The organism is Brevundimonas sp. GN22, from assembly GCF_054824005.1.
The window spans coordinates 1-57,671 of record NZ_JSYD01000009.1 but is presented as its reverse complement, the minus strand read 5'-3'; the positions used below and the strand labels follow the sequence as shown (position 1 = coordinate 57,671).

General features: G+C 60.9%; 53 protein-coding genes, 1 tRNA gene and 1 pseudogene (1 of these 55 running past the window's edge). 21 read left to right on the top strand and 34 right to left on the bottom strand.

Going from position 1 to position 57,671, the window contains the following annotated elements; all coding sequences use genetic code 11:
• Positions 1–3,168: pseudogene (locus tag OB03_RS01650) on the top strand (efflux RND transporter permease subunit) (it extends 48 nt beyond the left edge of the window).
• 267 nt (positions 3,169–3,435) lie between these two features.
• Positions 3,436–4,101, top strand: a complete 666-nt coding sequence (locus tag OB03_RS01645; RefSeq protein WP_242913454.1) for an LbetaH domain-containing protein — start codon at positions 3,436–3,438, stop codon at positions 4,099–4,101.
• Here OB03_RS01645 and OB03_RS01640 read toward each other — a convergent pair.
• The 6 genes from OB03_RS01640 to OB03_RS01615 all read right to left on the bottom strand — a co-directional run bounded on the left by OB03_RS01640 (position 4,098) and on the right by OB03_RS01615 (position 7,972).
• Positions 4,098–5,444, bottom strand: coding sequence for a glycosyltransferase (locus OB03_RS01640; protein WP_461343018.1), 1,347 nt, complete (start codon positions 5,442–5,444; stop codon positions 4,098–4,100). The two genes, OB03_RS01645 and OB03_RS01640, sit on opposite strands and share 4 nt — an antisense overlap.
• A gap of 267 nt (positions 5,445–5,711) precedes the next feature.
• Entirely contained in the window at positions 5,712–6,245 is a 534-nt protein-coding gene (locus OB03_RS01635; RefSeq protein WP_461343017.1) for an SMI1/KNR4 family protein, read from the bottom strand.
• A 31-nt stretch (positions 6,246–6,276) separates the two neighbouring features.
• Positions 6,277–6,353 (bottom strand) — tRNA-Arg (locus OB03_RS01630).
• Positions 6,354–6,480: 127 nt separating this feature from the next.
• Positions 6,481–6,786 (bottom strand): ETC complex I subunit, encoded by a 306-nt coding sequence (locus tag OB03_RS01625; protein ID WP_242913505.1) that lies wholly within the window; start codon positions 6,784–6,786, stop codon positions 6,481–6,483.
• A gap of 86 nt (positions 6,787–6,872) precedes the next feature.
• Entirely contained in the window at positions 6,873–7,175 is a 303-nt protein-coding gene (locus OB03_RS01620; protein ID WP_242913506.1) for a sel1 repeat family protein, read from the bottom strand.
• A gap of 77 nt (positions 7,176–7,252) precedes the next feature.
• The gene (locus tag OB03_RS01615) at positions 7,253–7,972 is read right to left on the bottom strand and encodes a glutathione S-transferase N-terminal domain-containing protein (protein ID WP_242913507.1); all 720 of its coding nucleotides are present in this window, start codon (positions 7,970–7,972) and stop codon (positions 7,253–7,255) included.
• Positions 7,973–8,123: 151 nt separating this feature from the next.
• On the opposite strand from OB03_RS01615, the gene OB03_RS01610 reads away from it, so the two are divergent.
• On the top strand, positions 8,124–8,666 hold the full coding sequence (locus tag OB03_RS01610; protein ID WP_242913508.1) for an RcnB family protein: 543 nt from the start codon (positions 8,124–8,126) through the stop codon (positions 8,664–8,666).
• Between the two features lie 164 nt (positions 8,667–8,830).
• A complete protein-coding gene (locus OB03_RS01605) occupies positions 8,831–9,718 on the top strand; it encodes an RcnB family protein (RefSeq protein ID WP_461343016.1) in 888 nt (295 codons plus the stop codon).
• A gap of 146 nt (positions 9,719–9,864) precedes the next feature.
• Here the strand turns inward: OB03_RS01605 and gatB are convergent, their stop codons facing one another.
• The 3 genes from gatB to gatC are packed head-to-tail and all read right to left on the bottom strand — an operon-like array spanning position 9,865 to position 13,132.
• Positions 9,865–11,358, bottom strand: a complete 1,494-nt coding sequence (gene gatB, locus OB03_RS01600) for an Asp-tRNA(Asn)/Glu-tRNA(Gln) amidotransferase subunit GatB (protein ID WP_461343015.1) — start codon at positions 11,356–11,358, stop codon at positions 9,865–9,867.
• Between the two features lie 2 nt (positions 11,359–11,360).
• Positions 11,361–12,839: an Asp-tRNA(Asn)/Glu-tRNA(Gln) amidotransferase subunit GatA gene (gatA, locus tag OB03_RS01595; RefSeq protein ID WP_461343014.1), complete on the bottom strand. Its 1,479-nt coding sequence runs from the start codon at positions 12,837–12,839 to the stop codon at positions 11,361–11,363.
• 5 nt (positions 12,840–12,844) lie between these two features.
• Entirely contained in the window at positions 12,845–13,132 is a 288-nt protein-coding gene (gatC, locus tag OB03_RS01590; RefSeq protein ID WP_242913512.1) for an Asp-tRNA(Asn)/Glu-tRNA(Gln) amidotransferase subunit GatC, read from the bottom strand.
• Between the two features lie 179 nt (positions 13,133–13,311).
• Here gatC and OB03_RS01585 point away from each other — a divergent pair, with 179 nt between their 5' ends.
• The 7 genes from OB03_RS01585 to topA all read left to right on the top strand — a co-directional run bounded on the left by OB03_RS01585 (position 13,312) and on the right by topA (position 21,255).
• A complete protein-coding gene (locus OB03_RS01585) occupies positions 13,312–13,518 on the top strand; it encodes a hypothetical protein (RefSeq protein ID WP_461343013.1) in 207 nt (68 codons plus the stop codon).
• A gap of 118 nt (positions 13,519–13,636) precedes the next feature.
• Positions 13,637–14,116 (top strand): Holliday junction resolvase RuvX, encoded by a 480-nt coding sequence (ruvX, locus tag OB03_RS01580; protein ID WP_242913514.1) that lies wholly within the window; start codon positions 13,637–13,639, stop codon positions 14,114–14,116.
• A 91-nt stretch (positions 14,117–14,207) separates the two neighbouring features.
• Entirely contained in the window at positions 14,208–15,188 is a 981-nt protein-coding gene (locus OB03_RS01575; protein ID WP_461343012.1) for an aspartate carbamoyltransferase catalytic subunit, read from the top strand.
• On the top strand, positions 15,189–16,493 hold the full coding sequence (gene pyrC / locus OB03_RS01570; protein WP_461343011.1) for a dihydroorotase: 1,305 nt from the start codon (positions 15,189–15,191) through the stop codon (positions 16,491–16,493).
• 12 nt (positions 16,494–16,505) lie between these two features.
• Positions 16,506–17,156: a glycerol-3-phosphate 1-O-acyltransferase PlsY gene (plsY, locus tag OB03_RS01565; RefSeq protein ID WP_242913517.1), complete on the top strand. Its 651-nt coding sequence runs from the start codon at positions 16,506–16,508 to the stop codon at positions 17,154–17,156.
• On the top strand, positions 17,153–18,241 hold the full coding sequence (gene dprA, locus OB03_RS01560) for a DNA-processing protein DprA (protein WP_461343010.1): 1,089 nt from the start codon (positions 17,153–17,155) through the stop codon (positions 18,239–18,241). Before plsY ends, dprA begins: the two co-directional genes overlap by 4 nt.
• A 359-nt stretch (positions 18,242–18,600) precedes the next feature.
• The gene (topA, locus tag OB03_RS01555) at positions 18,601–21,255 is read left to right on the top strand and encodes a type I DNA topoisomerase (RefSeq protein WP_461343009.1); all 2,655 of its coding nucleotides are present in this window, start codon (positions 18,601–18,603) and stop codon (positions 21,253–21,255) included.
• Between the two features lie 4 nt (positions 21,256–21,259).
• Here topA and OB03_RS01550 read toward each other — a convergent pair whose 3' ends face one another.
• Complete coding sequence (locus OB03_RS01550; protein ID WP_242913520.1) at positions 21,260–21,640, bottom strand: hypothetical protein; 381 nt, start codon at positions 21,638–21,640, stop codon at positions 21,260–21,262.
• Between the two features lie 217 nt (positions 21,641–21,857).
• On the opposite strand from OB03_RS01550, the gene OB03_RS01545 reads away from it, so the two are divergent.
• Both OB03_RS01545 and OB03_RS01540 read left to right on the top strand, forming a co-directional pair.
• On the top strand, positions 21,858–23,408 hold the full coding sequence (locus OB03_RS01545) for a DEAD/DEAH box helicase (protein WP_242913521.1): 1,551 nt from the start codon (positions 21,858–21,860) through the stop codon (positions 23,406–23,408).
• A gap of 81 nt (positions 23,409–23,489) precedes the next feature.
• Positions 23,490–24,551 carry a GGDEF domain-containing protein gene (locus OB03_RS01540; RefSeq protein WP_242913522.1) on the top strand — a complete coding sequence of 354 codons (1,062 nt, stop codon included), beginning with the start codon at positions 23,490–23,492 and terminating at the stop codon, positions 24,549–24,551.
• 23 nt (positions 24,552–24,574) lie between these two features.
• On the opposite strand, the gene OB03_RS01535 is transcribed toward OB03_RS01540, so the two are convergent.
• From OB03_RS01535 to OB03_RS01485, 11 genes are read right to left on the bottom strand one after another with little or no spacing between them, the layout of a single operon-like run.
• Positions 24,575–25,399, bottom strand: a complete 825-nt coding sequence (locus tag OB03_RS01535; RefSeq protein ID WP_461343008.1) for a MetQ/NlpA family ABC transporter substrate-binding protein — start codon at positions 25,397–25,399, stop codon at positions 24,575–24,577.
• 19 nt (positions 25,400–25,418) lie between these two features.
• Positions 25,419–26,075 (bottom strand): methionine ABC transporter permease, encoded by a 657-nt coding sequence (locus OB03_RS01530; protein ID WP_461343007.1) that lies wholly within the window; start codon positions 26,073–26,075, stop codon positions 25,419–25,421.
• On the bottom strand, positions 26,075–27,073 hold the full coding sequence (locus OB03_RS01525) for a methionine ABC transporter ATP-binding protein (RefSeq protein ID WP_461343006.1): 999 nt from the start codon (positions 27,071–27,073) through the stop codon (positions 26,075–26,077). The genes OB03_RS01530 and OB03_RS01525 overlap by 1 nt, the downstream gene beginning before the upstream one ends.
• Positions 27,070–27,468 (bottom strand): HesB/IscA family protein, encoded by a 399-nt coding sequence (locus OB03_RS01520; protein ID WP_461343005.1) that lies wholly within the window; start codon positions 27,466–27,468, stop codon positions 27,070–27,072. The genes OB03_RS01525 and OB03_RS01520 overlap by 4 nt, the downstream gene beginning before the upstream one ends.
• Positions 27,469–27,473: 5 nt before the next feature.
• Complete coding sequence (locus OB03_RS01515) at positions 27,474–27,872, bottom strand: SUF system Fe-S cluster assembly protein (RefSeq protein ID WP_242913527.1); 399 nt, start codon at positions 27,870–27,872, stop codon at positions 27,474–27,476.
• Positions 27,873–27,877: 5 nt separating this feature from the next.
• The gene (locus tag OB03_RS01510; RefSeq protein WP_242913528.1) at positions 27,878–29,116 is read right to left on the bottom strand and encodes an aminotransferase class V-fold PLP-dependent enzyme; all 1,239 of its coding nucleotides are present in this window, start codon (positions 29,114–29,116) and stop codon (positions 27,878–27,880) included.
• Entirely contained in the window at positions 29,095–30,114 is a 1,020-nt protein-coding gene (gene sufD / locus OB03_RS01505; RefSeq protein ID WP_461343004.1) for a Fe-S cluster assembly protein SufD, read from the bottom strand. Before sufD ends, OB03_RS01510 begins: the two co-directional genes overlap by 22 nt.
• Complete coding sequence (gene sufC, locus OB03_RS01500) at positions 30,111–30,860, bottom strand: Fe-S cluster assembly ATPase SufC (protein ID WP_242913530.1); 750 nt, start codon at positions 30,858–30,860, stop codon at positions 30,111–30,113. The genes sufD and sufC overlap by 4 nt, the downstream gene beginning before the upstream one ends.
• A gap of 13 nt (positions 30,861–30,873) precedes the next feature.
• Positions 30,874–32,340 (bottom strand): Fe-S cluster assembly protein SufB, encoded by a 1,467-nt coding sequence (sufB, locus tag OB03_RS01495; protein WP_461343003.1) that lies wholly within the window; start codon positions 32,338–32,340, stop codon positions 30,874–30,876.
• Positions 32,341–32,343: 3 nt separating this feature from the next.
• Complete coding sequence (locus tag OB03_RS01490) at positions 32,344–33,480, bottom strand: cysteine desulfurase family protein (protein WP_461343002.1); 1,137 nt, start codon at positions 33,478–33,480, stop codon at positions 32,344–32,346.
• Positions 33,477–33,929, bottom strand: coding sequence for an Rrf2 family transcriptional regulator (locus tag OB03_RS01485; protein WP_242913533.1), 453 nt, complete (start codon positions 33,927–33,929; stop codon positions 33,477–33,479). The genes OB03_RS01490 and OB03_RS01485 overlap by 4 nt, the downstream gene beginning before the upstream one ends.
• A 161-nt stretch (positions 33,930–34,090) precedes the next feature.
• Between OB03_RS01485 and OB03_RS01480 the strand changes: the two genes are divergently transcribed.
• Positions 34,091–34,741: an alpha/beta hydrolase gene (locus tag OB03_RS01480; protein WP_461343001.1), complete on the top strand. Its 651-nt coding sequence runs from the start codon at positions 34,091–34,093 to the stop codon at positions 34,739–34,741.
• A 118-nt stretch (positions 34,742–34,859) separates the two neighbouring features.
• Here the strand turns inward: OB03_RS01480 and OB03_RS01475 are convergent, their stop codons facing one another.
• Genes OB03_RS01475 through OB03_RS01465 form a run of 3 tightly spaced genes read right to left on the bottom strand, consistent with a single transcriptional unit; the run spans position 34,860 to position 37,640 of the window.
• The gene (locus OB03_RS01475) at positions 34,860–35,525 is read right to left on the bottom strand and encodes a DUF6624 domain-containing protein (protein ID WP_461343000.1); all 666 of its coding nucleotides are present in this window, start codon (positions 35,523–35,525) and stop codon (positions 34,860–34,862) included.
• Positions 35,526–35,537: 12 nt separating this feature from the next.
• Complete coding sequence (locus OB03_RS01470; protein ID WP_461342999.1) at positions 35,538–36,497, bottom strand: DMT family transporter; 960 nt, start codon at positions 36,495–36,497, stop codon at positions 35,538–35,540.
• Complete coding sequence (locus OB03_RS01465) at positions 36,498–37,640, bottom strand: anhydro-N-acetylmuramic acid kinase (protein ID WP_461342998.1); 1,143 nt, start codon at positions 37,638–37,640, stop codon at positions 36,498–36,500.
• Positions 37,641–37,818: 178 nt separating this feature from the next.
• Here OB03_RS01465 and tyrS point away from each other — a divergent pair, with 178 nt between their 5' ends.
• The 3 genes from tyrS to OB03_RS01450 all read left to right on the top strand — a co-directional run bounded on the left by tyrS (position 37,819) and on the right by OB03_RS01450 (position 40,498).
• Entirely contained in the window at positions 37,819–39,075 is a 1,257-nt protein-coding gene (tyrS, locus tag OB03_RS01460) for a tyrosine--tRNA ligase (RefSeq protein ID WP_461342997.1), read from the top strand.
• A gap of 51 nt (positions 39,076–39,126) precedes the next feature.
• The gene (gene bcp, locus OB03_RS01455) at positions 39,127–39,594 is read left to right on the top strand and encodes a thioredoxin-dependent thiol peroxidase (protein ID WP_461342996.1); all 468 of its coding nucleotides are present in this window, start codon (positions 39,127–39,129) and stop codon (positions 39,592–39,594) included.
• 136 nt (positions 39,595–39,730) lie between these two features.
• A complete protein-coding gene (locus tag OB03_RS01450) occupies positions 39,731–40,498 on the top strand; it encodes a bactofilin family protein (RefSeq protein ID WP_461342995.1) in 768 nt (255 codons plus the stop codon).
• A 68-nt stretch (positions 40,499–40,566) separates the two neighbouring features.
• On the opposite strand, the gene prfB is transcribed toward OB03_RS01450, so the two are convergent.
• The 4 genes from prfB to dapA all read right to left on the bottom strand — a co-directional run bounded on the left by prfB (position 40,567) and on the right by dapA (position 45,643).
• Positions 40,567–41,680 (bottom strand): peptide chain release factor 2 gene (gene prfB / locus OB03_RS01445; protein WP_242913541.1). Its coding sequence is split into 2 segments (ribosomal slippage): positions 40,567–41,610 and positions 41,612–41,680, totalling 1,113 coding nucleotides; the frame shifts between segments, so codons are not numbered across the junction.
• A gap of 109 nt (positions 41,681–41,789) precedes the next feature.
• Positions 41,790–44,207 (bottom strand): penicillin-binding protein 1A, encoded by a 2,418-nt coding sequence (locus OB03_RS01440; RefSeq protein ID WP_242913542.1) that lies wholly within the window; start codon positions 44,205–44,207, stop codon positions 41,790–41,792.
• Between the two features lie 81 nt (positions 44,208–44,288).
• Positions 44,289–44,759, bottom strand: coding sequence for an SsrA-binding protein SmpB (smpB, locus tag OB03_RS01435; protein WP_461342994.1), 471 nt, complete (start codon positions 44,757–44,759; stop codon positions 44,289–44,291).
• On the bottom strand, positions 44,759–45,643 hold the full coding sequence (gene dapA, locus OB03_RS01430) for a 4-hydroxy-tetrahydrodipicolinate synthase (RefSeq protein WP_242913544.1): 885 nt from the start codon (positions 45,641–45,643) through the stop codon (positions 44,759–44,761). Before dapA ends, smpB begins: the two co-directional genes overlap by 1 nt.
• A gap of 101 nt (positions 45,644–45,744) precedes the next feature.
• On the opposite strand from dapA, the gene OB03_RS01425 reads away from it, so the two are divergent.
• Positions 45,745–47,793: a lytic transglycosylase domain-containing protein gene (locus OB03_RS01425; RefSeq protein ID WP_461342993.1), complete on the top strand. Its 2,049-nt coding sequence runs from the start codon at positions 45,745–45,747 to the stop codon at positions 47,791–47,793.
• A 14-nt stretch (positions 47,794–47,807) separates the two neighbouring features.
• Here OB03_RS01425 and OB03_RS01420 read toward each other — a convergent pair whose 3' ends face one another.
• From OB03_RS01420 to OB03_RS01405, 4 genes are read right to left on the bottom strand one after another with little or no spacing between them, the layout of a single operon-like run.
• Entirely contained in the window at positions 47,808–48,560 is a 753-nt protein-coding gene (locus OB03_RS01420; RefSeq protein WP_461342992.1) for an ABC transporter ATP-binding protein, read from the bottom strand.
• Complete coding sequence (locus OB03_RS01415) at positions 48,557–49,546, bottom strand: FecCD family ABC transporter permease (RefSeq protein WP_427846570.1); 990 nt, start codon at positions 49,544–49,546, stop codon at positions 48,557–48,559. Before OB03_RS01415 ends, OB03_RS01420 begins: the two co-directional genes overlap by 4 nt.
• Positions 49,543–50,352, bottom strand: coding sequence for an ABC transporter substrate-binding protein (locus OB03_RS01410; RefSeq protein ID WP_461342991.1), 810 nt, complete (start codon positions 50,350–50,352; stop codon positions 49,543–49,545). Before OB03_RS01410 ends, OB03_RS01415 begins: the two co-directional genes overlap by 4 nt.
• Positions 50,349–50,957: a TetR/AcrR family transcriptional regulator gene (locus tag OB03_RS01405; protein WP_461343021.1), complete on the bottom strand. Its 609-nt coding sequence runs from the start codon at positions 50,955–50,957 to the stop codon at positions 50,349–50,351. The genes OB03_RS01410 and OB03_RS01405 overlap by 4 nt, the downstream gene beginning before the upstream one ends.
• Before the next feature lie 145 nt (positions 50,958–51,102).
• Here OB03_RS01405 and OB03_RS01400 point away from each other — a divergent pair, with 145 nt between their 5' ends.
• The 3 genes from OB03_RS01400 to OB03_RS01390 are packed head-to-tail and all read left to right on the top strand — an operon-like array spanning position 51,103 to position 54,260.
• Complete coding sequence (locus tag OB03_RS01400) at positions 51,103–52,530, top strand: glycosyltransferase family 2 protein (RefSeq protein ID WP_248286872.1); 1,428 nt, start codon at positions 51,103–51,105, stop codon at positions 52,528–52,530.
• Between the two features lie 18 nt (positions 52,531–52,548).
• Positions 52,549–53,448 carry a class I SAM-dependent methyltransferase gene (locus OB03_RS01395; protein ID WP_242913549.1) on the top strand — a complete coding sequence of 300 codons (900 nt, stop codon included), beginning with the start codon at positions 52,549–52,551 and terminating at the stop codon, positions 53,446–53,448.
• Positions 53,448–54,260 (top strand): TrmH family RNA methyltransferase, encoded by an 813-nt coding sequence (locus OB03_RS01390; RefSeq protein ID WP_461342990.1) that lies wholly within the window; start codon positions 53,448–53,450, stop codon positions 54,258–54,260. Before OB03_RS01395 ends, OB03_RS01390 begins: the two co-directional genes overlap by 1 nt.
• Before the next feature lie 36 nt (positions 54,261–54,296).
• Here the strand turns inward: OB03_RS01390 and OB03_RS01385 are convergent, their stop codons facing one another.
• Both OB03_RS01385 and hrpB read right to left on the bottom strand, forming a co-directional pair.
• Positions 54,297–55,583 carry an MFS transporter gene (locus OB03_RS01385; protein ID WP_242913551.1) on the bottom strand — a complete coding sequence of 429 codons (1,287 nt, stop codon included), beginning with the start codon at positions 55,581–55,583 and terminating at the stop codon, positions 54,297–54,299.
• Positions 55,584–55,641: 58 nt separating this feature from the next.
• Positions 55,642–57,671 (bottom strand): ATP-dependent helicase HrpB (gene hrpB / locus OB03_RS01380; protein ID WP_461342989.1); only part of this gene is annotated, 2,030 nt, incomplete at its 5' end.

Below are 57,671 nucleotides of genomic sequence, written 5' to 3'. Positions count from 1 at the left end.
ATTCTGGCGACCGTTTTGTTCACCTTCTGGGGTTTGTTCCAGCTAACGAAACTGCCTATCGATGCCGTGCCTGACATCACCAACCGTCAGGTACAGATCAACACCGTAGCCCCTGCCCTCGCACCCGAGCAGATGGAGCGACAGGTCACCTATCCACTGGAAACCGCCATGGCGGGTATTCCTGGGCTGGAAAGCACGCGATCACTGACCAGAAACGGGTTCAGTCAGGTCACGGTCATTTTCACCGACGCGACCGACATCTACTTCGCCCGCCAGCAGGTGGCCGAACGTATGGCGCAGGCTCGAGAGCGTTTGCCCGATGGCGTCGAGCCTGCGCTGGCTCCGATCACGACGGGGCTCGGCGAAGTCCTATGTGGACGGTCGATTTCAAACCCTTCGACGCGAGCAAGGCCAAAGCCGGAAAAGCGGGCTGGCAACCGGACGGAAGCTATCTGACGCCCGAAGGTGAACGCCTGACCACGCCGCGCGCACGCTCGACCTATCTGCGAACCGTGCAGGACTGGACCGTCGCGCCGCGTATGCGCACGGCCAAAGGGCTGGCAGGCGTGGACGTCAACGGCGGCGATGTGAAGGAATATGCTGTCCGTCCCGATGCCCCCAAGCTGTCGGCCTATGGCATCAGCCTGGCCCAGCTGGTCGAAGCGCTGGACCGCGCCAACACCCAATCGGGTGCGGGGTACATCCAGCGCTCGGGCGAGGCATTGACTGTTCGTACCGACGCATTGGCCCAGTCCGTCGAAGATCTAGCACAAGCGCCTGTGGTCAATCGCAATGGCCTTGTCGTTCGGGTCACCGACGTCGCAACTGTCGAGATCGGGCAGTCCACGCGCCTAGGAGCCGCCAGTCGTGACGGGCACGAAACCGTTGTTGGCACGGCTGATGCTGGCGGGCGAGAACAGCCGCACGGCCGCCCAAAACGCAGCCGGACGGCTGGAGGAAGTCAACGCAACCCTCCCGCCGGATATCGTCGCAGAACCCGTCCTGAACCGCAGTGCGCTGGTGAACTCGACCATCAAGACGGTAGCCAAGAACCTGACTGAAGGCGCGCTGCTGGTGATCGTGGTGCTGTTCCTGTTGCTGGGGAACATACGCGCCGCAAAGATCACGGCCTTGATGATCCCGATCAGCTTCCTGTTCGCGGTCGTGGGCATGAACCGCTTTGGCATCAGCGGTAATCTGATGAGCCTTGGCGCTTTGGATTTCGGCCTTCTGGTCGATGGTGCTGTGGTTGTGGTCGAGAACACCCTGCTGATGCTCAGCCAGCGCCGGGCCGATCTGGGGCGCGCCCTGACGCGCTCGGAACGCCTGAACGTGGCCGGACAGGCCGCCAAACAGATGATCAAGCCTGCCGCTTTTGGACAGCTCATCATCCTGTTAGTGTTCACACCGCTCCTTCTGCTGGGAGGCGTCGAGGGTAAAACCTTCATCCCCATGGGTGCGACGGTCATGCTGGCGCTGGTGGGTGCGTTCATCTTCTCCTTCACCTTTGTGCCAGCCATGACCGCGCTTTTGGTGCGGGATCCGAAGAAGGTGGAAGTCGACGAAAACGGTCACGCGCACGAGCATGAAACGGCCATCCTCCGCTTTGCTCGCCGCTGGATCGAGCCTGCGATCCGCCGCGCGGTCGACAGCCCGAAGATCGTGATCATCTCGGCCTGCGCCATGCTGTTGGCGGGTACACTGGCGTTCATGTCGCTTGGACGCGAGTTCATCCCGACGCTGGATGAAGGCGACGTAGCCATGCAGGCGCTTCGCGTCCCATCGGCCTCGCTTGATCAGTCGTTGGCCATGCAAATGGCACTGGAGCGCGCCATAAAGGCACAGCCGGAGGTGAAAACCATCTTTTCGCGGACCGGCACTGCCGAAGCAGCCGTTGACCCCATGCCGCCCAACATCTCCGACGCGGTTATCATCCTCAAACCTAGAAAAGAATGGCCTAATCCGAAGCTACCGAAAGAGGAACTGATCGCTCGCTTTGAAGAGGTTGCATCACGCCAACTGGGCAACAGCTTCGAGTTTAGCCAACCTATCGAGTTGCGCTTCAACGAGCTGATCTCCGGCGTGCGCACCGATCTGGCCGTCATGGTCTATGGCGACGACTTCACCCAGCTTCAGGCCGCCGCCGATCAGGTTGCCAACGCCCTACGCGCAACCACTGGCGCGGCGGATTTTCGGGTAGAACAGGTATCGGGCCTGCCCACTCTGACGGTTGCTATCGACCGCTTTGCAGCCGCCAGCTTTAGCCTGTCGGCGGGGGATGTGTCCGATGCCGTGTCCACGGCCATCGGCGGTACCGAAGCGGGCCAAATCTTCGAAGGCGACCGCAGCTTCAACGTCGTCGTGCGACTGAACGATGAAGAGCGCAACGATCCGGCTGCGCTGGCCGCCATTCCGATCACCACGGCCAACGGCGTCACCATCCCGCTATCCACGGTGGCGCGTATTCAGGTGAAGGGAGGCCAGAACCAGATAATCCGCAACGACGGCAGCCGCCGCATGGTTGTTCAGGCCAATGTCCGCGGTCGCGACCTGGGCGGGTTCGTCACCGACGCGCAGAAACGGGTCGCGAAGGACGTCCAACTGCCGACAGGCTACTCGCTGAAATGGGGTGGCCAATTCGAAAACCTGAAACGCGCCGAACAGCGACTGGGGCTGGTGATCCCTGTAGTGCTGGTCCTGATCGGTATCATCCTGTTTGTCGCGCTGGGTTCGATAGCGGAGGCGGGACTGGTGTTTGCCTGTGTGCCGTTGGCCCTTGTCGGTGGCGCATTTACCCTGTTGCTGAGAGGGATGCCGTTCTCGGTGTCAGCCGCCGTTGGCTTCATCGCTGTATCAGGGGTGGCCACACTTAACGGACTGGTGCTGATGCAGGCCATTCGCGAGCGCTTGCAGAGCGGTCACACCCCGCCTGATGCCGCGCTCTATGGTGCCTTCAGTCGCCTGCGGGCCGTTTTAACAACGGCGCTGGTGGCGATTGTTGGCTTCATCCCCATGGCCATCGCGTCGGGTGCTGGTGCAGAGGTTCAAAAGCCGCTCGCGACCGTTGTCATTGGCGGCCTTATCACGGCCACTGCCCTCACCCTGCTCGTGCTGCCCACATTCGCCGCACGCACAATGAAGCGGCGATCCGAATTGACCGAGGACTGACCGGCAAGTTCGGCCATCGCCCCATCGCGGCGGTGGCCGAGCGCACTCGACACACCCCAAAATTGCATTGCCAAACGAGAGCGCACGCACGGCGAGAAAGTGGCGTTACCCCTTGTCCACGCGACAGGCTTAATGCGGAGAATTTACCTAAAAACCAGCGCATTAAGCTACACCGTTCCTAAAATCACGATTATAAACCTCTGGTTTTCGTGACGGTGGCGACGCGTTTGCCGACCCCACATGTGCCAGTTGGATAATCGGCTTTTTATGGACGCCCTGACCTTTAGCGACGAACACCGCGATGCCCTCCGATCCTCTGCTAAACGGATCGTACTGGTCGGCGGGGGGCGCAATGCGAACAACCTTCTGGGCGTCTTGAACGACGCTGGGGTCATCGTCTCTGCCATTCTGGATGATCGTGCGGGGGCCATTGTCCACGGCCATACCGTCCAACCCATCGACACCTACGAAGGTCCCGAATGGCGAGCCATCATCACGGTCGCTGATCCCGCGGCCCGAGCCAGCCTGATCCTACGCCCGCCGCTGCGACGCGTGATCTGGACATCCTATATAGATCATCGGGCCGCGGTATCGCCCTATGCCGAGGTTGGCGAAGGCACGTTCATCGCCCCCTTCGCCACATGCGCTGATGCCACCATCGGCCGTCACGCCTCGATTATGCCGGGTGTTGTTCTGGGAGCGAGGGTTACGATCGGCGACCACACCAACGTCCTGCCCGGTGCCACGGTCGCCAGCGACACCCACATTGGGGAGAACTGCATCATCAGCATGGGCGCACGCATCGAAGCGGGCCTCAAGATCGGGAACAACTGCCGGATCGCCCCCAACACCGTCATACGCGAGGACATGCCGGACGGCACTTTGGCCGTACCGACGGCGTCGACCCGCTACATCCTGAACCACTATTCTTAGGTAATTGCTTCGATCGAGCGGAGGCAGACACCGAGGCAGCGGTTGTCTTCGTTATAACCCGCTTGCGACGGTCGCACTGCTGAAGGGGCTTCGATCCTCAGCGTGATCGGTTCATGGGTCGGCTCGATGTTCAATGTCACCGTGCTGATCCCGCCGGACAATGTAGCGGAGACCCAATCCCCGCCCCCGATCCTCAGCGACACGCTCTGCTCGCCAAGGAACAACAAACCCGACAACGTCACGCGGATAGTACGGGCACCAGGTGCTCTGAACACCAACAGGCCGCGACGTCCGGTCCAGTTCCAGTCGTCTTCAGGAGGGAAAATGCCGGCCCACTGCCCTGCTGCATTGCCCAGAACATCCGACGCGCCGAAATAGCGGGTCGTATTTGCTGCGATCGTGACGATGGGCGGCACGGAGATCGCGGTTGCACCGCCCAACGTCGGCGCAGTCTGACCTCCACTCGAGATGACCTCGTTGTGCAGCAAGCTCCACTCAGCGAACTGATGCATGAACTTTGCACGCGCAAACTCGAGCAGTCCCTCCGGCACCGCAGAGGCAGATGCCGTCGACAGCAGATGTTCGATATCGCGCACGCGCTGGGCCCACGCCGCCAGTTCCAGATAGAGATAGCGGTCCTTGACGGCATTATTTGTGCTCAGGGCACCTTCGACGCGGTGGGTATTTCGTGGGTGCTGGCGCCACTCGATCAACGGTTCGCAGATGTAGTGATGCGTCCCGACAAGGCTCGCCCGCGGGCCCAGAATAAGGTCCAGCCCATAGGGGCAAAGCACGGTGTCCAGCGGGAAGTCTTCAATCAGACTACGATGGAATGCGGACGTCGCACCGATCCAGCGCACGTCAAAGATTTTGGACACCGCGTCGAAGGGATCTTTGAGGATGCAATCATCGTGTTCTACGTCCTCGATCGCTATCGGAAGGCCTTCCATCGATGTGCGCAGGGCGTTGGACGTCACCAGCTTGCACTCTGGATCGGCGTCGAAACGGGACAGGATCGCATCAAGTCGACCGGGCAACGAAACGTCGTCGCTGTCGGCCTGAATGATGATCTCAGCTTTCGACAGCGGCAGAACTTGCTGTATGACGGCCAGCCCCGAGCGTCGGTCGTTACGCACGACGACAGCCGACACGTCCGGCCGCGTGGCGATTGCATCCAGCGCGACTTGGAGGCTGCGATCACTGGATCCGTCGTCAATGATGACGAGGTCGATGTCCGGACGCCATTGCTCCAGCAAGCTCTCGATCTGCTGAGCAATCCATCGCTCGTTCTCGTAAACCGAAATTACAACTGAAGCGCGACAGACAACGGCGGAACTCGACAACTTGGATTAGGCTCCAAACGACTTTGCATAAGATCAGCCGAAAGAGCGCGCGTTAAATGCTACCCAAACTTGATTTATTGAAATCAAATCTATCTAAAGTATTAAAACAACTGCACTTCGTCTTTTAGGCCGACGCCGATATCTACTATATCAGCACGTCTACTTGAAATACCGATCTCGTGGACATGCTTCAAATCTACGCAGTTATCGCCAAAATACGCTGTGTTTAGTGAACACAGATTACGGTCCGATGTCTAAGGCCGACCGCTAGTCATAGACTTCCGGATCGTCATAGCTGCCATTGCGCCGTACGAGCTCCGACCAGAAGTCAATCTCGCGAAGCTCTGTCCAAGGCTGCTCGTCCCGTCTGTTCTCTTCTCTGTCGAAATAGTCCGCCAGATTGGCACCATAGTGAATGGTATCAGACCCATAGACCGAGAAGATCGGGTTGCCCGCCACGTTCGGGGTCGCGGGCAAGTATCGGTGCGCCAAGATCGGAATGAGTTTCGGTGCTTTGCTGACAACCGCTCGAAGTACGTCCTCGCGATCTGTGACCTCGGTTGGGCGATCTCCCCATTCAGGCCACCACAAGCCTTTCTTCTCAACATCGATCAGCAGACCCTCAAATGGCCAAGCCAATGAGGACACAACCTCTTGCTCGTCATTCCAGTCCGGCCCCTCGACCGGACGCCGATTCCGCAAAAGTTCGACCAAATCCGGCGGGAAGCTAATACGAAACCGCGTCTGCGCCCTTTCGAGCTCCGCCGCCGTATAGCCCGATGTCCAGAGTATCTTAGTCATGCACTTAGATGCCCCGCAGTAAGGCAGACCCTGGCGCGCCCTGCAGGACTCGAACCTGCAACCGTCCGCTTAGAAGGCGGGTGCTCTATCCGGTTGAGCTAAGGGCGCTTGGCAGTTTGGGTGCGGCGAACTGGTAAGGGGGTTCGCGATTTTCGACAAGATGTCAGTGGCATTCTGGACATGCAAAAGGCCAGCCAAATGAATGGCTGGCCTTTTCGCAACATTGCCGTCGGACTTAGTGGGTCCAGGAGACCTTGCGGTTGGTCGCAAAGTTGTCAGCGTAAGCCTTGATGATCACCGGGGCTTCGTTCGGCTCATGCAGGCGGAAGGCGATGCCGTGACGCTCGGCATAGGCCACAGCGTCTTCCTTGGTTTCGAAGGTCAGGCGCACTTGGCCATTCATGTCGGTCGTGCCGCTCCAACCCATCAGCGGGTCGTTGAAACGGGCCGTCGCCGGTTCGAACTCAAGACGCCAATCGCGCGACTTGGCCTTGCCGGACTGCATAGCGGTCTTGGCCGGGCGATAGATGCGGGCGAGCATGGGCGAAATCCTCAACAAACAGTCGTGAGGGTCCATAGCCTCCCCTGCCCGTCGGGTCCAGACTTTGCTGCGCCGAATACGTCCAATCAGGCCGCGACATGTGCCGGAGCAGTGTCGATCCATCGGCGGGCGGCCCGTTGAGCCTCTGCCAACTCCTCGCTGCCCATCTCTGCGCTCATTTCCTTGCGGTATTCCCGCGCTTCGACCGAGCCCTTCATAGCGGCCAGATTGAAGATCATATGGGCCGACACACGATCGAGCGGGCACCCATCCTGTCCGGATGAATAGGCAAGACCCAGTTTAAACAAGGCCTCGCCATCCATATCGGGCGTCGGCAGCGGCAGTTGGTCGCCAGACAGATCAGCGGCCGTATCTTGAACACTAATCATAGTCACATCCTCATAAGTGGGACCTTCTGTCCCGACCTCGTTGGATGCATTCAAATAACAGCGGTTTGAAATTTTGGTTAACGGCTACGCTGGCCAAATAGAACGCGACGCGCTGCTTCGGCATCTTTGCCGTTATTGGTGATATCCCGACGGAGTTCTGCACCAACGATCTTCCCCTTCTGAACAGCGGGACGCGTCCCTACCCGTTCATGCCAGGCTTTCAAATTAGGGAAGTCATCGAAGCTCTGACCCTGAAGGCTCGGGATGACCCAGGGCCAGCAGGCCATGTCGGCTATGGAATACTCCCCCGCCAGATAATCCCGATCAGACAAGCGGCGATCCATCACGCCGTACAGGCGGTGCGTTTCGTTGGTGTAGCGATTGACGCCATATGCCAGCTGCCGCTGGTCGCGGATCATAGCGGGTGCGTATTGGCGGAAGTGATGTGTTTGACCGGCCATGGGCCCCAGCCCCGCCATCTGCCAGAATAACCACTGATCAACCTCGACCCGTGCGCGCTCTTCGGACGGGTAAAACTGACCGGATTTGCGACCCAGATATTGGAGTATTGCGCCGGATTCGAAAATGCTGAGCGGTTTGCCATCGGGTCCATCAGAGTCGACGATGGCAGGCATGCGACCGTTCGGGCTCAGGGCCTGAAACGCGGCTGCGAACTGCTCACCGGTGCCGATGTTGATGGGCTTAACCTCGTAAGGAAGACCCATTTCTTCCAGCGCGATGCTGATTTTTATCCCGTTCGGCGTTGGCCAGAACCACAGTTCGATTGGGGCAGACATTCGATACTCCCTCACCTTTAGCGTTCAAACAGTCATGCCACAGGCACGAATATGAACAAGACCTGCCAAATACTGACTGCACAGTTCAGTTTCGGTTCAGGCAGCAAGGCTCATGAGTTGCGTCAGACAGGATTCAACTTTGGAGGCGACTATGAAGTTCGCAACTAAGGCCGCAATCGCCGCTTTGGCGCTGGCAACGACCGCCGCCCCTGTGCTGGCGCAAGCTCAAGACCGCCACCATCGTGGTGATGATCGTCGCTATGAACGCGGTGATCGTCGGGGCGACCGAGATCGCGGTCCGGGCCGTGACATGCGTCCCAATGATCGCCCGGGTCCGCAGCACGTTCGTCCGCAGGGTCGCCCGCATGTATCGGGTCCGGCCCGCTGGGAACGCGGGAACCGTGACTGGTGGCGTGGTCGTCCCGAGTTCCGTGACTATCGCGGTGCGCGCAACGGCTATTGGTATGCACCGGGCCGCGGCTATTACCGTGTAGAACCGCGCTACTATAACTATCGCTGGCGCACCGGTGCCTACCTGCCGGCAGCTTATCGCAGCTATGAAGTTCGCGACCCGTACTTCTACGGCCTGCGTCCGGCACCGCGCGGCTACCGCTACGTCCATGCCGGCAACGACATTGTGATGATTGCTATTGCTACGGGCCTGATCACCAGTGTCCTGAGCGGCATCTATTAAGTCAGGCTCTTTCTAGTCATCGAGCTAAACTTGCCCCCGACAGCCTCTCGCGTCGGGGGCATTTTCTTATCTGGAATGAACTTTGTTAGTTGAACGCTCCATTCAGTCACAGTTCATGTGACGGAGTTCATTCTGAGGGCGTAATAAACGGGCGAGGTCCCAACATGAAACGTACCCTGCTTACCTTCACCGCAATCACCAGCATGCTGCTACCGCTGGCAACCCCGGTTGTGGCTACAGCGCAGGACAGCGCTGTTCAGCGCCGTGTCGAACGCGCCCAGCGTCAGCTGGACCGCGACACCGCACGCGAGCAACGCTCGGAGCCGCGTCGCGAAGAGTCGCGTCGTCAGGAGCCTCGCCGCCAGGAACAACGCTCTCAGGAACAGCGCCCGCAACCGCAGCGCAGTCCCGAAGCGCGTACTCCGGATCAGCGCAACAACTCGCGCCCGCAGTATCGCACCGAGGACCGCAGCGGACAGCGTCCCGAATATCGCGGGCAGGACCGTCGTAACCAAAGCCCGGTCCAGCGTCGCGTAGAGGAAGCCCAGCGCCAACTGGATCGCGCCAACGGTGTCCGCCCCGATCAGCGCGATCGGGATCGTGATCGTGACAGGCGCAACGACACCCGTCGCTGGGACAGTAACAACAACCGTCCGCGGGCCAACCGTCAGGACCGCCGCGACAACTATCGCGACTTCCAGCGTCGTTGGAATTCCGATCAATGGCGTCGTGACTTCAACCGCGACCGCCGCTCGGACTGGTGGCGTAACGACAACCGCTTCCGTAGCTGGAGCGGCATGCGCGTCGGGTTCTACTTCGCACCGGGCTATGGCTACTATAGCGTCCCGCGCTCCTACTGGAACCGCCACTGGCAGGTCGGTCAGTACCTGCCGGACGTTTTCTGGCGCTATCAGGTCAACGACTATCGCACCTACGGCCTCGGCTATCCCCCTGTGGGCACGCGCTGGGTCTATGTCGATAACTCGATCTACCTGATCGACGAATACGACGGCTACATCGTCGAAGTGATCCGCGACGCTTGGCGCTGGTAGACTTCACGTAGAACATAAAGAAAGCCCCTGAAGCCAAAGCTCCAGGGGCTTTTTTAATACCCACGCCTATGTCGCTCAAGCAGCGAGCCACCGCGTGGTGAGCGATAGCGACAAGCCGGGGGTTTGGGGGCCGTAGCCCCCAAATATCAAAGACCCAGCTTAGCCTTCAGGATGTCATTCACCGCAGCCGGATTGGCTTTGCCGCCAGTGGCCTTCATGACCTGACCGACGAACCAGCCGATTGCTTGGGGCTTCTCGGCGACAGCAGCGGCCTTGTCAGGGTTGGCGGCGATCAGATCGTCGACAGCCTTTTCAATCGCACCGGTGTCAGTGACCTGCTTCAGGCCGTGTTTCTCGACGACTTCAGCCGGCGAGCCTTCGCCCTTCCAGACGTAGTCGAACACTTCCTTGGCGATCTTGGACGAGATGACACCCGTTTCGATCAGCTCAACCAGTTCAGCAACGTGAGCTGCCGGAAGCGGGTTGTCGCTGAAGTCACGGTTATCGGCAGCCAGACGAGCCGAAACTTCATTCGTCACCCAGTTGGCAACGAGCTTGGCGTCGCGCCCCTTGGCAGCGGTTTCGAAATAGTCAGCCTTGGCCTGTTCCGAGATCAGGACGATGGCGTCGTATTGCGACAGACCATATTGGTCCATCAGGCGACGGCGCTTGTCATCCGGCAGTTCCGGCAGGTTGGCCTTGATGTCATCGACCCATGCCTGTTCCAGAACCAGCGGCAGCAGGTCCGGATCGGGGAAGTAGCGATAGTCTTGCGCTTCTTCCTTCGAACGCATGGAGCGGGTTTCGCCCTTGGTGGGGTCGTACAGGCGGGTTTCCTGATCGACCTTGCCGCCGTCTTCCACGATCTCGATCTGGCGACGGGCCTCATAGTTGATGGCTTGCGAGATGAAGCGGAACGAGTTGACGTTCTTGATCTCGCAACGGGTGCCGAGGAAGCTAAAGTCGCCCGTTTCCATGAACTTGTCGTAGTTGCCGACCGGGCAAACCGACACGTTCACGTCCGCGCGCAGGTTGCCCTTCTCCATGTCACCGTCACAGGTGCCGAGGTACATCAGGATGGTGCGGATCTTCTTCACATAGGCCACAGCCTGTTCGGGCGAGCGGATGTGAGGACGCGACACGATTTCCATGAGGGCGGTGCCCGCACGGTTCAGGTCGACGTAGGAGTCCGTCGGCGACAGGTCGTGGATCAGCTTGCCGGCGTCCTGCTCAAGGTGCAGGCGCTCGATGCCGACGTTGAAGAAGGTGCCGTCTTCGGCCTCAACCTCGACGACGCCCTCACCCACGATCGGGTGGTAGAGCTGGCTGATCTGATAGCCGGTCGGAAGGTCCGGATAGAAGTAGTTCTTGCGGTCGAATTGGGACTTCAGGTTGATCTGGGCGCGCAGACCCAGACCCGACTTCACCGCCTGCTCGACGCAGAACTTGTTCAGGGTCGGCAGCATGCCCGGGAAACCGGCATCCACCAGCGAAACCTGCTCGTTCGGGCCGGCACCGAAGCCGACAGCCGCGCCCGAAAACAGCTTGGCCTTCGAGGCGACCTGAGCGTGGATTTCCAGGCCCATGACGATTTCCCAATCGCCGGTGCGGCCTTTGATTACAGTTGCGTTCGCGCTCATGCTCACCACCACTTAGCCGGCTTGGAAACGAAGCCAGCGGAGTCTTCGATCGCGCCTGCGACCTTGAAGACGGTATCTTCATCCAGTGCCTTGCCGATGACCTGAAGGCCCAGCGGCAGACCGTTCGAGTCCAGACCTGCCGGAACCGAAATGCCCGGCAGACCGGCCAAGTTGGTCGTGACAGTGAAGACGTCGTTCAGATACATGGTCAGCGGGTCGATCTGCTTGTCGCCCAGCTTGAACGCAGCCGACGGCGTCGACGGCGTCAGGATGGCGTCCACCTTGCCCCAGACGTTGTCGAAGTCCTCGGCGATACGGCGGCGCACCTTCAGGGCGCGGACGTAATAGGCGTCATAGAAGCCAGCCGACAGAACATAGGCACCGATGGTCAGACGACGCTGCACTTCCTTGCCAAAGCCTTCGGCGCGCGATGCGGCATACAGGTCGTCCAGCGAGGAGAACTCTTCGGCGCGGTGGCCGAAACGCATGCCGTCATAGCGTGCGAGGTTCGAAGACGCTTCAGCCGGAGCCACGATGTAGTAGGTCGGCAGAGCGTATTTGGTGTGCGGCAGGCTGATCTCGACGATCTCGCAGCCCGCAGCCTTAAGCCATTCAACGCCTTGAGCCCAAAGCGCCTTGATCTCTTCCGGCATGCCGTCAACGACATATTCAGCCGGAACGCCGATGCGCAGGCCCTTGACCGATTGGCCGACCGACTGGGTCCAGTCGGGGGTCGGAACGTCGAGGCTGGTGGAGTCCTTGGCGTCGAACGAGCACATGGAGTTCAGCAGCAGAGCCGAGTCCTTGACCGTCTTGGTGATCGGGCCAGCCTGGTCAAGCGACGAAGCGAACGCCACCATGCCGAAGCGGCTGGCGCGGCCATAGGTCGGCTTGATGCCTACGGTGCCGGTGAAGGCCGCCGGTTGGCGGATCGAGCCGCCAGTGTCCGATGCGGTCGCCGCAAGGCAAAGGTCAGCAGCAACAGCCGAAGCCGAACCACCCGACGAACCACCCGGCGTCAGAGCCGCGTCGTCGTTCTTGGCTTTCCACGGGTTCACAACCGGCCCGAAGGCCGAGGTCTCGTTGGCCGAGCCCATGGCGAACTCGTCCATGTTCAGCTTGCCGAGCATGACCGCGCCGTCGCGCCACAGGTTGGCGGTGACGGTCGATTCATACGGCGGCACAAAGCCGCGCAGCATGTTCGAGCCAGCAGCCGTTTGCACACCCTCAGTGCAGAACAGGTCCTTGATGCCCAGCGGCGCGCCTTCCAGAGCACCACCCTCGCCCTTGGCGATACGGGCGTCGGATGCGCGCGCCTGTTCCAGAGCCTTTTCGCCCGTCACTTCAACGTAGGCGTTAAGCTTCGGGTTCGAGGCTTCGATCTGGGTCAGGAAGGATTTGGTGATTTCTTCCGACGAGAATTGCTTGGTCTTGAGGCCTTCGACGGCATCAACCAGCGTCAGTTTGGTCAGGTCGCTCATAACTCTTACTCCACGACCTTCGGCACGACGAAGAAGCCGTCGGTTGCCTTCGGGGCGTTCGACAGCACGTCGGCAACCTTGTCGCCGTCGGTCACTTCGTCTTCGCGCAGACGCAGGGTCTGGGCCACGTTCGAGGTCATCGGCTCAACACCGTCAACATCCACCTCGTTCAGCTGCTCGATCCAATTCAGGATGCCGTTCAGCTCCTGGGCCAGCGGCTCCAGTCGTTCCTCGGGGGTCTTGATACGTGCGAGGTGGGCAACCCGCCTCACCGTCGCGGCGTCGATAGCCATGAAAGTCTCCGAAATTCCGGTAGCGCGACGATAGGGAGTCGAAGCGCCTACATTGAATATGTGGGTTACCGCCCTGCTGCCGCTTCGACAAGCGGTTCCCACGAAAAGCGACCCTTAGAGGCTCTCAATCTTGCATCCTTGAGGAGCGAAAGGCGTTAGCGCTAATCGCCGTCATTCTCTTGGTCATCACGGGCTTGTCGCTGACCGCCTATTATCGCTTCGACGATTTCCTGTTGAAGCCTGCGGACGACGACCCCGCATCAACTCGCCGCGCCATCACCCTGTCCAACACTATCGCCATCGGCGTACTGGCGTTCGGATGGATCAGCCGATGGGTCTATTCGGGCGATTTGATACTGATTTGGGCATTGGATGTCGCGGGTTAGCTGGTCCTGATTTCAGCTATGGTCCGGATGATCAGGCTACGTCTCGAACGTCTTCAACGACGATCCGGCTGATTATCGGGCAATGGCAATTGCAGCGTCACCAGGGTAAGGGATCGCCGTGCCTGTATATGACCTAAAAGACCTACCCGCCGCCTGCCCTCCGAACACCCCGTGGATCGGACTGGACCTTGGCGAGAAAACCATCGGCGTCGCCGTTTCCGACGGCAGCCGCATGATTGCCAGCCCCCTCAAGCTGATCCGCAAAAGCAAGTTCACGTTGGAAGCCGAAGAACTGTTCAAACTGATGGCGGGCCGTGACGTGTCGGCGCTTGTCATCGGCTTGCCGCTCAACATGGACGGCACTGAGGGCCCTCGGGCCCAGTCGTGCCGTGCCTTTGCTCGAAACCTGGAACGCCTGCGCCCTGTCAACGTCGCGTTTCAGGACGAACGCCTGTCCACCGCGGGCGTAGAGCGCTTCCTGATCGAAGAGTTGGACCTGAACCGCAAGCGTCGCGCGGAAGTCGTGGACCGCACCGCGGCGTCGTGGATCCTTCAGGGGGCGCTTGATCAAATCCGTATTTCCAACGGCCAAATCTGAGACATTCGGAAACCGGAAGTGACGCCATCCACCGATAGGATGGCGTCCGCCTATTCCCTCGGCCGCGAGTCACGCCTATAGCGGCTACTCGATGACCCAAGCCGCACTAGTCACCGAAATCATTCAGGAGCGGCTGACGCCGTTCCCTAAGGACCACTTCCTCGCCGCAGCGGACCTGAACCCGCCCGCCGCCATGGCTTTGCTCGATCTGGCCGACGCCTTCGTCGACTTCAATCGCCAAAGCGCCAAGGGCGTCGATGTGATGCGCGGCCAGACGGTCGTGAACCTGTTCTTCGAGAACTCGACCCGCACCAGTTCCTCGTTCGAGATCGCCGCAAAGCGTCTGGGTGCGGATGTTGTGACCATGCCTGTCGCCTCTTCCTCGGTGAAGAAGGGCGAGACCCTGATCGACACCGCCGTCACGCTGAACGCGATGAAGCCGGAAATCCTTGTGGTGCGCCACTCAGCCTCGGGCGCGGTGGACTTACTCTCGCAGAAGGTCGGCTGTGCAGTTGTGAACGCCGGTGATGGGCGTCACGAACACCCGACCCAAGCCCTGCTCGACCTGCTGACCCTGCGCCGCACCTTTGGCGATGTGGGCGGCCTGACGGTGGCCATCTGTGGCGACGTGACCCACAGCCGCGTGGCTCGCTCCAACATCGCCCTGTTGCAGATGATGGGTGCCCGCGTGCGCCTTGTCGGTCCGCCGACCCTGATCCCCAGCGTCGCCCAGCGCTGGAATGTCGAGATTTGCCATGACATGAAGGAAGGGCTGCAAGGCGTTGATGTTGTTATGATGCTTCGCCTTCAGCTGGAACGCATGGCTGGCGCGCTCATTCCGTCAACCCGCGAGTATTTCCGCTTCTGGGGGCTGGACCGCGAGAAGCTGGCCTATGCCAATCCCAACGCCAAGGTCATGCACCCCGGCCCGATGAACCGCGGCGTCGAAATCGACTCCGACGTGGCAGACGACCTGTCCGTCTCGCTCATTCAGGATCAGGTCGAGATGGGCGTCGCTGCCCGAATGGCCGTTCTGGCCGCCCTCGCCCACCGCCGCGCGGGAGGCAACTAAATGAACTCGGCTATGACCAAGACCGCCATTATCAATGCCCGACTGATCGACCCTGCGACCGACTATGACGGTCAGGGTGCGGTCGTGATCGAGAACGGCAAAATCAAACAGGTCGTGCACGGCCACGGCGCTGTCGATATCGATGGTGCAAACGTCATCGACGCCATGGGCCGCATCCTTGCACCGGGTCTGATCGACATTCGCGTGAAGACGGGCGAGCCAGGCAATGAGCCCAAGGAAACTCTGAAGTCGGCAGCCCTGTCGGCAGCGGCGGGCGGCGTCACCACCATCGTCATCCAGCCCGATACTGATCCGGCCGTCGACGATCCGGCCATGATCGACCACATTCAGCGTCGCGGCGCGGCTTTGGAATTGGTGCACGTCCGCGCTGCCGGTGCCGCCACCCAAGGGCGCAAGGGCGAGCGCATGGCCGAAATCGGCCTGATGGACGAAGCCGGCGCATTGTATTTCACGGACGTCGACAATGTGATCCTGAACTCGCGCACGCTTCAGCGGGTGATGAGCTATGCGGCTTCGTTCAACGCCCTGATCGCGTGCCGCCCGACCGAGCCTTGGCTGTCGGAAGGCACGGTCGCCACCGCCGGCGAGTTGTCGACACGTCTGGGCCTGTCTGCCCAGCCTGCCATCGCAGAACGCATCCAATTGGAGCGCGATCTGGCTCTGGTCGAGCAAACGGGTGCCCGCTTCCTCGTGGACCAGATTTCGACCGACAGCGCGCTTGAGGTCCTGACCCGCGCCCGCAAGCGCGGGTTGGACGTCGCCGCTTCGGTGTCGATCAACCACCTGTGCTTCAACGAAAACGACATCGGCGATTACCGCACTTTCTATCGCCTCGATCCGCCGCTGCGCACCGAGGAAGACCGTCAGGCCATGATCGAAGCCGTCCGTGACGGTCTGATCGACGTGATCACCTCGGCCCATTGCCCTGAACCCGCCGAAAACAAGCGCCGCCCGTTTGCCGAAGCTGAACCGGGTGCCGTTGGTCTTGAGACCCTGCTGGCGGCGGCGATCACCAATCTGCACCACGAAAACGGCATCGAACTGATCGACGTCCTTCGCCCGCTGACCCACGGTCCGGCCAGCCTGTTGGGCCTTGAGAGCGGTACGATTGCCGAGGGTGCCCCCGCCGATCTGGTGCTTTTCGATGCAGGCGCTCCCATCGTCGTGGATGCCGCCACACTCAAGTCCAAATCCAAGAACTCGCCGTTTGATGGACGCCGTCTGCAAGGCAAGGTCTTGCTCACCCTCGTCGAGGGCCGCATCGTCCACGATCAACGCCAATAGGAGCGAATCAAAGTGCAGGATCTCGCGGCCCCCGCCGCAGCGACACTCGGACTGGTCACACTGGCCGGATATCTTCTTGGCTCCATCCCGTTCGGGGTGTTGCTGACCCGCGCCTTCGGGGCTGGTGATGTCCGCAAGATCGGCTCGGGCAATATCGGTGCAACGAACGTTCTGCGCACCGGTCGCAAGGATCTGGCGATCGCTACCCTGTTACTGGACGCGGGCAAGGGCGCGGTTGCGCTACTGCTGGCCCGTCACCTGACCGGAAGCGATCTGGCCGCAGCCCTTGCCGGCGGTGCCGCCTTCCTCGGCCACCTGTATCCGGTGTGGCTCAAGTTCAAGGGCGGCAAAGGCGTCGCTACCTTCTACGGCCTGATGCTGGCCGCCACTTGGCAGCTGGGTCTGGCCGCCGCTGCGATCTGGATTTTGTGCGCGGTGCTGTTCCGCATCTCCTCGCTGGCTGCTCTGATTTCAGCTGCGATCACGCCGCTGCTGGCGTTGTCGCTGCTCAAAGTCGGCGTTGATGTGCCCAAGCCCATCTTCCTGCTGTCGATCTTCTCGGCCGTACTGATCTGGTTCCGCCACCACGAGAACATCGCCCGTCTCGCCAAGGGACAGGAACCGCGCATCGGCGCGAAAAAGTCCGGAGCTGAAAAAGCATGACGGGCCTGCCGGAGGCCGAGCGCATTGCCCGCCTCCGGCTGGCGCGGACCGACAAAATCGGTCCCGTCACCTTTTCCCAACTTCTCCAGCGATTTGGCTCAGGCCTCGAAGCTATTGATCGTCTGCCCGAACTGGTCCGACGGACGGGGCGTGCGGCCTATCGCGTGCCCACTGTCGACGAGGTAACACTGGAACTGGAACGCGGCCAAGCCTATGGCGCGACGCTTTTGGTTCTCGGAGACGCCGCCTATCCGGCTCGCCTTGCTGCCATTGATCCGCCTCCGCCCGTTCTGTGGGCCAAGGGCAAGGTCGATTTGCTGAGCAGCGAAGCCGTCGCCATTGTCGGGGCTCGGATCGCATCAGCGGGGGCCATCCGGTTTGCCCGTAGTCTCGCGCAGGACCTCGGCCAACACAGCTATACAGTCGTATCCGGCCTCGCACGGGGCATCGACACGGCTGCGCACATCGGCTCGGTCGAAAGTGGCACCGTCGCGGTGCTCGGCGGCGGGATCGATGACATCTACCCGCCGGAAAATGCCGAACTCCACGCACGCATCGGCACCGAAGGCTGCATCCTGTCTGAAAGCCCGATGGGTGCCCGCGCTCAGGCTCGCGACTTCCCCCGACGCAACCGTATCATCTCGGGCCTATCGCGTGGCGTCGTTGTGGTCGAAGCCGAGCTCAAGTCCGGCTCTCTGATCACCGCGCGGCTGGCCGCCGAACAAGGGCGAGATGTGTTCGCTGTTCCGGGGTCGCCGCTTGATCCGCGCACACGCGGAACCAACGACCTGCTACGCCAAGGTGCCATCCTCTGCGAAGGGATCGAGGACATCGAACGCGCCTTCACGACCCTGCGCACCCTGTTCGAGCCCCCGGCATACCAGTCCTTTGAACCGGCCAATGAGGACTGCACACCAGATTTGCTCGATCAGGTCGCCGCCCTGCTCTCGCCCGTTCCCACACCTAGCGACGAGATCGCGCGCGCCTTGAACATCAGCGCCTCGGTCGCTGCGGGTGCATTGCTCGAACTCAGTCTGGCAGATCGAGCCTCTCTGCTACCGGGCGGTCTGGTCGCCAGCGCCTAGCTCAGGGCTGATGGCTGCGCGCGACGTCGGCAGCAACCTCCAAGAGACAGGCCAGTTTCTCGTCTCCCTGCGCCCTTGCCATGACAGCCAACTCCTCCGTCATGTCCCCGACGTACTCGCGCATTTGCGAAACGCCATAAGGCAGCGCACCCGCTGCACTCGCTAAAGCGCCGCCATCAGGGGACCTTCGACGTAAATTCGGCATCGACCAACTCCACAACCCCAGCTTCACCGTTGGTATAATCTAAGGTTGTAAAAAATTGCAATACACACGTGTTAATAGAGCGCCAAATCATGGCGCATTGACATATTGGCCGGTCACCACCACGTTCGCGCCCCGTTTTCCCGAATAGAGCGCCATGAATCTCGTTATCGTCGAGAGCCCCGCGAAGGCCAAAACTATCAATAAGTACCTGGGTCCGGACTATAAAGTCCTGGCCTCGTACGGTCACATCCGTGACCTGCCGTCCAAGGACGGCTCGGTCTTGCCGGATGAGGACTTCGCCATGTCGTGGGAAGTCGACGCCAAGGCTACCAAGCGCTTGTCCGAAATCGCGGAGGCAGCCAAGAAGGCTGACCGCGTTATTCTCGCGACCGACCCCGACCGAGAAGGGGAAGCGATCAGCTGGCACGTTCTGGAAGTCCTGAACAAGAAGAAGGCCCTGAAGGACACCGAAGTCGAGCGCGTAACGTTCAACGCGATCACCAAATCGGCAGTTCTCGAGGCCATGGCCAATCCGCGCCAATTAGATATGGAGTTGGTCGAGGCTTACCTCGCCCGTCGCGCTCTGGACTATCTGGTGGGCTTCAACCTGTCGCCGGTTCTGTGGCGCAAGCTGCCGGGCGCACGCTCGGCCGGTCGCGTTCAATCGGTCGCCCTTCGCATCGTCGTCGATCGCGAAATGGAAATCGAAAAGTTCAAGCCGCAGGAATACTGGTCGGTTGAAGCCGACCTGACTGCAGACAGCCCGCCCTTCACCACCCGTCTGGTCAAGCACGAAGGCAAGCGCGTACAGCGCCTCGACATCGTGTCAGAGGCCATGGCGACGGCTGCCCGCAATGCGATCAACAACGGCGACTTCACCATCAAGTCGGTCGAGAAGAAGCCGGCCAAGCGCTCGCCTGCCCCGCCGTTCACCACCTCGACGCTTCAGCAAGAAGCTGCCCGCAAGCTCGGCTTCACCGCCCAGCGCACCATGCAGGCCGCGCAAAAGCTGTACGAAGGCGTCGACGATACGGGCGGTCTGATCACCTACATGCGTACCGACGGCGTTTACGTAACGCCCGAAGGCATCGCGCAGGCCCGTGAGGCCATCACCCAACGCTTCGGTCCGGCCTACGTCCCGTCGGAACCGCGCTATTACAAGGTGAAGGCCAAAAACGCCCAAGAGGCGCACGAAGCCATCCGCCCGACCAACATGCTGCGCCATCCGGACAGCGTGAACCTCGAGCAGGACCTCAAGCGTCTGTACGAACTGATCTGGAAGCGCATGATCGCCTCCCAGATGGAATCGGCGCGCATGGACCGCACCACCATCGAGATCGAGACGCCGGACGGTCAGACCGGCCTGCGCGCTACGGGTCAGGTCATTGTCTTCGACGGCTTCATCGCCGCCTATGAAGAAGGCCGCGACGAGAAGCAAAAGGGTGCCGAGGACGACGAGGACGAAGGTGGCCGCCTGCCCGCGCTGAAGGAAGGCGCGAAGGCACAGGTTCAGGCCATCCGCACCGACCAGCACTTCACCGAGCCTCCACCGCGCTTCTCGGAAGCGACACTGGTCAAGAAACTCGAAGAGCTGGGCATCGGCCGTCCGTCGACCTATGCGTCGATCCTGTCCACTCTGCGCGACCGCGAATATGTCCGCATGGACAAGAACCGCTTCTATCCGGAAGACAAAGGCCGTCTGGTCACGGCCTTCCTCGAACAGTTCTTCACCAAGTGGGTCGAGTACGACTTCACCGCCGCCCTCGAAGGCCAACTCGACGAGGTTTCTGCTGGCGATTTGAACTGGAAAGAACTGCTGCGTTCGTTCTGGGGTGATTTCCACGCCGCTACTCAAGCTGCGGGCGAACTGCGCACAACCGCCATCCTCGATCACCTGAACGAGGCACTCGGCGCGCACATCTTCCCTGACAAGGGCGATGGCAAAGACCCGCGACTGTGCCCCGTCTGTAACGAGGGCCAGCTCAGCCTGAAGACCAGCCGTTTCGGTGCCTTCATCGGTTGCTCGCGCTATCCGGAATGCAAATACACCCGTCCGGTCGCGTCGCCCGACGGTGCCGAAGGTGCCGCTGAAAGTGGCGACCGCGAGCTGGGCGTCGATCCGGTCACGGGCAAGCCTGTGCACCTGAAGATCGGTCGTTTCGGCCCATACGTAGAAACCGAAGCCGCCGAGGAAGGTGCCAAGCCGCGCCGCTCGTCCCTGCCCAAGGGCTGGTCGCCTGCGTCGCTGGATCTGGATCGTGCGCTCAAGCTGCTCAGCCTGCCGCGTGTCGTGGGTGAACACCCTGAAGACGGCAAGCCGATCACCGCAAGCCTCGGCCGTTTTGGTCCGTTCGTGGCCCACGACGGTACCTATGCAAATGTCTCGGACATCGAAGAGGTGTTCGAGGTTGGCCTGAACCGTGCTGTCGCTCTGCTTGCCGAGAAGCGCGCCGGTCGCGCAGCCCGTGGTTCCGCTGCGGCACCGCTGAAGGAACTTGGTGCCCACCCCGAGGACGGTGCAGCCGTTCAGGTCATGGCTGGCCGCTATGGTCCGTACGTCAAGTGGAACAAGGTCAACGCGACCCTGCCCAAGGGCACCGAGCCTGACGATATGACGCTGGAAGCGGCCCTGCCGCTGCTGGCCGCCAAGGCTGGCGCTGCACCCAAGAAGAAGGCTGCCGCCAAGAAGCCGGCAGCGAAAAAGCCTGCGGCTAAAAAGGCCACTGCCGAGAAGAAGCCAGCAGCCGCCAAAAAGCCCGCTGCGAAAAAGGCTCCGGCCAAGAAGGCAGCCAAGGCCGCCGAAGAGTGATGGATTAGCCGGGGCTGTTACCCAGCCCCGGCCGTCCTCTGACCAGTGTGTTTTCTACGCGCCGCCCCAACGGATCGCGCCCCGACCATCGGTCACCGACCTTCGCCGGGAAATAGTCAGTGCAAAAACGGCCCAGCAGGACACGCGGGCGAATATCGTTCAAGCACAGCTTGCGGCCCTCCAATGTCCAGCGCGCGGTCACCTCGCGGCCATCAGTAAAGAACGAGCGGTATCGACCGTTGGCATCGAACCAATGATGGACCTGACCGCCATCTCGATAGGTCGTCACGATCGTATTGCCGAAGGTCGCCGAAATACCTTGGTCGCGGGCCACGACCGGCGTTGCCAGCGCAAGCGCAGCGACCAGACACAAGAGGTTCCGCATAGGCCAATCCGTCGTATCCGCGCGGGATCGCGCCAAATGTCTACGTTCGGGAAACGCTGGCGGATTTCGAAAAAAGTTGACTGTGTCGTAGGGCTTTACCTATACCGCCCCATGCTCGGAGCAGGACTGGCGATGCGCGCCGCCCGCTCGCCCAAGAGGGGCGGCTCCGTCAGCAGAAGGCGTCGATGACGCTATCCTCTGTCCAAATCAGGACTACATGACCGAGTTTTCCAAACTGGGCCTCTCGCCCACGATCCTGCAAGCTGTCGCCGAAACCGGCTACACCGAAGCAACCCCTATTCAAGAACAGGCCATCCCGGTGGCCCTGGCAGGCCGCGATGTTCTGGGTATCGCCCAGACCGGTACCGGTAAGACCGCTGCCTTCACCCTGCCCCTGATCGAACGCCTGTCCACCGGCCGTGCCCGCGCCCGTATGCCGCGCGCCGTCGTGCTGTGCCCTACCCGCGAACTGGCCGATCAAGTCGCCGAGAACTTTGCCAAATACGCCAAGGGTACCCGCCTGAACTGGGTGCTGCTGATCGGCGGTGTGTCGATGGGTGATCAGGTTGCCATGCTCAACAAGGGCGTGGACGTGATGATCGCAACGCCGGGCCGTCTGCTGGACCTGTTCGAGCGCGGCAAGATCCTGCTGACCGGCGTCGAGATCATGGTCGTCGACGAAGCCGACCGCATGCTGGACATGGGCTTCATTCCCGACATCGAGCGCATCTTCAAACTGACGCCGCCGCGTCGCCAGACCCTATTCTTCTCGGCAACCATGCCGCCGGAGATTACGCGTCTGACCCAGCAGTTCCTGAAGGACCCGACGCGCATCGAAGTGTCGCGTCCGGCCCAGACTGCGGACACCATCACGCAATACATAACCCGCCTGCCGGTGGGCGATCCCAAGGCCAAGCGCACGGCGCTACGCCTGCTGATCGAACGTTCGGAAATCAAGAACGGCATCGTCTTCTGCAACCGCAAGTCCGACGTCGATATCGTCGCCAAGTCGCTGACGGTTCATGGCTTCGACGCTGCGCCGATCCACGGTGATCTGGATCAGTCCCTGCGTATGCAGACCCTGGCCAAGTTCCGTAATGGCGAGTTGAAACTGCTGGTCGCATCGGATGTTGCGGCTCGCGGTCTGGACATTCCGGATGTCGGCCACGTCTTCAACTATGACGTTCCGCACCACGCGGACGACTATGTGCACCGTATCGGTCGTACCGGTCGTGCTGGTCGCTCGGGCGAGGCCTTCATGATCACCACGCCGTCCGACGAAAAATCTTTGGATAAGGTTCTGAAGCTGATCAAGAAGGACCCGGTCGAACTGGTTCTGGAAAACGTCGACTTCACCGAGATCAAGGACCGTCCTGCTCGGAGCAGCAGCGAAGGCCGCTCGGGCCGTGGTCGTCGCGAACGTACGCGTGACGCCAAGCCGACGGAAATCGAAGACGTCGTCGAAGTCGTCGCTGTGGCTGATGAAGCTCCGGAAGGTACCCGTTCGCGCCGCTCGCGTACCCGCCGCAAGCCCGAAGCCGAAGCCGTGGCGGCTAACGAAGTTGTTGTTACTCCGGTCGAGATCGCTACCCCGGCCGAACAGCCAATCGCCGAGCCTCGCGCCGAAAAGCCGTCGCGCAATCGCAACCGGAACAACCGCAAGGCGAACTCGCCGGAGGTCTCGTTGTCCAGTCCTGCGACCCACAGCGCGGCATTCGGCGATGAAATCCCCGCCTTCCTGCGCCGTCCGGTTATATTTCCGGCCTAAGTGATTTTTATCGCCTAGCTTAACACACAGGTTACGGGTTTTCCCTTAGGTTGCACTGGAACTGTCTCCGGGGGGAAGCCAATGAGTGAGTTCGTCGATACGGCCGTACGCGGCCCGCAGGCCTATTCACTGGCCCGTAAGGTGATTGATGCGATGGAGGCCGCCTCTGTGTGGCCGACACCGCTCAATTACGAGCTTTGGCTACACTATATTCAGGCACCTGAAAGTCCGCTGGCCGTCGAGATGCGCCGCATCTTCGACAGCAAGCTGCCGTTCACCGACACAGTCGCGGAAATGCTTGCGACCGAGTTCCTGCCGCGCAGCCGACTGTCCGAAGAAATTCGCGATGCCGGCGCGGTGCTCAACCGCGAACTTGCGGCAGTCGCTACGGCCATCGACAAGGCTCGCGAAGTGCAGGTCCAGTACGCCGAGACCCTGTCAGAGGCCAAGGAGCAGTTTGAAGAGGCCGCTCCGCTCAGCCCGCTATCCGATCTGATCACCACTCTCGCCCGCGCCACGCGCCGTATTCAGCGTCACACGGTAGTTCTGGAGCGCAGGCTGGAGTCCTCGCACACCGAGGTCAGCAAGCTGCGAAACCACTTGGAACAGGTTCGCCGCGACGCCATGACGGACGCCCTGACCAATCTAGCCAACCGCAAAGCGTTTGACGAGAAACTGGACACGATCTGCGCCGACCACGACGAGCACGGCGGCACCGTGTCATTGGCGATTATCGACATCGATATGTTCAAGCGGTTCAACGACACTTGGGGCCATCAGACGGGCGATCAGGTGCTGCGTTACGTCGCCAGCGCGATCTCGCGGATCGCCCAGATGCCGCGTGTTGCCGCCCGTTATGGCGGTGAAGAGTTCGCCATAGTCTTCCCCGGTGAGACAGCTTCGCAAGTCGAGCATGTGCTCGAAACCCTGCGCAGTGACATTGCTTCACGCGCCCTGCGCCGCCGTTCGACCAATGATGATCTGGGCGTGGTCACAATCTCGGCCGGTGTGGCGCACCGCCATAAAAACGAAAGCCCGCTCCAACTGATGGAACGGGCCGACGCAGCGCTCTATGTTTCCAAGCGGGCCGGACGCAATCGCATTTCCAGTGCCCAGAATATTCTGTCAGAGACGGCTGCCTAACCGGCATCCGCCTCGACAAGGCCTCATTGGGCGGGGATGACCGCGCCCTGATACTTCTGGGCGATGAAGGTGCGTGCGGCCTCGCTGCGAAGCGCGTTGCCCAGAGCGACGATGCGCGGATCGTCCTTATTGTCCGGGCGAGCGACCAGATAGTTGATGTACGGGCTGTCCGCACCTTCCAACGACAGCGCGTCTGTGCGCGGCGACAAGCCGGCATCCAGCGCATAGTTGGTGTTGATCACAGCAGCATCCACTTGCGGCAGGATGCGCGGGATCGTAGCCGCCTCCACTTCGCGGAACTTCAGACCCTTACGATTGTCCTGGATATCCGCCACGGTTTGGAGTGCATTCTCACCCTTACGAAGCGTGATCAAACCAGCCGACTGGAGCAGCAACAGCGAGCGGCCGGTATTCGATGCGTCATTCGGCAGAATGATTTCCGCACCATTCGGAAGATCAGCCAGCTTAGCGTGCTTTTTGGAATAGAGGCCCAAAGGCTCGACGTGAATGCCCGCAACGGTCATCAGATCGCTGCTACGGGCTGTGTTGAATTCGTCCAGATAAGGCTTGGTCTGAAAATAGTTCGCATCCAGACGCTTTTCAAAAAGCTGGACGTTCGGCTGGACGTAGTCGTTGAAGACCTTGATCTCCAGCGTCACCCCTTCGGCGGCCAACAGCGGGCGCACCATTTCCAGAATTTCCGCGTGAGGCACAGCCGTCGCTCCGACCTTCAGCGGTTTGGAAACGTCAGGGGCTGCGCCTTGCTCGCTTCCCTTGCCACAAGCTGCCAATAGACCAACGGCGGCCAAAGCAGCAGCGTTCAGGAGAAGGGTACGGCGAACAAACATAAACAGCCTCTGGAATCAGTCAGCGATGCGAGACCCTAGCGACTAGCCAGTCCCCGATCATCTGGAGAATTTGTACCATAACCAGCAGAAGCACTACCGTCACGATCATTACGTCGGTCTGGAAGCGCTGGTAACCGAAGCGAATAGCCAGATCGCCCAGTCCGCCTGCGCCCACCACCCCTGCCATGGCCGTATAGCCAACAAGTGCAATGGCCGCGACGGTCGCCGCAGCAATAATGCCGGGCAGTGCTTCCGGTAGCAAAGCGCGAGTAACGATCTGCCAGGTGCTCCCCCCCATAGCCTGCGTGGCCTCGACCACGCCGTGATCGACTTCGCGCAGGGCGTTCTCGACCAAACGGGCATAGAAGGGGGCCGTACCCACAACGAGCGGCGGAATGGCACCCGCCACCCCCAGCGACGTGCCGACCAGCAGCACCGTGACCGGCAACATTACGATCAGCAATATGATGAAAGGCAGCGAGCGCAGCACATTGACTACAAACGACAGCACTCCGTTCAGAACCGGATTGCTGGCCAGTCGCCTCTTGCCCGACAAGAACAGCAGAACGCCGAGCGGGATACCGATGGCGATGGTGAGTACCAGCGATCCCGCCAACATCAACAGCGTGTCGATTGTTGCCTGACCGATGTCGCCCCAGTCCACATTATCGAACATCAGCGGCCTCCGACGGTTTCAACGCCGACCCCACGACTGGCCAGTTGCTCAAGAGCAGCCTCGGCATCTCCGTCTGTAAACGCAACGACTAGCTGTCCGCACGGCACGCCTCGAATGCGGGCAATGCGGCCCGACAGGATCGAGTAATCAACGCCGACGGTCCGTGCCACCCGGCTTAGTTCGGGCTCATAGGTCGAGGTGCCCTGGAAGATAAGGCGCGCGATGTGCGCGTTGGCCGGTGCCATTGCCGCATCGAACCCGTCATCGCTTTCCGCCAGCATGGCCTGCGTCACAGGATGTTGGGGGCGAAGGAATACGTCGACCGTGGCACCCTCCTCCACGATCTTGCCGTCCTTGAGGACAGCGACCCGATCACAAACGCGACGAACCACCTCCATTTGGTGGGTGATCATCACGATGGTCAGCTCCAATTCGCGGTTCAACTGTTCCAGCAGGCCGAGGATGTCTTCGGTTGTTTCTGGATCCAGCGCACTGGTCGCCTCGTCGCACAGCAAGACGTCGGGCCCACAGGCCAAGGCGCGCGCAATACCTACGCGCTGCTTCTGGCCACCTGACAATTGGTGCGGATATTTCTTGGCATGTTCCGCCAGCCCAAGCCGCACCAGCAGTTCTGCCGTTCGAGACTTCACCTCCAATGCCGAACGGCCTTCGAGGCGCAACGGAAAGGCAACATTGTCTTCAATCGTTTTGGACGCCAGCAGATTGAAATGCTGGAAAATCATGCCGATCTTGCGCCGCGCGGCCCGCAACTGAGCGGGGTTGAGTGCCGTGATTTCGGCATCGCCCACGAATATGCGGCCCTCGTCCGGGTTTTCCAGACGGTTGATCGTGCGGATCAATGTGGACTTGCCCGCGCCGGAGCGCCCCACCACGCCGAAAATCTGTCCGCGCTCTACGTGCAGATCGACAGAGTCCAGCGCAACACGTTCGCCTGCACGGCTCTGATAGCGGCGCGTGACGCCCTCCAGACGGATCATGAAACCTCGGTACTCGTGGCGGGAATGATGGTGACGCTCTCACCACAACCGCAGGCGTCCGTCTCGTTAGGGTTTCTAAAGACGAATTTAGAAGACATGCGGGTCGTTTCGAAGTCGATTTCCGATCCCACGAGGAACAGCACCGCCTTGGGCTCGATCAGCACAACCGCGCCCTTGTCTTCGACCACTTCGTCCAGAGGCTCTACACTCTCGGCATAGGCGAAGGTGTATTCCTGACCCGCACACCCACCATTTTTGACACCTACACGCAGACCGACGCACGGACGGTCCGCATTCGCCATCAGTTCGCGCACGCGAGCGGCTGCTGCGTCCGTAAGGGTCACAACCTTGGGACGGGGGCGGCGCGGACGGCTGGATGTCTGAAAATCGGTCATCGTGATCAGAACATATTCAAGGCCAGCTTGGCCTCGTCACTCATACGCGATTGATCCCACGGCGGATCAAACGTGAGGTTGGCACGCGCAGAGCGCACACCTTCCACATTCAGGACAGCCGCCTCGACCCATGCAGGCATTTCACCGGCGACAGGGCAACCCGGTGCGGTCAGCGTCATGTCGATGACCACATCCTTATCGTCAGAAACGTCGACCTTGTAGATCAGGCCCAGTTCATAGATGTCGACCGGAATTTCGGGATCGTAGACGGTCTTCAATGCCGCGATCAGGTCGTCGGTCAGCTTGTCCAGCTCGGCCTGCGACAGAGCGCTTTGCTGCGGCTCGTTCCAGCTCTCGGCAAAGGCCGGGCTGTCGGTAATCGCATTGTCGGTTTTAGCGTCCATGATCGTCACACAAAGAAGTTCCGCGCCTTGATCAGCGCATCGGCGAAGGCATCAACCTCCTCCACCGTATTATATAGGGCGAACGAGGCGCGCGTGCTCGACGTCACGCCCAATCTTTTGGCTAGAGGTTCCGCACAGTGCAGGCCCGCGCGGACCGCCACGCCATAGCGGTCCATAATCTGGGCGATGTCGTGGGCGTGTGCACCTTCGACGGTAAAGGTCAGCAAAGCGCCCTTCCCTTCGGCGGTGCCCAGAATACGCAGCCAATTCAGACCGCCCAGACGTTCGACTGCACGGTCATACAGCGCCTGTTCGTGCGCGATGACAGCCTGCGGATCGAACGACATCAGCCATTCCAGCGCCGTGCCAAGGCCTACAGCCTCGATGATCGGCGGGGTCCCCGCTTCGAAACGATGCGGCGGCTTGGCATAGGTGATGCGCTCCTGCTCGACCGTCTCGATCATCTCGCCACCGCCTTGATACGGCGGCAGTGCCTCCAGAGCCTCGCTCGTGCCGTACAGCGCGCCAATGCCGGTCGGGCCATACAGCTTGTGGCCGGTGATAACGTAGAAGTCGCAGCCGATGGCTTGAACGTCCGGTGCAGCATGAACCGCACCCTGACACCCGTCGATGACGACCTTGGCACCCGCCGCGTGGGCCAGTCGGGTAATCTCGGCGACAGGATTGATGGTGCCCAACACATTCGACATGTGCGTCACGGCGACAACTCGGGTGCGCTCGTTCAGCAGGCCTTTGAAGGCCTCCATGTCCAGCGACCCATCGTCTTTGATCGGTGCGAAGCGCAGAACAGCACCTTTGCGCTCGCGCAGCAGGTGCCACGGGACAATGTTGGAGTGGTGCTCCATCTCGGTGACGATGATCTCGTCACCTTCCTTGATGGACAGGCCCAGACCGTTGGCGACCAGATTGAACGCTTCGGTGCCGCCCTTGGTCCAGACGATGTTTTCCGGCGACGGCGCGTTCAGGAAACGCGCCACCGTGGCACGTGCCGCCTCAAAGGCTTCGGTCGCCTCGTTCGACAGGGTGTGAAGCCCGCGGTGCACATTGGCATAGCCGTTGGACATCACGTCGACGAAGCGGTCGATCACCACCTGCGGCTTCTGGGCCGAGGCAGCGTTATCCAGATAGACCAGCGGACGGCCGTTCACCTGACGCGACAGGATCGGAAACTGTTCGCGTACGGCATAAGGGTCAAAAGTTTTCACAGACGATCCGTCAGCCATTGGTCAACCCGTTCGCGGATGTCTTCACGCTCGATGCGGTCCACGACTTCGCCAAGGAAGGCGGTCGTCAGCAGCGCACGGGCTTCGTCTTCGGTGATGCCGCGCGACTGCATGTAGAACAGGGCGGATTCATCCAGCGTACCGACCGTATTGCCGTGTGCGCACTGAACGTCATCGGCATAGATGATCAGTTCCGGCTTGGCGTCGATTTCGGCGCGTTCACCGGCGATCAGGGCGTGATGGCCCATGCGGGCATCGGTGCCATCGGCACCGCGCTCGACGATGATCTTGCCCTGGAACACACCGCGCGAGGTATCGCGGGCCACGCCCTTGGACAGTTGGCTGGTGGTCCCGTTTGCGGCCAGATGGTCGACCACGGTCGTCAGGTCCACGTGACGCGAACCGTTCAGGACATAGACGCCGTCCAGACGGGCATCTGCGCCATCGGCATAGTGGGCCAATCGGGTCTCAATCCGTTGAAGCTTGGCACCGGTCGAGACAACCGTCTGGGCAAGCTTGCCGCCCGCAGCCAAAGTGATTTCTGCATCAACGATCGAGACAGCGTCGGCCACGTCATCGGCGACAACAATCCGCGTCAAAAAGCCACCAGCCTCGACCACATAGGTGAGGCGAACGTGAGAGGCATAGGCCGAGCCTGCACCTTCATAGCTTTCAACGACCGTCAGCGAGCTACCGGCCGGTACACGCACGTCATAGCGGGCACTGTGGGCTGTTCCCGTGGCGTCGGACACCAAGCGCAGAGCCAGAGTTTGCTTACCCGCAGCCGTGAAAGATGCCTCGTCCGACTGGCCATTGGCGAACACAACAACGGTGTCAGCAATGTCGTTGAAGGCACCGGCGGTGCCCACATTGGCCGTAGGCGAAACTTGGGGCGCGTCGCGAAGAACGCGCGCCAAGTCGCTGTATTTCCAAGCCTCGACCCGACGTGAAGGATAGGTCGTCGGATCCAGCAGGTTCAGTTGGGCCGATGCGCTCACGCAGCGGTCGGAAGGTATTTGTCATAACCTTCCGCCTCGAGTTGCAGAGCCAGTTCCGGTCCACCCGAAGCGACGATACGGCCGCCGGCCAGAACATGCACGCGGTCCGGTTTGATGTAATCCAGCAGGCGCTGATAGTGGGTGATGACCAGCATGGAACGGTCCGCACGGCGAAGCGCGTTCACGCCTTCGGACACAATGCGCAGAGCGTCGATGTCGAGGCCGGAGTCCGTTTCGTCGAGGATCAGCAGCGATGGCTCAAGAACCGCCATTTGAAGGATCTCCATGCGCTTCTTCTCACCACCCGAGAAGCCGACGTTCAGCGGGCGCTTGAGCATGTCGAAGTCCATCTTCAGGGACTTCGATGCTTCCTTCACCAGCTTCATGAACTGCGGAGCCGTCACCTCTTCTTCGCCACGCTGGCGGCGCTGGGCGTTAAGAGCCGTACGCACAAACGTCAGGGCCGGAACGCCCGGGATTTCGACCGGATACTGGAACGACAGGAACACACCTGCAGCTGCACGCTCGGCCGGATCCAGTTCCAGAACGTCAACGCCGTTCCAGCTTACCGAACCGTTGGTCACTTCATAATCAGGACGACCTGCGATCACATTACCGAGGGTCGACTTACCCGCACCGTTCGGGCCCATGATGGCGTGGACTTCACCCGCCGGCACTTCCAGCGACAGGCCTTTCAGGATGGCCTTATCTTCGACCGATGCGTGAAGGTTATAAATCTTAAGCATTATTTTTGTTACCTTAGCCCACCGAGCCTTCAAGGCTGATGGCTACGAGTTTCTGCGCCTCTACGGCGAATTCCATCGGCAGTTCCTGCAGCACGTCGCGCACGAAACCGTTGACCAGCAGGGCCACTGCCTCTTCTTCCGAAAGGCCGCGCTGCTGGGCGTAGAACAGTTGGTCTTCAGACAGGCGGGTCGTCGTCGCCTCGTGCTCCATCTGGGCCGAGCCATTCTTGGCCTCGATGTACGGAATGGTGTGCGATCCGCACTCCTTACCGATCAGCAGGCTGTCGCACTGGGTGAAGTTGCGAACGCCCGACGCTTTGGGGTGTACCGAAACCAGACCGCGATAGGTCGAGTCCGACTTACCCGCCGAAACCGCCTTGGCGATGATGCGCGACTTCGAATTCTTGCCCAGGTGGATCATCTTGGTGCCGGTGTCGGCCTGCTGATGACCATTGGTGATGGCGATCGAATAGAACTCGCCCGAGCTATCCTCGCCCTTGAGGATGCAGGACGGGTATTTCCACGTCACAGCCGATCCGGTCTCCACCTGCGTCCACGACACCTTGGAGCGGTCACCACGGCAATCCGCGCGCTTGGTCACGAAGTTGTAGATGCCGCCCTTGCCCTCGGAATCGCCGGGGTACCAGTTCTGGACGGTCGAGTATTTCACCTCGGCGTCGTCCAGAGCGACGATCTCGACCACAGCGGCATGAAGCTGGTTCTCGTCACGCATCGGTGCTGTGCAGCCCTCGAGGTACGAAACGTAGGAGCCCTTGTCGCAGATGATCAGGGTGCGCTCGAACTGGCCGGTCTGGCTGGCGTTGATGCGGAAATAGGTAGACAGCTCCATCGGGCAGCGAACGCCCGGCGGAACATAGACGAACGAGCCATCCGAAAAGACGGCGCTGTTCAGGGCAGCGAAATAGTTGTCCGAGACCGGAACGACCGAGCCCAGATATTGACGCACCAGATCAGGATATTCACGCAACGCCTCGGAAATAGGCATGAAAATCACGCCTGCCTTGGCCAGTTCTTCCTTGAAGGTGGTCACGACCGAGACGCTGTCGAACACAGCATCCACGGCCACCCGCGGCGCGCCCTGCACGCCCGCCAGAACTTCTTGCTCTTTCAGCGGGATGCCCAGTTTGGCGTAGATTTCCAGCAGTTCGGGATCGACCTCGTCCAGCGACTTCGGCCCGTCCTTCTTCTTCGGCGCAGCGTAATAATACAGGTCCTGATACTCGACCGGCGCATACTTCACCGCAGCCCAAGTCGGCTCTTCCATAGCCAACCAGCGCTCATAGGCCGCCAAACGCCATTCCAGCATCCATTCCGGCTCACCCTTCTTCTCGGAGATGAAGCGGACGATGTCGGGGCTCAGGCCCTTAGGCGCGAACTCCTGCTCAACTTCGGAGGTGAAGCCGTATTTATACCGCTCCAACTCGGCGACGGTATCGATAGTGTCTTTAACAGCGGCCATAAGTTACGCGACTTTCTTCACACCGGATGGGTGACGCGACTGGTGTTTTTCCCAAGCTGCGATCCAGGCATCGGCGAAGCGAACCCAATCGCTTTCGACCGTGCCCCAACCACCCGAAATCCTCACGCCGCCCGTCGCCAGGTGATCCAGCCCCATCGCCAACATGGTCTTGGAGGGTTTCACCTTGCCCGACGAGCAAGCCGATCCGGCAGAGATCATCACCCCGGCCAGATCCAAACTGATCAATTGCTGCGGGCTGTCCCAGCCCTCTACAGCCATAAACAATGTGTTCGGCAGGCGCGGTGCGCCATAACCGACGATGGTCGCACCAGCGGCCTTTACACGTGCTTCGGCGGCATCACGCCAGGCGGAATGATCGATACCTTCGCCCATTTCGCGCTGAACGCAGATCGCTGCGGCCCCAAATCCAGCAATCCCCGGAACATTCTCGGTACCTGCACGAAGGCCGCGCTCTTGACCCGCACCATGGACGATGCGGATGGCGTTCTTGCCCTCTGCCACAACCAATGCACCGACCCCTTGGGGGCCTCCGATCTTGTGCGCGGACAAGGTGACGGTATCGGCACCCAGTTTACGGATATCGACTTCGATCTTGCCCAACGTCTGGATCGCATCGACATGCATCCAGCCGCCCTGCGCGTGAACCAGTTCTGCAGCCCGCTCGACTGGCTGGATCACGCCGCTTTCGTTGTTTGCGTGGTGCAGGGCCACGAAGGTGCGCACACCATCGCTCAATGCGTTCTCAAGCCAGTCCAGATCAGCGACGCCCAGCCCATCGACCGGCATCACTTCGACGGGAACGCCAGCGTGAGGGGCAGCCTCAGCAACGCAAGGATGTTCGGTCGCACTGACGATCACGCGCTCGCAACCGGCAGCCACCGCACTGGCGATTGCCTGCGCGTTGGATTCCGTACCGCCGGAGGAAAAGATAATCGAGGTTGGATCGGCTCCAACAAGCTCGGCCACCGCAGCACGGGCAGTTTCGACACGCGCACGCGCCTTTCGGCCCAAGGCGTGGACCGCCGAAGGGTTACCGCCCGGCGACATTGCGTCGATGACAGCGTCACGCACCTCGGGTCGCACCAGACCCGAAGCGTTGTAATCCAGATAAATACTCATGCTGCGGCGTTCACCTGCGCGTTGCGACGCTCGCGAAGACGGTTCTTCACAACGTCGTCCAGCGAGACACTGGCCAGATATCGATGGATTTCAGCGCCCAGATCTTCCCAGAGGTTATGGGTGATACAACGCTCGCCTGCCATCATACAGCCACCGGCTTTGACATGGCTCTCGCAACGCGTCGCACGGATAGGCTCGTCAACGGCGAGGACAATATCGGCAACCCATGTCTCCGACGTTGCTCTCGCCAGACGATAGCCGCCCCCCGGGCCGCGCACACTCGTCACCAGATCGGCTTTGCGCAGGCGCGCAAACAACTGTTCGAGATAAGAGAGCGATATTTCCTGACGCGCGGCGATTTCGGCAAGCGACACAGCCCTGTCCGCGCCATTGCGCGCCAGATCGGCCATCGCCATCACCGCATAACGACCCTTTGTTGAAAGGCGCATCGAAATCCTCAAAAAATGCACGCTTTTCAGGGTTGTTGTGGTAGAACCCGCGCCCTTACAGGCGAATGCGCGACACTGTGGGGCTTTAGAAAGTCCTACTGCGTTAGTCAAGTATTCTGCCGCGATGAAATACATGTTGAACGACAGGGACTCTGCGATCCATGCCTGAAGTCATTCTTCCCGGTGCAGCCGGCCGTATCGAAGGCCGTTATTCGCCGGGCAAGCGCCCCAATGCACCGATCGCGCTGATCCTGCACCCCCACCCGAAAGCGGGTGGCCACATGAACAATCCGGTCGCTGTGACCCTGCACAAGCTGTTCGTAGAGCGTGGCTTTGCCACCCTGCGCTACAACTCGCGCGGCGTCGGTAAGTCTCAGGGCGAGTTCGATAGCGGCATCGGCGAACTGGCAGACGCAGCGACCGCTCTGGACTGGCTGCAAGCCAATAACCCTGCTGCGACCCAGACGTGGGTGGCTGGTTATCAGTTTGGTGCCTACATCGGCATGCAACTGCTGATGCGCCGTCCCGAAACCGATGGTTTCATCTCGGTGTCGCCGCCGTCGAACATTTACGACTTCAGCTTCCTGGCACCTTGCCCAGCTTCGGGCCTGTTCCTGCACGGCACGGCTGACACGGTCGTCCCGCCGGTGGAAGTCGAGCGCGTGGTCAACAAGCTGCGCACCCAAAAGGGCATCATCATCGATTACGAACTGGAAGAAGGCGCTTCGCACTTCTGGCAGGACCACATGGGGGCCGTCGAGCGCCGCGTCGGTGCCTATCTGGACAAGCGTCTGGAAGAAAAGCCGGCTTGAGGGCTTGTGCGGTGGCATAGCCACCGCGCCCCTATGCTCGACCCGCGGGGTCTCGCGGCTTGAGGGGCAAGTCTAAAGATAAAAGGGCGCGCTTCCGGTTGGAGGCGCGCCTTTTCCATCAGCAGGGCATGGCTTGGAATCCAGCGACATACTCGGCGTATGTATCAGGGAAGCCCATCGCTCGGCGACGCTCGTCAACATTGTCTGGATCCTCTAGATACAGCGCAACCCAACGGCCATTCTCGCAAGCGACCTGAGAGCCATATCGCTGTGGCCGTTGCTCGGACAAGGCCAGACGGTCGTACATCAACGCATAGGCCGGGCCAGCAACCTCGCCCTGCGCGACCAAAGGCTCGAGCACCGGCACAAAACGCCGCCAAGTCTCAACATCGGAGTGCTGGACGACATAAAAGGCCGTCGTAGCAACCTCGTCGCCATAGCGACTACGCAGATACCAGCCCTCGGGCGGCAAATGATCCAACACGATCTGGAGGTTCTTGCGGTCCTGATCCTCCATTATCGGCCTAAGAGCGGCGCGAGCTTCCGCTTTGTCTTCTACCGACATGCTACTGCGCATGATGCCACTGATGGCCGTGCGCGGAGCCTGATCCAGCACATAGACGCTGGCAAAGCGCGTTTTCAGGTCTGCATCCGGCGGCAGGCTTTCCAGCTTCGCGCGCTCCTGATCCATCTTCTGGACCAGTGGTACGATGAACTGGTCGGACGGTGACTGTTCTGCACAGCCTCCCAGACAAAGCAGACCTACAGCAAACAGCCAAACCATCGCACCCGCTCCTTAATGCTCGGCGTCGCGCTCCACCACTGCCACCGGACGGTGAGCACGGACACACCAGATAACACTGATCACCATCAAGATCATCGCTACGATCTCAATCGCCGTCGGTCCGCGCTGTTCCAGAATGAAGCCGTAAAGGAAGGCAAAGAGCGTTTCGAAAACGATCATCTGACCGAGCATGGTCAAGGGCAACAGGCGGCTGGCGCGGTTCCAGAGAGCGTTGCCAACGACCGATGCCAGAATCGCGATGCCGACGCTGACGGCGAGGAAGCGGGTCCACACTTCGCTGTTCATCGCGCCCATGGTCAGAGATGCAGGAATGATCAGCAGTAGGGCGAGCGCCCCTGTCATGACACCGATCAGCAGCGACCAGTCATGCGAGCTGACATGGCTGAGGCGCACCATCCAGCGGCTGTTTCCCACGGCATAGGCCGTCCACACCACCAGTGCGATCAGGGCGCACGCCAGCCCTATCAGCACTGTCGTCAGACTGCTGTCGGCGGCCAAATGGCCGCGCGTCAGGCTCTCCCAGCCGATGAGCCCGATAGCTACGGCGGCAACGGCGATGGGCGGGCCAACATGGCTGACAGGCGGAGAGTCCTTGTCGCGCAGCCCCCACAGCGCCACGACGACAGGCACAGCCCCGACGATCAACGCCGAGGCGGCGACCCCTGCGAAATGCACGGAAACCACGAGGAACAGGTAATAAACTACATTGCCTGCGAGGCTCAGCCAGACCAGAGCCCACCACGTCTTGGCGTCCAACAGCGCCACCAATCGCTTCCAGCGCGGCGCGATCAACATAGCGGCAATCAGGCCATATGAGATGTAGCGCCCCGCCGCCAACAGCCACGGCGATGCTTCCGGAACGAGCTTGGGCGCGAGGAAGACCAGCCCCCACATGGCGCCCGCGCCCAAACCGCTGAGGACGCCCCACAAACGCGCACTGGATACTGTCACTTACTCGTCTCCGGGAAGAACGGTTTGGCCGCCCGTCAAAGGTTGTGTGACGCCTGTCGTGCCGGGGAAGCTGATAGGCAAACCAAGGTGGCTGCGCGCGGCCAGATAGGCGAAGGCTTCGGCCTCGATGCTGTCACCGCGCCAGCCCTTATCTTCAGCCGTTGTTACGGGCATCGACAGACGCGAGCGGATGGCATCCATCAGCGCAGGATTTCGACGTCCGCCACCGCATACGATGACTTCCTTGGGCGCTTCGCTGCAACGACCGACGCCCAGCGCCACGGCCTGAGCCGCAAACGCCGTTAGGGTCGCGGCGGCGTCCTCGATTGCCAGATGCTCGACGGCATCCAGCGAGAAGTCGAAGCGGTCGAGAGACTTCGGCCCCGTCGTCTTGAAGTACGGGTGCGAGAGGTAATCGGCCAGCACTGCCTCATCGACCGTACCGGCCCGTGCCAGTGCGCCGTTCTCGTCCATGCGCTTGCCTGTGCGCGACTGAACCAGAAGATCGACCATTCCGTTCGCGGGCCCCGTATCGAACGCTTCAAGCTCACCGTCAGCGCGAACAAGAGTGATGTTCCCTACGCCCCCAAGGTTCAACACGGCCACCGGTCCCGAAAGGCCCGAATAACGCACCAGAGCCGCGTGATAGACTGGGGCCAAAGGTGCGCCCTGCCCGCCCGCGGCGACATCTGCGGTGCGGAAATCGAAGACAACGGGTCGGCCCAAACCGTCGGCCACCGCCTGAGCGTCGATCAACTGGACCGTGCGACCAACCTGCTCTTCGGTCGGTGCCTCGTGCAACACGGTCTGTCCGTGCACACCCACCAGATCGAGCGAAGACGTCTTCACCCCGTTCATCGCCATAAACGACAGCGACGCGGCCAGATGTGCGTCGGCCACCGCAGCGCGCGCGTCGTCAAAGCTCTCCGGCTCTTCCTCGTCGCGCTCCCAGTCGAAAGCGTCTTCGATGGCGTATTCGAGGGCCTCGCGCGTGTCGGGGTCCAGCTTCATCTCGCCTGCTGGACCGAACCCGATAATGTCGTGCCCGTCCGTCTCCAGAACCGCCATATCCACGGCATCCAGAGAAGTGCCCGTCATGAAACCGAGCACGCGAAGGGTCTTGTTAGAAGCTTGAACCGTCATGCGGCTTGACTGCCACGTCACGTTGACCGTAGCTAGATGCATGATCGCACGTGACGTTCTTTTCGTGACCTATTATTACGGCCTCGCCTAAGCGAGCGGCCGCGATCATTGCCGCCCATTCCTAGGCGGCTCTCTTCTCCGGAAAAATAGCCGCCGTCCTGACTGTAACGGATCTGCTATGACCGAGACCGCCTTTAAGTCCGACTTCCTGAAGACCCTTCAGGAGCGTGGCTATATTCACCAGATTACCCACCCGACCGAACTGGACGAGGCTGCGGCAAACGGTGTGGTCACCGGTTATATCGGGTTTGACGCGACGGCCCCGTCGCTGCACGTCGGTTCGCTGATCCAGATCATGATGCTGCGCCGCCTCCAACAGGCTGGCCACAAGCCGATCGTCCTGATGGGCGGCGGTACCACTCGCGTTGGCGACCCCACCGGTAAAGACACCTCGCGCCCGCAACTGACCGACGAAACCATTCAGGCGAATATCGACGGCATCCAGAAGGTCTTCGCCAAATTCCTGAAGTTCGGTGACGGCCCGACCGACGCGGTCATGTTGAACAACGACGAGTGGCTTTCGAAGTTCGGCTACGTCCAGTTCCTGCGCGACTTCGGCACCCACTTCACCATCAACCGCATGCTGGCTTACGACTCGGTCAAGCTGCGCCTCGAGCGTGAACAGCCGATGACCTTCCTCGAGTTCAACTACATGCTGATGCAGTCGGTAGATTTCCTGGAACTGAACCGTTCGCACAATGTCACCCTGCAAATGGGCGGCTCGGACCAGTGGGGCAACATCACCTCGGGCGTGGACCTCGTGCGTCGCGTTGACCAGAAGTCGTCCTTCGGCCTGACCACGCCGCTGCTGACGACCGCGTCGGGCGGCAAGATGGGCAAGACCGCTGGCGGCGCGATCTGGTTGAACGAAGAGCAGCTCAGCTCCTACGACTACTGGCAGTTCTGGCGTAACGTTGAAGACGCCGACGTCGGTCGCTTCATGCGCCTGTTTACCGACCTGTCTCTGGAAGAGATCGCCGCGTTCGAGGCCATGGAAGGCGCTCAAATCAACGAAGCCAAGAAGGCCCTCGCCGACGCCACCACCACCATGATGCACGGTGAAGAAGCGGCCAAGGCTGCCCGCGCTGCTGCTGAAGCCGCATTCGAGAAAGGTCAGTTGTCCGCTGACCTTCCGACGGTCGAACTGCCGCGTGACGAAGTGTTCGGTGCCATGATCGCTGCCGTTCTGACCAAGTCTGGCCTCAGCCAGTCGAACGGCGAAGCGCGCCGTCTGGCCCAAGGCGGCGGTCTGCGTCTGAACGATGTGGCCGTCACTGATGGCGCACAACTGGTGACCGAAGCGGACATGAATGCCGATGGCGTCATCAAGCTGGCCGCCGGCAAGAAGAAGATCGTGCTGGTCAAGCCGGTCTGATCAAACCGAATGAGGCCCGCGCGGGTCGTAGTATTTCCCGAGTTAAAGCAGATGACTGAATTAAACACCGGCAATCCGGCACCCGCGCTGGTTCTTGCGACGGATGGCGAAGGCCAGTTCGACCTCGGGGCCCACAAGGGTCGCAAGGTCGTGGTGTATTTCTATCCCAAGGCCGACACGCCCGGCTGCACAACTGAGGGTCAGGACTTCTCTGCCCTCGCCGATCAGTTCGAGGCAGCCAACACCGTGATCATCGGCATCTCGCGCGATCCCGTGAAAAAGCTCGATAAGTTTAAAGCCAAGCATGACCTCAAGATCATCCTTGGCTCGGACGAGGACGGCGTCGTGACCGAGGCGTGGGGCGTTTGGATCCTCAAAAAGCTTTATGGCCGCGAATACATGGGCATAGAGCGCGCCACCTTCCTGATCGACAGCCAAGGCGCGATCGCCGGGGTCTGGCACAATGTGAAGGTCAAAGGCCACGCTTCAGCTGTGCTGGAGGCTGCGCAGGCCCTTTAAAAGAGCGGCCGATTGGAAAAACACGCATTTCTCCATTTGATCGAACATCGATTTACCGTTGATATACCCACGCTGTAACAAGGTTCGGTGAGTCGGTACATCAAAAGCGCGACCTTGCGCCCCCCCGGAGGTTTGTATGTTTAATAAGGGTAAGCCCTATGTTCCGCCCCCTACCCGCGCGATGGGTACAGCAAGCGGTCATGACGACCTTCATGATCTGGACGACGCAGAACTCGAACTAGACACTGAAGTCCTCAGCGATATCGAACCCGCTACACCATCTACGGCCTATAGCCACGCCGCCGAGGAACGAATGGGCAGTCACGAAGACCAGGCCGCGGAAGAGTCCGTGATTCACGTGGCCCCTACCTCTTCCGCCCAAGTGAGCGAAGATCCTGGTCCTGCCCCCGCCCCTGCTACTGCTCCGCAGGGCCTTTCCGACACCGTCGGGCAGGGTGGCGGCGCTCGCTCCTCCGGTGGCTGGGGCAGCGGACGCACAGGCGGTGCTGGCGGATCCGGTGGGTCCGGCGGCGGTTTTGGATCTAACCCTTCACGTCCTAGTAGAGAGGCGGCTTCGGTGCTCGGTAACGGAATGACCTTTGAGGGCGACATCTCTGGTGTCGGCGAACTCGTAATCGAAGGCACTGTGAAGGGCGACGTGCGCGTTTCCCAGGTGCTGATCAACGAGAAAGGCGCAGTCGAGGGCACCGTTCACGCTGACGTTCTGGATGTGCGTGGTCGTGTCAGCGGTGCAATCGTTGCCAAACAGGTTCACCTGCACGCCTCGTCCCATGTCGAAGGCGACATAACGCAAGAACAGCTGGTGATCGAACGCGGTGCATGGTTCTCGGGTCGCTCGACCCAAGCCAAACGTGGCGAAGAAGTACCTGCAGCCCAAGACTAAGCGGTCTGCATAAGCAACAAAAAAGGGGATGGCGTGCCATCCCCTTTTCTAATTTCTGACCAAACAGATCAGCTATCGCGCGTTTCGCCCACGCGTGCCGCCAGAGCGGCACCCATGAAGGCATCGAGATCACCGTCAAGAACACCTTGGGTGTCCGAGGTTTCGACGTTGGTGCGCAGGTCTTTGACCATTTGATACGGCTGCAAAACATACGACCGGATCTGGTGACCCCAGCCGATATCGGTCTTGGCATCTGCCAGCGCCTGAGCCGCAGCCTCGCGCTTTTGCAGTTCCAGCTCGTACAGACGTGCACGCAGCATCTTCCACGCTTGTTCGCGGTTCTGATGCTGCGAACGGCCTGCCTGACACGCCACAACCGTATTGGTCGGAATGTGGGTCAGTCGGACAGCCGAGTCCGTCTTGTTGATGTGCTGACCACCCGCGCCCGAAGCACGGTAGGTGTCCGTGCGAACATCGGCAGGGTTGATGTCGATCTCGATGGTGTCATCCACCACAGGCGAGACGCCGATCGAGGCGAATGAAGTGTGGCGCTTGGCTGCCGCGTCATAAGGGCTGATGCGGACAAGACGGTGCACGCCCGATTCCGACTTCAGCCAGCCATAGGCGTTCGGGCCCTTCACCAGAATGGTGGCGGACTTGATACCGGCTTGTTCACCCGCTTCTTCCGCTTCAAGCTCGACTTCGTAGCCGTGGGCTTTGGCCCAACGCGAGTACATGCGCAGCAGGATACCGGCCCAGTCGTTCGACTCGGTACCACCGGCACCCGAGTTCACTTCCAGATAGGCATCATTACCGTCGGCCTCACCCGAAAGCAGCGCTTCCAGTTCGGCGCGCGCAGCACGCTCCTTGATGCCACGCAGCAATACGCGAGCTTCTTCGAGAGCGGCTTCATCGCCTTCTTCGTCGGCCATTTCAGCCAGCATCAGGCCGTCTTCCAGATCGCGTTCCATCTGTCTGACGGTATTGATCTGGCCTTCCAGACGCGAACGGTCGCGGCTGACAGCTTGGGCTTGTTCGGGATCGTCCCAAAGCGTCGGGTCTTCAACGCGGGCGTTAAGCTCGTCGAGCTTTCTTAGAGCGACATCCCAGTCAAAGTCGCCTCCTGAGCAGAGCAACGCTCTGCTCGATGTCGGCCTTCATGGCCTCGACATCCAGTCTCATCGCAAACTCCTACGCGATTTACGGTCCCTCGGCGCGGCGCGCACGAGGATCGAAAGATAACGGCGCACTCGTGAGACGAATGCGCCGTGTTGAGGGTCTAACTAATGCGTCAGTACAATCCGCTCAAGTCCTCAGGGACTTCCTTGCGCGGGGGCGTCGCAGGCGTGGCCGGCGCTTGGGTCTGAGCCGGTGCCGCAGGCGCATTATTCTGCTCGCGAGCAATGACATCGTTGTAGGCTTGCGGACCGGTCGGCTCGACACGCACCGGATCGGCGCGGACGTTACGCTCGGTGCCCGGACGGAAGGCTTCTTCAATGCCGTTCACGGTCTTGAAGATCGCATTCTTGGGACGGACAAGCGGACGGGCCGGACGCGAGCGTAAGGCCGTTTCCATAAACTCGCCAAAGATCGGCACGGCTGCCGACGCACCGGCTTCCCCTGAACCCAGCGAGCGGTTGTCGTCAAAGCCGACGAATACGCCGACGACGATATCCGACGAGAAGCCAACGAACCATGCAGAGCGATACTCATTGGTCGTGCCGGTCTTGCCGCCGACATTCGGGCCCAGGCCGCGAACGCTGGCAGCGGTGCCGCGCTGAACAACGCCTTCCAGCATGGAGCTGATTTGGTACGCCGTGATTGGATCGATCACCTGCGTTCCGCGCGGCTCTAGGCGAGGAGATTCCTGCCCTGAGAAGCTACGCGAGCATTCGCGGCAGGCACGACGGTCCGCACGGTGGATGGTCTTGCCATAGCGGTCCTGCACCACCTCGATGAGATACGGATCGACGCGACGGCCGCCGTTCACAAAGGCCGAATAGGCTGCGGTGATCTGGTAAGGGGTGGTTTCCCCTGCTCCCAACGACATGGCGAGGTTAGGCTGCATGTCGTCCACTACGCCCATGCGCTTGGACAGGTCGACGATGCTCTTCATGCCAACAGCCTGCGCCAGACGGACAGTCATGACGTTGCGCGACAGTTCCAGACCACGGCGCAGGGTTTGCGGGCCATAGAAGCGACGCGAATAGTTCGACGGCGTCCAAGGCTTGCCGCCCGGACCGCCAGGGAAGCTGATCGGAGCATCCAGAACAATCGACGCTGGCGTGAAATCGCCCTCGAGCGCGGCGGCGTAAACGAACGGCTTATAGGCCGAACCCGGTTGACGGCGTGCTTGGGTGGCGCGGTTGAAGCTGGACAGCGCGTACGAATAGCCACCGACCATTGCTAGTACGCGGCCCGACTGCGGTTCAATCGCCACCAGCGCCCCATTGACGGCAGGCACCTGACGCAAGGCGAACTGGCCGCCGGAAGGCTCAACGAAGATCAGGTCACCGCGCTTGAGCGGTTTGCGCGAATTGTTGGACCAAGCCACGTCCGCGGCCAGAAGGGTGCCGCTGCGCTGTTCTTTTGCGGTTCTCACGCGAACGGTGCTGCCTTGCACGCTTTCGACGGCAGCGGCTTCCCAGGTGCGGCGCTCTGGCGGCGTTTGGCGGCGCAAGGCTTCTTCTTGCCAGCCATCGGCAAAATCGGTTTCGCCCCACGCACCGCGCCAGCCGTGGCGGCGGTCATAGTTTTCCAGACCGCGCATCAGGGCCACGCGAGCAGCCGACTGCAGTTCCGGATCAAGCGTCGTACGGAGATAATAGCCGCCGCGGTTGACCTCTTCCTGACCGAACATGGAAATCGCCCGACGGCGGGCTTCTTCAACGAAGAAGTCGGCATCGGCATATTCAGCACGGCGCGGAGCGGCCCGGGCGTTCAGAGGACGTGCCTGAGCGGCGTCGCGCTGTTCGGCCGTGATAAAGCCGGCATCCTCCATCTGGCCCAGCACCCAGTTGCGGCGACCGATAGCGGCTTCGGTGCGACGACGCGGGTGATAATTGGACGGACCTTTGGGCAAGGCCGCAAGGAAAGCCGCCTCTTCCAAAGTCAGCTGATCCAGCGACTTGCCGAAATAGTTATAGGCTGCAGCGGCAACGCCATAGGACCGATAGCCGAGGTAGATTTCGTTTAGATATAGCTCAAGCAGTTGCTCCTTGGTCAGAACCGTCTCCAGACGGGTCGAAAGGATTGCTTCCTTGAGCTTGCGGTTCAGCTTGGTTTCGTCGCTGAGCAGGACGTTCTTGGCGACCTGCTGGGTGATGGTCGAGCCACCTTCCAGCCGATTGCCTGACAGAACGTTGAACACGTTCTTGAACATGGCACGCCCAACGCCTGAGACATCCAGACCGCCATGGTTGAAGAAGCTGCTGTCTTCGGCCGCGAGGAAGGCGTGAACAACCTGATCAGGAACCTGATTATAGGTGACGTAGATGCGGCGCTGTTCGGAGAACTCGCCGATTAGAGTGCCATCACCGCCATAGACACGGGTAGCCGTGGCCGGACGATAATCGGCCAGCTCTGCAGCATCCGGCAGATCGTGAATGACGTAAGCCGCGTAAACGGCAACAACCACACCTGCGGCTGCGACGGCCCCCATCAGGGCTGTACCAGCCCAGACGAACCAGCGATCGGCTATTTTCACCATGCACTCCGCACCCGGTCTTAACGGGATAAATCCTAGCCTGAGCCGCCTCCCGCGCATAGGGCGCCAGAGACACGAACTTCCTTAGCCGCGTTCCTTAAGCAGACGCGCCTTGTCGCGCTGCCAGTCGCGATCGGCCGTTGCCTCGCGCTTGTCGTGGTTTTTCTTGCCCTTGGCCAAGGCAATTTCCAGCTTCGCCTTGCCGCTCTCGTTCAGGTACAGCCGCACCGGAATGATGGTGCGGCCATCGCGCTGGACCGCCGAAGCCATCTTGTCGATCTGGCGACGATGCAGCAGCAGTTTGCGGTGGCGGCGCGGCTCGTGATTGAACCTGTTGGCCATTTTGTAGGGCGGGATATCGGCATTGACGAGCACAAGCTCGCGTCCCTCGACCGCAACATAGCTTTCGGCAATGTTCGCGCGCCCGTCGCGCAGCGCCTTGATCTCGGTACCCAGCAACTGGATTCCAGCCTCGATATGGTCTTCGAGGAAGTAGTCGTAGCGAGCGCGCCGGTTCTCGGCGATTGTCTTTTGCTGTGGCGCTTGTTCGGCCATTAAACGATCCCGGCTGCCGACATTGCGGCGTCAATATGCGGACGGACCTCGTTGCGGGTCTGTACCAGAGGCAAACGCACCTCTTCCGAACAGTATCCCAGCTTCGACAACGCATATTTGGTTGGCGAGGGCGAGTTATCGAGGAACAGCCCCTTATGCAGACCGATCAAGCGATCCTGCCAGCTGCGGGCCGTTGCCAGATCGCCAGCTTGAACTGCATCGTGCAGAGCCACCATACCTTCGGGAGCGACATTCGACGTCACCGAGATCACGCCGCAACCGCCTTGAGCGGCATAGCCGAGATAGCTCGGATCATCGCCAGAGATCAGGTCGAAAGTACCTTCGATATTGGCGCGCATCCAGCTGACGCGCGACAGATCGCCGGTGGCGTCCTTGATACCGACGATGTTGGGGTGCTTGGCCAGTGCCGCAACCGTTTCGTTAGCCAGATCAACGCCCGTGCGTCCCGGCACATTATACAAAAGCACCGGGATCTGGACAGCATCGGCCATCGCTTCGAAGTGGGCCCGCAGGCCGGCTTGCGATGGGCGGTTGTAATAGGGCGTCACCGCCAGCACGCCATCCGCACCGACAGTCTTTGCGAACTGCGACAGCTCGATCGCCTTTTCCGTCGAAGACGAGCCCGCTCCGGCAATAACGCGAATACGGCCAGCGGCCTGCGCAACGCACATTTCAACCACGCGTTTATGCTCGTCGAGGTGCAGGGTAGCACTCTCGCCGGTGGTCCCCATCGGGACAACGCCGTGCACGCCAGCAGCAATTTGGCGTTCCAACAGTTTTTTAAACGCCTCTTCGTCCACGTTTCCGTCACGAAGAGGTGTGATCAAGGCGGTGATCACGCCCTTGAACAAATGGGCGATCATGGAAAAACTAACCTGTGCGGAGAATGAGCGGATGAGCCGCTCGTTATCTTGATGGGGCCAAAGGGTATTTCGCCAATGGCTCTACCGCAACAAGTAGATGAATGAGGACGAAGAAGCTGATGATCGCGACGACCCTCGCAGCCGCCCTGGCGGTCATGGCCCCCCCGACTCAAGACGTGATCAACAGCGTCCCGGCCGCCTATAGTTCCCAAACGGCGGGCTCTATCAGCCCGTCAGATCAGTCGCTGGTACAGCAAGGGCTGGCCGCAGCGCGGGCACGTGATGTTGTCCGCACCCAACAGATCATGGCATCGATCAATGATCCCGCCGCACGTAAACTCGTCGAATGGGCATTGGTGGATACGTCGGATCGTCAGATGTCGCCCTCCGAAGTCCTGCGTGCAGAGTCGGACCTCAAGGGATGGCCGCGAGCCGAATCACGTCGCGCCGCTGCCGAGCGTGCACTGAGTGTCACAGGTCTGAGTCCCGAGGCCACTCTGGCATTCTTCGCAGAAGAACAGCCACGTACCGTCCATGGTGCCATCGCCTACGCAGGCGCATTGGAGCAAGCAGGTCGCCGCGAAGATGCCCAGAACCTCATTCGCAACTGGTGGCGTCAGGAATCGTTCGACGCCGCTGAGCAGGACCGAATTCTCTCTCGCTGGTCCGGCTGGCTGGCGACCGACGATCATGTTGTACGCCTGAACACCTTGCTGAGCGGCCCGCACGGCCCTGCTACCCGCGCGATGGTTAATCTGGTGCCCGCCGACCGTCAGGCTATCGCCAATGTGGTGATGAACCTGCGCACCGCATATGCGCCAGACAGTGTCATTGCCAGTCTGAGCCCTCAACAGGTGACCGATCCCAACGTTGTGCTGGAGCGTGTGCGGCTGTTGCGCGCCGCAAACCGTCAGAGCGAAGCGTTCGACCTTCTGCGCTATCTGCCCCCTGCGCCCAAACATACCGACGGTCAAAACACGCTTTGGAACGAGCGTCGTAACCTGTTCCTCGACGCGCTGCGTATGGGAAATAATCGAGCCTCCTACGACGCGTTTGCGGGGCACGGCTTCTCGTCTGGCGAGCGCTCGGTTGACGCCGAGTTCTTTGCCGGTTGGGCTGCGCTGGTCAAACTGAACGATGCGCGTCGCGCCGAGCAGCATTTCGAAACCCTTCGCAATATCTCCCAGACCCCCATCACTCAGGGACGGGCACTCTATTGGCTGGGCCGTGCTGCAGAAGCGCAGGGCGACCGCGCTCGCGCTCAACAGTTCTATGCCGCCGGTGGCCAGCATTGGCAGACATTCTATGGTCAACTTGCCGCCGAGAAAGCCGGCACCCAGACCCTGACCCTGCCTGGCGAACCTGACCCGACGCCTGAAGATGTCGCGCGTTTTGAAAGCTATGAGATGGTGCGGGCTACCCGTATCCTCGGCCAGATGGGCGAACAGCCGCTAATGCGCGTCTTCGCCTATCACCTCGATGACACCCTACCCCTGCCCTACGACCTGTCGATGCTATTCGATCTGGTCAAATCCTATGGTGACCAGTTCGGTGCCATGATGGTCGGGCGCGCCGCCAGCGGCCGAGGCTTTATCATGCCGGAGCGGATGTATCCGATCCAACTGCCGCAACAGGTACCAGGCATGGCACCGGCTGACTTTACGCTGGCCATCACACGTCAGGAATCCAGCTTCGATCCGGGTGTGCGTTCACACGCCAATGCTCGCGGTATGATGCAGATGCTGCCCAGCACGGCCTCGGCAGTGGCGCGTCGTATGGGGCAACCCTACAGCGATGATCGCCTGTGGGACCCCAACTACAATATGACTTTGGGCAGCTATCACCTTGGCGAACTGCTCAACAACTTCGGTCAGTCGCCGTTGCTGGCCGCGGTCGGATACAACGCAGGACCCGCACGTCCACCCCAATGGACTGCACGCTGTGGTGACCCGCGTCAGGCACAGGTCGACCCGCTGGACTTCATCGAGTGCGCGCCGATCACCGAGACGCGCAACTATATGATGCGGGTGATGGAGAATATGCAGATCTACCGCGCCCGTCTGAATAACGGCTCGGCACAGCTCACGCCGTCTGCAGACCTTGCGCGCGGTACTCCGCCCAACGCAGGACCTCGTTCATACAGCCAGTAACGAGGGGTTCAATCCTACAGTCGACGGGTCGCCAAAAGCGGCCCGTTTTCTGTTTCTACCCACTGGCCCGCGATCTTGAAATGGTCCCGCAGCACATCCACGGTCAGAGCCTTTAGCGGTGCAGCGTCTGCGACGACCCTGCCCTTGGCTATGACGACGACGCGGTCCGCAAACTGGGCTGCAGCCGATAGATCGTGCATGGTAACCACCACGGCAGACCGATCAGCTGCACGCTGACGCAGTCGCTCCAGCACCAGCAGTGAAGCGTCGGGGTCGAGCCCTGCGACAGGTTCATCGGCGATCAGCAACGGCGCATCAGTCACCAGCGCCCTAGCCAGCAGCACGCGCGCACGCTCTCCACCCGACATATCCGCCACGCCGCGATGCGCCAGATGGCCCACACCCACCAGGTCCAAAGCGCGCGCTGCACGGACCATCACATCTCCTTGCGAGAAATGAAGTCCGCCCAGTGCCGCAATCTCTATAGCGGGCAGGTTCCAGGCGATGGTCCGGTCCTGCGCCAGATAGGCGAAGCTCTCTCCCCGCTGGCGGGCCGACAGGCTTCGAATGTCGCGACCCAGGAACTGCACAGCGCCCTGACGGGGGCGTATAAGCCCCGCAGCGACCTTCAGCAGGGTGGACTTGCCCGCTCCGTTCGGGCCGCAGACTGCCACCATCTGACCGGCCTCGACCGTCATGGACGCGAAATGGAGCAGGCGCTGTCGGGCGATATCGACGCTGATGCCTTCGAGGCAAAGCAGGCTCATAGCCTCCACTCCTTCGCGGCGCGCCATGCAATCAACGCGAACAACGGCGCACCGATCAGTGCAGTGAACACGCCGAGCTTTAACTCCTGATCGGTGGGGATGAGGCGCGTCGCCAGATCGGCCAAGACCAGCATCAAACCGCCGGCAAGCGCGGAGGGAAGCAGTACCCTGCCCGGATCACCTCGAACTGCAGAGCGCACCAGATGCGGTGCGGCCAACCCGACGAAGCCGATAATACCCGCGACCGCGACCGCGGCCCCAGCCGCGACGGCAGCGGCCAGAAGTGCGCAGACCCGCAAACGGACCAGCGGTAATCCCGATGCCTTGGCGACATCTTCGCCTAGCGTCAGCATCCGCAAGCCCTGTCGGGCCAGAACCGCAAAGACGGCAGCAACGACCAAAGCCGTCGCCACCCACGCCACGTCAAACCAGCTGCGATTGGCAACCGATCCTAGCATCCACGCCATGACCTCGGCCGAGGCAATCGGTGACGGCGAGAGGTTGAAAATCAGCGCGGTCGCCGCGCCCGAGAAGCTTGATAAAGCCACCCCGAACAGGATTAGCCCCTCAGGCGCTCCCAGTCTGGCACCGACCAGCGTCAAAAGAACACCCGCTACAGCCGCACCGATAAGCGCGGACGCTTCAACCGCACCGGGGATAACGGCCAATCCGCTAACAATCGCCAGCGCCGCAGCGAAAGCGGCTGTGCCAGACACGCCGATGACGCCCGGTTCTGCCAAGGGGTTTCGCAGCAAACCCTGCATGACTGCCCCAGACAGCCCCAACGCTGCCCCTACAAAAAGCGCGCAAAGCACACGCGGCAACCGGATCTGCCACAGCACGTCGCCCTCGCCCGATGCTGGATCGGCAAATGCGTGCGCAACGCCTGACCAACCCAAGACTGTCTCACCAAAGCTGACAGCCAATAGCGACGCAGCCGCAATGGCTACAAACAGTCCCAAGGACAAATAGTGGCTACGGATCACTGTGCCGTCTCCGCCAGCGTAAGCGCCGCATCAGCGGCAAACCAGCCAGGACACGTCAATGTCGAAGCGTGAAGATCGGCGGTGTCACTGGCTGCCATCAGCGGTTTGAGCACCGGATGACGCCCCACTCCCCGCCAATCCATGAAAGCCTGCTCGAAAAAGCCCCGCACAAACATAAGTGGCGGCGTCAGAACCAACTGCTCGAGCTTTAATGCCTGATAGCCCGCAGCTTTAGTGGCATTTTTGAAGCCGGCAGCTCTCAGAATACTATCGATCAGCGTGCCCGGCCCTGCGGAAAAGCCACTGGCGGTCATATAGGTCGCACGCCTGCCCTTGCCCTGACCTGCCGCAGCGGCCAGTCGCGCGTCCATGTTGCGGATCATTTCATCACCTCGATCCGGAACATTTAGAGATGAAGCCAAATTACGGATATTGCTTCGAATACTGTCAAAGTCGCGGCTGTCTTCAATGTTGACCACCGAAACTCCACCCTGCTCCAAACGACGCAGCAGCAGCATATCTCCGCCCCAATATCGGACAACCACATCCGGCTTGAACGCGACAGCCGCCTCGAGACTAGGGCGAATGTGTTTGTGAGCGCGGGCCTGCTCGCGCAGATAGGCGTCCGCGTCATCCGAGCGCGGCGAAAGGCGCAGTTCCGCATCCGGTTTGAGAGCCAGCACAAACTGGTCGGCGCATTGGTCCAGCGACATCACGCGTAGCGGTCCCTCTGCGCCCGACGCGGTCGCAAATCCGCAAGCCAGCACGGCAACCAGACCGGCCACCCACTTCCAACGCAAACTCACGGGCAGGTCACACCCCTGACAAGGATATCGACCTGCGTTTCGATCAGGGTACGCTGGTCCTCCCAGCCGAACTGGGGCTTGGTGATGATGATCGATACCAGTCCGTGGATGCTGGCCCAAAGAACCTGCGCGAGGGCGCGCACGCGATCAGGCTCGACGCATCCTTCGACGGCAGCAGCAACACCGTTCTCGAACTTTTGGAACAATTCGGCGGCCACTTTGCGTGATACCGGTTCACTACCGTCCTCGCTGAGGATTGTCGGCGTCATGAACGCCAAGCGATAGGCATTGGCGTTTTCAAAGCCGAACTGGACATAGCCAATCATCAGACCGCGCAATCGGGCCTCGGGATCAGGCTCGGCCTCGGACATAGCCACCTGCCGCTCGAGCAGCATGGAGAATGCCCGCAGACAGATTTCGTTGAGGATTTCGGCCTTGTCCTTGAAATGCAGATAAAGAGCCGTCGACGACAGCCCCACAGCCTCGGCGATCTTGCGGATCGTTGCCCCTTCGTAGCCATGGGCGACGAAAATCTGCTCTGCCGCTGCCAGGATTTCTCCTCGCCGCGCATGGCCTTCGCCCTTTGGCTTGCGCACAGAGCGCATCTTTGGCGCGTCTTCCGTCACAGGGACCTCCGAACCTACTCACACTTATCCTAGGGGTGGAATCAATCGAGCGCCACACGGTTGCGTATGTCCAAGCTTTGCCATTAGTGTCCGCTTCCGACTTGTCTGGGGGGAGAAAGTCAGGTTGAGCGGATTTCTTCGTCCGCCGCTCAAAGTTCCATATGCTGTTGATGCGGCTAGTGGCGTGATTATCGCAATCAAGGTTGTTGGAGTTGTTGCTGCGGCTTTAGCACTCGGTCTATGGGCCCTATGGGACGCACGCTGGGGCTGGATAGTGATCACAGCCTTCCAGATCGCGCTCGTTGGGCTCGCGCTGTGGCGGGGGGCGCTTATCTTCGCGAGCTCCCAAACACAACCACGCCCGACAGAGTTAGAGAGCTGGCCCCGCTACACCATTCTCGCCGCGCTCTATAACGAGGCGGAAATCCTACCCCAGCTGGTGTCGAAGCTTGCGCTGATTGACTATCCGCAAGATGCGCTGGAGGGTTTTATCCTTCTGGAGGAGGATGATTTCCGCACCCAGGCGGTTGCGAAGAATTTGCGGCTACCTTCGTGGTTGAAAGTCGTGGTCGTCCCGCAGGGTAGCCCGAAGACCAAGCCTCGAGCGCTCAACTACGGGCTCGCCATGGCAACTGGCGAATACCTGACCATTTACGACGCGGAAGACTCGCCCGACCCCTACCAACTCAAGGAAGCGGCCAGCCGGTTTGCGAGCGATGGCGCTATGCACGCCTGTTTTCAGGCCCCCTTGCGTATTCAGCGACGTCACCGCGCAGCGGTCAAAACCGTGCTGCTGGATCGACAGTTTGCGGCTGAGTATGCGGGCTTGTTCGAGGTCATCCTGCCGGGAATGGCACGGTTTGGATTGCCGTTCCCGTTGGGCGGGACCAGCAACCACTTTCGGGTCGATGTTTTAAGGGCCGTCGGAGGCTGGGATGCCTATAACGTCACCGAAGACGCCGACCTCGGATTCCGGCTCTGGCGCGCAGGCTGGAAGCTGGGCACCATCACCTCGCCGACCTGGGAAACACCGCCCGGCCCCTTCAAGCTTTGGCTTCCCCAGCGCACACGATGGCTCAAAGGCTATCTGCAAACCCTGGCAGTCCATCTCGGCAAACCCGGATTAGGACCACGTGGCGTCTTCGCTTTTGCAACCACACTTATCGCAGGATTGGTCGCAGCCTCCATCCACGGCTATGCGCTCGCAGCCGTCACGACCCTGGGCATCTTGAGCCTATTGTCGTTGAGCCCGCCCGACGTCGGATATGGCGCCTTGTCAGTATTGATTACCGGATACTGCGCCTCATGGATGACGTGCTGGGTCGGCGCAAACCGGATCGGTATCCCCTACGGTCTGCGTGAAATCCTGATGGCACCCTTCTACTGGGCCCTGATGACCATCGCATTCTTCCATGCGCTGGTCCGGCTCGTGTTCCAGCCCCACACCTGGGACAAGACCCCCCACCTGCCCGATATCCCTGTTGCCGATCACCACACGCCTAAAGTCCGCCCCACCTATTCTGCGGCTCCCGCTGGACGAAAGGCCGCATAACGGCTTATCAGCCCAGACATGGCTCCGGTTCTTTCCCCTACTCCCGAAACCCTCGTCACCCGAGGCTGGTCGGATTACGCACTGATCGACAGCGGCAATGGCCGCAAACTTGAACGCTATGGTCGCTATACGGTCGTACGTCCCGAGCCCCAGTGCTTCTGGTCGGTCAAGGACGAGAGCAAGTTCGAGCAGGCGACCGCAATGTTCGACCCGCAGCAGGAGGAAGAAGATTCCGGCCGCTGGCGTTTCGACAAGCATGGTCCTGTTGATGCGTTTCCGCTGAAATGGCGCGACGTGAAATTCATGGGTCGGTTCACGCCCTTCCGCCACCTGGCCTTTTTCCCAGAGCAGGCTGCCAACTGGGAATGGCTGGACGGCCGTATCCGCACCCTGCAACAGCCGAAGGTTCTGAACCTGTTCGGCTATACGGGCGTGGCCTCGCTGGCGTGTGCTGCCGCTGGTGCGCACGTCACCCACGTCGATGCTTCCAAGAAGTCGGTGAACTACGCCCGCGAGAATGCCGAGCTGTCGGGTATGTCGGACAAGCCGATCCGCTGGATCGTCGAGGACGCCCGCAAATTCGTGGCCCGCGAAGTTCGCCGCGGCAGCAAGTATGACGGCATCATTCTGGACCCGCCGAAATACGGTCGCGGTGCCAATGGCGAAGTCTGGCGCCTGTTTGAGGATATGCCGGACTTGCTGAAGGACTGTGCCGCCTTGCTGTCAGACGATGCGTCCTTCCTGCTGCTGAATGCTTATGCCGCCCGTATCTCGGGCCTGTCGCTGGCGCATATGATGGCCGAGGCGACACATGATCGCGGTGGCCGCATCGACTGGGGCGAACTGGCCCTGTCGGAAGACGGCAAGGATTCCCGCGCCATCGGCCTGTCCTTCTTTGCCCGCTGGAGTGCCAAGTAATGAGCGAGCATCTGATTACCTCGCTGACCAACGACACGGTTAAGGCCGTGCGCGCCCTGCATATGCGCAAGGAACGCGAGGCCACGGGCCGGTTTCTGGCGGAGGGTCTGAAGTTCATCGGCGAGGCTCTGGATCAGGGCCGCGCTCCGGTGATGCTGCTGGTCGGTCAGGACGCCCGTCCGCACCCGATCCTCGACCGTGCCAAGGCCGAAACGAAGAAGGCGGGCGGACAGATCATCACGGTCACCCACGCCATCCTCGAAAAGATCAGTCGTCGCGATAACCCGCAGACCGTGCTGGGCGTGTTCGAGCAGGTCTATACGCCGCTGAACGACATCGATCCGTCGGACAAGCCGTGCTGGGTGGCACTGGAACAGGTCCGTGACCCGGGCAATCTGGGCACTATTATCCGCACCGCCGACTCCGCGGGCTGCGGTGGTGTGATCCTCATCGGCGATTGCGTTGACCCCTACTCGGTCGAGGCTGTGCGCGCGACCATGGGTTCGGTCTTCGCTGTCACCATCACCAAGACCAGCCGCGAAGAGTTCGTGGAATGGCGCAAGGGCTGGAAGGGCAGCGTCATCGGCACCCGTCTGGATGCCAAGCACGGCTATCGTGACAGCCCCGTCCAGCATCCGGCCATTATCCTGATGGGCAATGAGCAGGCTGGCCTGACTGACGAGCTGGCTGCGACCTGTGACGTGAACGTCAAAATCCCGATGCGTGGACGTGCAGACAGTTTGAACCTGTCCGTCGCCACCGGCGTCATGGTCTATGCCGTGACCGATGCGGCTTACGGCTCCGGTCTCTAAGCCGGCCCTAACTAGGAAATGAAGAAGGGGGAGGCTTTACGCCTCCCCCTCTGTTTTTATCCGCCCCATGCCGATCAGGGCGACGATGGTCAACAAGGCCGCTACCGACAGATAGGCGCCCACGGCGGGCAATCCGTATCGGCTGGCCAACCAGGTCGCGGCATACGGTGCAATCGATGCCCCCAGAATACCGGCAAGATTGAACGTCATCGACGCACCGGTGTAGCGAACCGCCGTCGGGAACGGGCGCGCCAGTGCGGCACCGATCGGGCCATAGGTGCAGCCCATCAGCGAGAAGCCGATGACGAAGAAGGCGATAACGCCCCAGAAACCGCCACCGAACAGCAGCGGCAGAACAAGGCCGAACAAAGCGATACCAACCGAGGCCGCCAGCAAGGTGCGACCCTGCCCCCAGCGGTCAGCCGCCAGAGCGGCAATGGGGATGAACAGCGCAAAGAAGCAGACGCCGAACAGCTGGATCGGCAGAAACTCTTCGCGGGTATAACCCAGCGCCGTGGTGCCCCAGCCCAGCGCGAAGACCGTCATCAGATAGAAGATGACGAAGGTCGCCATACCGCCCAGCGTGCCCGTCAGTAGCGCCCATTTATGGCTGGCGAACAGAGTGACCACTGGAGCCCTCTCGCGCTCTTCCTTGTCGATGGTCTTCTGGAACTCGGGTGTCTCGGTAATCTTGAGGCGCATCCACAGACCAACAATGACCAGCAGCGAACTGGCGATAAACGGAATGCGCCATCCCCAGGCCAGGAAAGCCTGCTCGTTCATAAGCTGACCCAGAACAATGAAGCTGAGGGTCGACAGGATAAAGCCGATTGGTGCCCCCAACTGCGGGAACATCCCAAACCACGCCTTCTTGCCCGGAGGCGCGTTTTCCGTGGCCAGCAGGACCGCCCCGCCCCATTCGCCGCCAAGACCCAAGCCCTGACCAAAACGGCAGATCGCCAAAAGCGCCGGAGCCAGCACGCCCACCTGTGCGTATGTCGGCAGCAGCCCAATAGCGATGGTCGAAAGGCCCATGGTCATCAGCGCAGCCACCAAGGTGGCCTTGCGCCCGACGCGGTCTCCGAAATGGCCGAATACCACTGCACCGACGGGGCGCGCGAAGAACGCGATGGAGAAGGTCGCAAACGAAGCCAGCATCGCCGTCATGGAATCGGTGCCCGGGAAAAAGAGAGCCGGAAACACCAAAACAGCAGCCGTGGCGTAGATGTAGAAATCGTAGAACTCGATTGTCGTGCCAATCAAGCTGGCGAACAAAACGCGCGCCTTTGAGTTCGATACGGGTTTATTTTGGCTGTCAGCCATCGATAATTCCTCAACAATGAGGAATTTATTTCAGAAATTTCCTCATTGCGTCAAGGATTTACGTGCCTCGCGGCTTGACCCGATTGGTGGGGGCCGCATTGGCTGGATCTTCCGGCCATGGGTGGCGGGGATAGCGCCCGCGCATCTCGGAGCGCACGGCAGCCCACGACCCCGCCCAAAAACCAGGCAAGTCTCTGGTGACCTGAACCGGCCGGCGCGCGGGTGACAGAAGTGACAGTGTAAGCGGTACGCGCCCACCTCCGATGCAGGGGTGGGTCTTCACGCCGAAAAGCTCTTGCACGCGTATCTCGACACGCGGGCCACCTTCGGCCGCGTAATCGATTGCCGCCGAGCCGAGTGGCGTAGTCAGGCGCATTGGTGCCAACTCGTCAAGCTTGCGGGTCAAATCCCAAGGGATCAGAGCGCGCAGTCCATCGGCCAGCGCTTGATCGGGCACGGATGAAAGACTTTGGGCATTGTCGAGCGCCCCCCAGAGCCAGTCCTCTCGCCGCTCGAACAGAGCATCGTCAGAGACCTCGGGCCAGACCGGATCGATCTCGTGAAGGAATGCCAAGCGCGCTCGCAATGCAGAAGCACCCTCGCCCCATTTCAATCCGGCGATGCCCTGCTGTTCCACTTCGTTGCGCAGTGCCGCTGAAATCATTTTGCGGTCTGGCGTACCGAGAACCTTCTCGTCCAGCACAATGGCTCCGATGCGTCGCTGGCGCTTCATGACCATCCGTCCGGAGGGCTCGCGGCTCAGTTGATCAACGCTTTGGATACGGTGCGCCAAGTCGGTCTCCAGCGTACGCGTATCGAGTTGCACAGCCAGACGGACTTTATCGCGAACGTCGCCACCGCCCAGTTCAGCGACCGCCAGCCATGGCACTTGTGACAGGCGTTCGCTGGCGTCCAGCGTGACACCGCGCCCTGACGACAATAAGAAGTCGCCGGTTTTGCCTTTGGCCTTGGCGATGCGGTCGGGGAAGGCCTCGCAGATCAACAGCCCCGCATCGACCTCTTCCCCCGAGCCACCGCCGGCGGCCCGTGCCCAGCGCTCTACCAGCTTCATGGCATCGCGCGCCCTCGGCGAGCGATCGCATTCAAACCCCTTCAGACGTTCTTCGACATCGACGGCAGTCCCGCCGAGGCCGGGCTCACTCAATAATGCAGCCAGTTTGGCACCGCCCGCGGCATCGCCCAGATCCGAAGCAACCGACACCATGTGCGCCAAGCGCGGTGACAACGGCATCTTCACCAGGCGCTGACCGTGTGCCGTAAGTTCGCCCTTCGGGTCCAGCGCGCCCAATCGCGTCAAGAGCTGACGGGCCTCGGCAAACGCCCCTGCCGAGGGCATATCCAACAGCGCCAGTCCCTCCGGCGAGCGCCTGCCCCAGCGCGCCAGATCAAGCGCGAAGGCCGACAGATCTGCTTCCTGAATTTCCGGCCGCTGATGCGCAACCAGTCCCCTCGTCTGCTCCTTGTCCCACAGTCGGTAGCAGACACCGGGCTGGACACGGCCCGCCCGACCTCGCCGCTGCTCGGCCGAGGAACGGCTGACCTTGACGGTCAGTAGTCGGGTCAGGCCGCTAGATGGTTCAAAACGGGGCACCCGTGAAAGACCGCCGTCGATGACAACCCGCACGCCTTCAATGGTCAGGCTGGTTTCGGCAACTGAGGTGGCCAACACAACCTTGCGTTTGCCAGCAGGAGCAGGAGCAGGATCAAGGGCGCGATCCTGATCCGCCTTGTCCATTGCGCCGAACAGACCCACCACGTCCACATTCGGATCCCGCAGCAGCTCCTTCAAACGTTGCAGAGTGCGATGGATTTCGCCCTGCCCCGGCAAGAATGCCAGGACCGACCCTTCTTCTTCATCCAGAGCCTGAAGCACGGCCCTGCACATGGCGTCCTCGAAACGCTCCGTCGGGTTTCGACCCAGATATCGCGTTTCCACCGGAAACATGCGGCCTTCGGTTTCAATGACGGGCGGGTTGTCCAGCAGTCGGGCTACACCTTCGACGTCGAGCGTAGCCGACATCACCACGATACGCAGATCATCGCGAAGGACCTGCTGACACTCTCGCG

Bases quoted from the DNA above. Each gene is read 5' to 3' on its own strand.
- OB03_RS01525 (WP_461343006.1), bottom strand. From the start codon at position 27,073: ATGATCCGTCTGGAGGGCGTCACGCGCCGCTATCAGAGCCGTGCAGGC.
- gatA (WP_461343014.1), bottom strand. From the start codon at position 12,839: ATGAGCGACCTGACCAAACTGACGCTGGTTGATGCCGTCGAAGGCCTC.
- OB03_RS01405 (WP_461343021.1), bottom strand. From the start codon at position 50,957: ATGCGCTCTGTGCGCAAGCCAAAGGGCGAAGGCCATGCGCGGCGAGGA.
- pyrC (WP_461343011.1), top strand. From the start codon at position 15,189: ATGAACTCGGCTATGACCAAGACCGCCATTATCAATGCCCGACTGATC.
- OB03_RS01450 (WP_461342995.1), top strand. From the start codon at position 39,731: ATGTTTAATAAGGGTAAGCCCTATGTTCCGCCCCCTACCCGCGCGATG.
- OB03_RS01480 (WP_461343001.1), top strand. From the start codon at position 34,091: ATGCCTGAAGTCATTCTTCCCGGTGCAGCCGGCCGTATCGAAGGCCGT.
- OB03_RS01420 (WP_461342992.1), bottom strand. From the start codon at position 48,560: ATGAGCCTGCTTTGCCTCGAAGGCATCAGCGTCGATATCGCCCGACAG.
- OB03_RS01395 (WP_242913549.1), top strand. From the start codon at position 52,549: ATGGCTCCGGTTCTTTCCCCTACTCCCGAAACCCTCGTCACCCGAGGC.
- OB03_RS01535 (WP_461343008.1), bottom strand. From the start codon at position 25,399: ATGTTTGTTCGCCGTACCCTTCTCCTGAACGCTGCTGCTTTGGCCGCC.
- dapA (WP_242913544.1), bottom strand. From the start codon at position 45,643: ATGATCGCCCATTTGTTCAAGGGCGTGATCACCGCCTTGATCACACCT.
- OB03_RS01485 (WP_242913533.1), bottom strand. From the start codon at position 33,929: ATGCGCCTTTCAACAAAGGGTCGTTATGCGGTGATGGCGATGGCCGAT.
- OB03_RS01635 (WP_461343017.1), bottom strand. From the start codon at position 6,245: ATGACTAAGATACTCTGGACATCGGGCTATACGGCGGCGGAGCTCGAA.
- OB03_RS01490 (WP_461343002.1), bottom strand. From the start codon at position 33,480: ATGAGTATTTATCTGGATTACAACGCTTCGGGTCTGGTGCGACCCGAG.
- OB03_RS01440 (WP_242913542.1), bottom strand. From the start codon at position 44,207: ATGGTGAAAATAGCCGATCGCTGGTTCGTCTGGGCTGGTACAGCCCTG.
- OB03_RS01545 (WP_242913521.1), top strand. From the start codon at position 21,858: ATGACCGAGTTTTCCAAACTGGGCCTCTCGCCCACGATCCTGCAAGCT.
- OB03_RS01385 (WP_242913551.1), bottom strand. From the start codon at position 55,583: ATGGCTGACAGCCAAAATAAACCCGTATCGAACTCAAAGGCGCGCGTT.
- OB03_RS01645 (WP_242913454.1), top strand. From the start codon at position 3,436: ATGGACGCCCTGACCTTTAGCGACGAACACCGCGATGCCCTCCGATCC.
- OB03_RS01575 (WP_461343012.1), top strand. From the start codon at position 14,208: ATGACCCAAGCCGCACTAGTCACCGAAATCATTCAGGAGCGGCTGACG.
- OB03_RS01390 (WP_461342990.1), top strand. From the start codon at position 53,448: ATGAGCGAGCATCTGATTACCTCGCTGACCAACGACACGGTTAAGGCC.
- bcp (WP_461342996.1), top strand. From the start codon at position 39,127: ATGACTGAATTAAACACCGGCAATCCGGCACCCGCGCTGGTTCTTGCG.
- dprA (WP_461343010.1), top strand. From the start codon at position 17,153: ATGACGGGCCTGCCGGAGGCCGAGCGCATTGCCCGCCTCCGGCTGGCG.
- OB03_RS01625 (WP_242913505.1), bottom strand. From the start codon at position 6,786: ATGCTCGCCCGCATCTATCGCCCGGCCAAGACCGCTATGCAGTCCGGC.
- OB03_RS01465 (WP_461342998.1), bottom strand. From the start codon at position 37,640: ATGACGGTTCAAGCTTCTAACAAGACCCTTCGCGTGCTCGGTTTCATG.
- smpB (WP_461342994.1), bottom strand. From the start codon at position 44,759: ATGGCCGAACAAGCGCCACAGCAAAAGACAATCGCCGAGAACCGGCGC.
- OB03_RS01540 (WP_242913522.1), top strand. From the start codon at position 23,490: ATGAGTGAGTTCGTCGATACGGCCGTACGCGGCCCGCAGGCCTATTCA.
- OB03_RS01610 (WP_242913508.1), top strand. From the start codon at position 8,124: ATGAAGTTCGCAACTAAGGCCGCAATCGCCGCTTTGGCGCTGGCAACG.
- sufC (WP_242913530.1), bottom strand. From the start codon at position 30,860: ATGCTTAAGATTTATAACCTTCACGCATCGGTCGAAGATAAGGCCATC.
- gatC (WP_242913512.1), bottom strand. From the start codon at position 13,132: ATGGCTATCGACGCCGCGACGGTGAGGCGGGTTGCCCACCTCGCACGT.
- OB03_RS01550 (WP_242913520.1), bottom strand. From the start codon at position 21,640: ATGCGGAACCTCTTGTGTCTGGTCGCTGCGCTTGCGCTGGCAACGCCG.
- OB03_RS01425 (WP_461342993.1), top strand. From the start codon at position 45,745: ATGAGGACGAAGAAGCTGATGATCGCGACGACCCTCGCAGCCGCCCTG.
- sufB (WP_461343003.1), bottom strand. From the start codon at position 32,340: ATGGCCGCTGTTAAAGACACTATCGATACCGTCGCCGAGTTGGAGCGG.
- topA (WP_461343009.1), top strand. From the start codon at position 18,601: ATGAATCTCGTTATCGTCGAGAGCCCCGCGAAGGCCAAAACTATCAAT.
- OB03_RS01520 (WP_461343005.1), bottom strand. From the start codon at position 27,468: ATGACCGATTTTCAGACATCCAGCCGTCCGCGCCGCCCCCGTCCCAAG.
- OB03_RS01515 (WP_242913527.1), bottom strand. From the start codon at position 27,872: ATGGACGCTAAAACCGACAATGCGATTACCGACAGCCCGGCCTTTGCC.
- tyrS (WP_461342997.1), top strand. From the start codon at position 37,819: ATGACCGAGACCGCCTTTAAGTCCGACTTCCTGAAGACCCTTCAGGAG.
- OB03_RS01510 (WP_242913528.1), bottom strand. From the start codon at position 29,116: ATGGCTGACGGATCGTCTGTGAAAACTTTTGACCCTTATGCCGTACGC.
- OB03_RS01530 (WP_461343007.1), bottom strand. From the start codon at position 26,075: ATGTTCGATAATGTGGACTGGGGCGACATCGGTCAGGCAACAATCGAC.
- OB03_RS01620 (WP_242913506.1), bottom strand. From the start codon at position 7,175: ATGATTAGTGTTCAAGATACGGCCGCTGATCTGTCTGGCGACCAACTG.
- OB03_RS01615 (WP_242913507.1), bottom strand. From the start codon at position 7,972: ATGTCTGCCCCAATCGAACTGTGGTTCTGGCCAACGCCGAACGGGATA.
- OB03_RS01605 (WP_461343016.1), top strand. From the start codon at position 8,831: ATGAAACGTACCCTGCTTACCTTCACCGCAATCACCAGCATGCTGCTA.
- gatB (WP_461343015.1), bottom strand. From the start codon at position 11,358: ATGAGCGCGAACGCAACTGTAATCAAAGGCCGCACCGGCGATTGGGAA.
- OB03_RS01475 (WP_461343000.1), bottom strand. From the start codon at position 35,525: ATGGTTTGGCTGTTTGCTGTAGGTCTGCTTTGTCTGGGAGGCTGTGCA.